Genomic DNA, 57,671 nt, shown 5'->3' with positions numbered 1-57,671 from the left:
CGAAATTGACTATAATGCAGACGGAGAATTAATCATACACGGTTCAGAATTAGAGAAACGACGCTTTATTTTAAACTATTTTTTTTCCCGGGAGTCGTTTGATAAATTTATGGATTTTGAACCAATAAATTATAAAAATAAAGGGTTTACCGTTGAGACCTTGTTTATCATTGTTCTGGAAGAATGCCGAAAATATAAGATTCAAATTTCAGACTACCTATTACAAAATCTAGTTCTCCATTTGGCATTAGCCATAAAGCGGATTGATGATGGATATACCATACAAGATTTTCCAATCGACCCAGAGCTTGATTTTGATAAAGAATTATTTGTTGCCGGTAAAATTGTTCAACGAATTGAAAATACCATTGCCATTCAATTTCCAGTAAATGAGGCTAATTATATTGCACTGCACCTCAAGTCAAAAGCAAATCAGCCAATCAAAAGCGTTGAAATGGCTACTGACATGGCGCCGTTACAAGAGCAATTATTGGCTGCTACTATGGAACTGAAAGAAAAAGAAGGTGTGAAATTAAAGGTCGATCAAAAATTAATTATGGGGCTAAAAACACATTTTAAACCGTTACTAACTAGACTGCAAATGGGCATTGAGCACAAAAATCCACTACTTGAAGAAATTAAGAGCAACTATGCTGGAATATTGGATTTAACGAAAAAATACTTTGCCAAAATGCCTGTATTATCTCCATATGAAGTCGATGATCATGAATGGGCCTATATTGTGTTACACATTCTTGCTGCAATGGAGCGATATAAGCGAAACCATAAACTAAATGTTATCGTTGTTTGTTCTACTGGATTGGGCAGTGCTCAAATGTTGAAGAATCGGTTGGAAAATGAGTTTATGGGCTATATCCATATTGTTGATGTAATTAGTTACTACCAATTAACCGATCAACATTTGGAAGATATCGATTTAATTATTTCAACGATCGATATATCGGTTAGCTTCTTTAATGTACCGGTCATTAATGTGAGTGTTTTTTTAAACCATAAAGATATTCAAGCAATCAGTAAATATATTGATAAAAATAAATTGAAAGACGTAGAGTCTATCCAACTGTATACTCCCGCTATGGAAATGGAAAAGCGATTTGATAAGTTTTTTCATCCAGATCGGTTTATGGTTTTTACTGATAGAGTCAAACGGGAATATATTTTGGAAAAGATGATTCGTGCGTTATCAGATTGTCATTCAAGTGAGTTTATTGATGACATGCTCAAAAAAATGGAAATCCGGGAGACTTTTGGGTCAATTGTATTTGCTAAAGAAGTAGCGTTTCCTCATCCAGTCAAACCGATTGGTGTAAATAGTGAAATCGTTGTCAGTGTCATACCAGATGGTGTGGAGTGGGATAAAGACCATTCACAAATTAAGTTAATTATATTGATGTCACCATCAAAAGTGGAAAATGAGGGTCTTAATATGATATTTAATGCTCTTGCTACTTTTATTGAAGATGATGAATTGAAGGAACAATTATTTCAAAATCCTGACTATGAGATTTTTAAAAATTTATTAATGTCAGTCGTTCAAACAAATCTATAAATGAGTTTATTTTCCCGGACGATCGTTTTTGAGCAATATGTGCAGAAAGGATATTCAGATTAACCCAACTTGTGGATATTTGGTGCTAATTTTATTCGGAATATTGCGATATTATTTGCACCCCTCAAACAATAATTTAAAAAGATAAGGTTTAAAAATAAAAAGAAAAGGAAGATTACAATGTCGTCAGGTGTGTTTGATAAATTAATCAACTCACTAAATAAAGTTGCTGAAAAAGTAAACAGCATTAAGTATATCATTGCCATTAAAAATACTTTTGCTGCATTACTCCCAGTCATTATTACGGGTGCTTTCGCAACATTGTTTTCATCAGTTATATTTGATGCAGAAAATGGGTTAGCTCAAATTTCTGCTTTAAGTTTTTTAGAAAAATTTAAACCGATTTCAAGTACAATTAGCTATTTTACATTAAATTTTTTAACTATTTATGCGGTGTTTCTATTAGGGATTGAGGTTGCCAAACTCAATAATATCAAAGGGGTCTTCCCGGGTATTATTGCTGTAATGTCCTATTTAACGGTAAATCCAACATTCTTTAAATTAATTCAAGAAGATGGTTCTAGCATCATTGTTCAAAATGTATTGGCTAAACAGTATACCGATACCAAAGGTTTATTCCTCGGTATTATCGTATCAATTCTTTCAATTGAATTGTATCACTGGTTAAGTAAACAAGATAAATTAAAGATTAAATTACCTGAATCTGTACCGGCAACAGTTTCTAATAGTTTCTCATCATTAATACCAACCATTTTTACTGTTGCTATCATTGCTACTATTGGCTTTGCTATTGAAGCTTTAACAGGTATGTATGCTTTTGACATTATTTATTCCCTTGTACAAAAACCTTTAGAAGGGCTTATCCAAGGGTTACCTGGCGTACTAACCCTCATGTTAATTGCTCAAGTTTTTTGGGTCATTGGTATTCATGGTATGCAAATGGTAAAACCAATTCGTGAACCTTTATTACTTTCGGCTATTGCTGTAAATACGGCAGCATTCGAAGCGGGTGAAGAAGTTCCCAATATTATTAACATGCCTTTTTGGGATATTTATATGACATTTGGTGGGTCGGGTGCGACCTTAGGTTTATTAATTGCTATTTTCATAGTAGGAAAACGAGAAGATTATCGACAAATTGCAAAATTATCGTTTGTCCCGGGGATTTTTAATATTAATGAGCCATTGATTTATGGCTTGCCAATTATGCTCAATCCGATTCTTGCCATTCCATTCATTATTACACCGTTAGTAACGGGAACAATTGGATATTTTTCAACATTATTTGGTTTTGCTGGGAAAGCTGTCGTCATGGTTCCTTGGCCAGTTCCACCGGTTCTAAACGCATTTATTGCAACAGCTGGAAGTATTGGTGCTGTTATCACACAAATTGTTTGTATTCTTGTATCCATATTAATTTATATCCCATTTGTAAAAATTGCTGATCGAAGCGCTAGAGAGAAAATGGATAGCGAAGCTGCATAAGGGGATTTTACTTCGCAACACATACGACACAGATTTTATTAAATAACGAATGAAAAGGAGATATTGATATGAGCAAAATTAACATTATTTTAGTATGTTCTGCAGGTATGAGTACTAGTATGATTGTTTCAAATATGAAAAAAGTGGTTGCCCAAAAAAATATGGATGTGTATATAGAGGCTATTCCATCAACGGAAGCAGAAAATTATATGGAAACGAATGATGTAGATGTTCTTCTTCTCGGACCTCAAGTTCGCTATTTAGAAAATAGACTCAAGGAATCTACCAAAGATACAGGTATCCGTGTCGATGTGATTAACCCACAACACTATGGAACATTGAATGGTGAAAAAATTTTACAACAGGCTCTAGACTTAATTAAAGAAAAATAGGTGAATGGTTATGGAGACAAATATTGAAATCATTATGTCATTGATTATGAATGCAGGAAACTCGAAAAGTTATTCTATGGAGGCCATCAAAGCTGCCAAAGAAAATGATTTTTCTTTGGCAGCAGAAAAATTAAAAGAAGCAGAAACAGCTATAAATGCAGCACATAGTACGCAAACCTCCTTGTTAACAAAAGAGGCAAACGGTGAGAAAACAGAAATAAGTTTACTGTTAATTCACGGTCAAGACCATTTAATGAACGCAATAACCTTTCTTGATATGGCTAAAGAATTTGTTACATTATACGAAAAAGTGAGTGGCTTTTCAATAAATGTCAATGAAGGAAATTAATAAAGTTATTTTTTATATGGAATTTGTTGAAAGGTGATTATATATGATTCATAAAGAGTTCTTATGGGGTGGTGCTTCAGCTGCCAATCAGATTGAAGGAGCGTATTTAGAGGGAAATAAAGGTTTATCGAATATTGATCTACTTCCTTATGGTGAATATCGATTACCTATTGCTAGAGGAGTACGAAAATATTCTGATGTACCGGAAGGATTGTATTATCCGTCCCATGAAGCGATTGACTTTTATCATCATTACAAAGAAGATATTGCTTTGCTAGCCGAAATGGGATTCAAATGTTTTCGTTTTTCCATTGCCTGGTCTAGAATTTTCCCAACTGGATTGGAAGATGAACCGAATGAAGAAGGGCTTCTGTTTTATGAAAGTGTGATAAATGAATTATTAAGATATAATATCGAACCAATTGTAACCATCTGTCATTTTGATGTGCCTAAAGGGTTAATGGATGAATTTGGCTCATGGAAGAGTCGCCGAATGATTGATCGATATGAGAAATATGCAGTTGCACTGTTTAATCGTTTTAAAGGAAAAGTGAAATACTGGATTTCCTTTAATGAAATCAATATGTTACTGCACAAACCGTTTACTGCAGCAGGTGTAACCATTGACGAAAATGAAAAGCGAAACCAGGTGATTTTTACTGCAGCACACCATATGCTCGTTGCGAGTGCGTTAGCGACTAAACGTTTACGAGAGATTGATCCTGACGCTCAGATGGGCTGTATGTTAGCTGCTGGAGAATACTACCCATATAGCTGTGCTCCAGAAGATGTTCGGGTGGCGCAAATTGCTAATCAAGAAACTTTCTTCTTTATTGATGTTCAAGCTCGAGGGGAGTATCCTCGCTGGGTAATACAAAAATTTGAAAAAGAAAATATTCATCTTAATGTGACGGATGAAGAAATACAATTATTAAAAGAGAATACAGTTGATTATATTTCCTTTAGCTATTATGCTTCCAGAACTTCTAAGGCAAATACGGAAGGTGTGGATACGAATACGGGGAATGCGGCTGGCGGTGTCGTAAATCCACACCTATCCCGCTCAGAATGGGGCTGGATGATAGATCCAATCGGTTTTCGTATAACGATTAACTCCATATGGGATCGATATCAAAAGCCATTATTTATTGTTGAAAATGGGATAGGGGCTAGAGACAAGGTTGAAGTGGACGGGAAAATTCATGACCAATATCGAATTGCTTATTTAAGTGCACATATTAGAGCATTCAAAGAGGCAATAGAAGAAGATGGGATTCCTATTCTAGGTTACACTTTATGGTCAGCTATTGATCTTGTTTCCTCTTCTGAAGGTCAAATGGAAAAACGTTATGGTCTTATTTATGTTGATAAAGATGATCAAGGCAATGGGTCATTAAAACGATTAAAAAAAGATTCCTTCTATTGGTATAAGAAGGTTATTGAAACAAATGGAGAAGAACTTGAATTGGATAATTTCCAAAAGTAAATAAAACTTGCTAATTTAATAGTTACACATCTTTTGCCAAACGCTATGAGTAGATAAATATCTGAAGGTTTACCGGTCTCCGGTAGACCTTCTTTTTTTATATAAATCGGTAAGGTTCTAGAGGTAATCTATTTTTAAAAGTAGCACTTTCAAGTTGGATTACGACCTAAGTAGAACACATGCCCTATCCCGTGTTTAAGGTAATGTTTTTAGATACGTAATTAAAAGGGATGTAAGATCATAGTGGGGGAAAGGAAACATCAATTTTTTGATGGAGAAATAGTAGAAGGGAACGTAAAAAAATGGGAGTGATTTCCATTAAAAAATAGACGAAGAATGTGTTGACTCTTACCTTAGAGGATACTTTATTATAACAACCATCGAGAGGAGCAATAGAAATGTATACAGTTCGTGATGTGGCAAAAATCGCTCATACAACAGTTAAAACGTTGCACTATTATCATAAAATCGGACTTTTGGTCCCGGAACAAACGACAGAAGCCGGCTATCGTTTATATGGAAAAAATGATTTAGAACGACTACAGCAAATTCTATTCTACAAGGAACTGGATTTTTCTCTCAAGGAAATTAAACAATTACTAGACGGTAAATTAGATAGAGAGAAAACGTTAATCCACCAAAAGGCATTATTGAAACAACGAATTGAACATTATCATGAACTAATTAAGACAATTAATCTCTCGATTAAAAGTGCCAAAGAAGGAGTCGATTTAGATATGGATACGATGTTTAAAGGTTTTGAGACAGAACAAGAATGGCAAGAAGCATTGAAAGAACAAAACGAACATCTAAAAAAAGAGTATAATGTGGACTTATCCAATCAGATTATTAATGTAGAATCAATGAATGAGCTTGCCCTTGAAGCACAGTCATTTAATAAAGATATGATACGATTTTTCCAAGAGGGGTTTGCTCCAGGACATTTAGCTATCATGGAACGTGTAAAAAAGCATTTATCCTTTCTAAAAAGAAAGGGACTTCCATCATCCCCTCAAGATTTTCTAAATCAAACCAAGTTTTTTATTACGGATGATTTCCATAGAAACATGTTAGAACAACAACAAGTAGGTTATAGCTATTTTCTACATGTTGTGGCAGAAAACTTTTGTCATCAATTTAAGTAAATATCTATATATGTGATTTCCCATAAAAGAGACTGTCGCTGATGTTCCTAAAATGGAGTGTGCGATTATTTTTAAAAAAAAAAGCCATAAAATCACTTGGGGTGCACTATGTATTGTTCAACCTGTATTGTGGAAAAAGTAAATATCATATGGCCTTATCGTTTTTTATTCAATAATTCTTGCCTTGCAAAAATGGATAAATTTTATTACTTATGCAAGTTTTGAAGCTTCCCGTCGTTTAAAAACGGATGCGACTTTCCTGTTTAGAGAGTTGCATCCGTTTTTCAATGGGTGCTTTTAGAAAGATATTAGCTAGCATGATTTTTATAGTTTTCCTTTTATTGACGTGGTGCAAATAACATGACCGCAACACCTATTAAACATATGAATGTACCTACCCAATCGTAGATGTCGGGTGTTTTTTTTATCGATCCCCCCATCCCCATAAAACAGAGAGAACAATAAATATTCCACCGTAGGCAGCGTAAACTCGTCCAAAGGATGGAAAGGTTTGAAACGTAGCAATAACACCGTATAGTGCTAATACCATTCCTCCAACTATTCCCCAATAATATGGCCTACCTTCTCTTAACCACAACCAAATCAAATAACCGCCACCTATTTCAGCTAATCCTGTGAGTAAAAACAAAATGATTGCATGGATTATTGAAACCACTTCCTAAAAATAGTAGTATTTAGAGCAAATGATAACATCTTCTTATAATATTTTCTTGAAGTTCTAATGGATTCGTAGTCATATACTTCATGTAATGGAATGAGGTTATTAGATAGATTTTATACCAAAGAATGGTTAAATCTATGTCGATAGAATACATCACTAAGGCAATTTACATAAAAACGAAGTAATTTTGGAGGTATAAAATGAAACCGAGAATTTCAGTCATAACATTAGGTGTAGATGACTTGGAAAAGTCTTTAAAATTTTACCGGGATGGGCTAGGGTTACCGACAGAAGGAATTGTAGGACAAGAATATGAACATGGTGCAGTTGCATTTTTTGACTTACAATCCGGTTTAAAACTTGCCATTTGGAAAAGAAAAGATATCGCATATGACACAAATTTAAAACAGACACCAATAAGTCCAACGGAATTTACGATTGGTCACAATGTTGAGAGTAAAGACGAAGTGGATAAAGTAATGGAACAAGCTAGGAAGGCTGGTGCGGTGATTACAATTCCAGCACACGATACATTTTGGGGAGGATATTCTGGATATTTTCAAGATCCAGACGGACATTTGTGGGAAGTTGTATGGAATCCAGCTTGGGAATTTTCGAAAAAAGATAATATCTAATATCCTTTTTACATAATATTGCAATAATACAACAATAAGATTAGTTATAGCATTTTCTATCATAAAGGAGATTTTAAAAAGGATTGAAAATAGATTTTGAAATGATCGTATCCCTTCTGTGTAGAAGGATAAAGATATTTATGCTACATAGGAGGGCTATTTTGTCTAAATGAGAATCATATTCCATTAACTATGCAGTGGATTTTAAAGTGTAAACTGATTATAAATATGGAGTTTCCTTTCCTCTTTAATTTTTTTAAGGAATAAATACACTTTTTCTGTTTTTTCATTTAAAAGTAATGGTTTTTAGATTCCTGTTCTTAATGAACTTTTTAAACCCCTATTAGGACACAGTTTGAATAATTCTATATCTAGAGATATAGATGATGTAAGGATATTCACAACCTAGGATAGTTGTTACTATAAATTATGCAATGTATGATATTTAAGCAGAACTTCGTTCCCAATTATGCAACTTTAAATAATACTATGGAGGAATAAACATGGATCAACATTCTTACATGCTTATCATGATGATTGCTTTAATAATACTTAGCATATTTAAAATGATTCGTCGAAACATTGGTTGGCAACCATTAAATCAAGGACTTATGTTGTTTAGAATTGTATTGTTTTTTAGTATTGGTCTAATCTTTCTTGTTGAGGGAGTATTTCATCCAATAAGTTTCATTTCTGATGTTGTGGGAATACTTTTAGGAAGTATCCTAGCTTTTTATAGTGTGTCCGTAACACATTTTGAACAACGTGAAAAACGTCTGTATTACCGTCCGAACATTTGGATAGGTAGTATTGTTATCTTATTATTTCTTGTTCGTTTTATTTATCGATTTTATGGTATTGTTACCGGAGGCGCCCTTGATTTAGTTCAACAAAAGCAGGCAAATGGAATTCAGAATTTTAGTTCTGTTTTAGGGAATTCTTGGACTGCTGGACTTATGTTGATTATGTTTGCTTATTATAGTATTTACTATATTTTATTGTTAAAGAAACAAAGGGAAACTTCTAAAAATGCATGAATGTAATAAGGAGTTTTATGATGATGTTTGATGAATCACATCAAAAGGAAAAAAAGATGATTAGTATATTAGTCATCTTTTTTCTCATGTTTTTCAATCATTTTTTTATTGGATCCTTTTCAAAAATTTTATTTAATACCTGTGTTTGGATTACATATTCCTTGATCCTATTATTCCCTAGAACATGGTGGACGAAGAAAAAAATTGTGTTTGCTGTGGGTATTTTGTTAATTGAAACAGTAGCAGGAGTATATTGGTTACACGAATTACTCCTTATCTACCTTCTTGCCATTATTATATTTTACTTCACTATATTGTCATCTTTATCCAAAGCACCCGTTCCAATTATTGTGTCTCTTTTTTTATCCGCTTTATTTTATATTCGATTTGGGAAAGAAAATGCATTTAGTATTATATCTTTCATCTTATTAACAATAGTTCTTTACATTGCGATTAAGCAGCGTCTTCAAAGAAATGAAATGTATAGGGTAAATAAACAGCAATTGGAGGAATTACAGTCTGCCTATGAACAATTGCAAGAAGCATCGGTTACATCTATGAGATATGCAGTTTTGGAGGAGAGAACAAGAATAGCAAGAGAAATTCACGATGCTGTTGGACATAGTTTGACCTCACTAATTGTTCAAATGCAAGCATTAAAATATATGATTAAAAAAGATCCTAATCGAGCAGAAAAGTCGATCGATGAAATGTTAGCAGTTGCCCGTCAAGGACTTCAAGATATTCGGACATCAGTTCATTCCTTGGCAGATAATCAATTGATTTCGGGGATTACTCCTTTAAAGGCATTGTTATCCAGAATGAAAACCTCTGCCTCGATCCAATACGAATTTCATTCTAATCTAAATGAAGAAGAATTAAATTCTTCTATTAATGAACTATTATTCAAAACTCTTCGAGAGGCAATTACTAATATTATTCGCCATTCCCAAGCATCTTTTGTCACCGTCAGATTGAATAAAGTACCTGGTAAAGTGATTATGAAGATTAGGGATAATGGAAAATTAGAATCAAAAGATGGAATTTTTGAGGGATTTGGATTAAAAAGTATGAGGAAGGCAATTGAGGAAAAGGGTGGAAAAATGAGCTATTTGATTTTAGAGCCTAATGGATTTGAAATAACCGTGGAAATTCCTGTCGATAATCAAAATGAGAATGAGGGATAAAGATGCAGGATGAAGAAAAAATCAGAGTTATGCTAGTAGATGATCAAACGATGATACGACAAGGTTTTGGATATGTCATCCGTATCCAAAGTGATATGGAACTTATCAGTGAAGCCTCTGATGGGAAAGAAGCGATTGAAAAGGCTTGCATATATCAACCTGATGTAATTTTAATGGATGTGCAGATGCCGATTTTATCGGGAATAGAAGCAACAAGGGAAATTATCAAAAAATCTCCACATACAAAAATCGTTATTTTAACCACATTTGATGACCAAGAATATATTTATCAAGGCATTCGAGCAGGAGCTGTCGGATATTTGCTTAAAGATGCTGAGGTAGAAGATATGCTGGAGACGATTCGAGCTGCCTATAGAGGAGAGGCCGTTTTTAAAACCCCATCGGCAGCAAATGTCCTATCAAGGGTAGCAAATAACAGCTTCGTTTCTAATCAACAGCAAGAACCATTACTATTAGAGCCATTAACAATGCGTGAAAAGGAAATATTGCAAGAAATGGCATATGGACTGAGAAATGATATGATTGCCAAGAAGCTAAACATTGCTGAAGGAACAGTAAAGTCACATGTCCATCGAATTTTGCAAAAGTTTGGCTGTGAAGATCGCACCCAAGTAGTAGTGATGGCGATCCGAAATGGGATGGTAAAATAAAGGAAAGAAGTCTCATTCGAGACTGCTTTCTTATTAAGTTCTTAAAATTTATATAACAGCAAACGTATCATGTTTCTAAAGTTTGGTATCATAGCCATAGTATAATATAGGAAACGGGTTTTAAGCGGAAGTTTATGCACGTATTTAGATTGGAATATAGATAAGTTTGCAATTCTGTTCCAATTGGAATCCAATGTATCTACATCATTTATGTGATCCACGGTCCATTTGTGCACAGCTCCAGTTGTTTCTTTTAGGCTATCTTTTCCGGAATGGACAGCAAATGAGCTCATTACATCGAAGGCAATTTGCCCTTGTGGAAAATAGTTTGTTAGTCGGTTTAGTAGTACTTTAACTTCATCCTGACTAAGGTACTCTAATATTCCTTCAGCAATAATCATTGTGGGACGGTTATTCGGTATTTTCTCTAACCAGTTTGGATCCGTAACTGAAGAAGGGATCATCTCGTAGCCTTTTTGATTGGAGAAAAAGGACTTACGCAATTCAATTACCTCGGGAAAGTCAACATCAAACCATTGAATGGTGGATGGCAGGTTGATTCTTACTATCCTTGTATCTAGACCACAGCCAAGATTAAGTACTATTGCGTCGGGATGCTTATTGATAAACTCCTGTAACCATGTATCCAATTGTTTTGCTCTGATTACCATCATTTCGTTACCAAAATGACTAACCTTTTCAAAATCGTAGTCAATCATTTGCAGAATATCCGCTGCCTTATTATCTTGAAGAATGGAATGTTTGGAAAAACTATCTTTGGCTTTTGCTTGTAAAGTAATTAGGAGTGTCTCCATTTCTTTTGTTAAATTGATTTTATGATTCTTCGTGAAATCCATAATATTGTCTCTCCTATAGTACTTATTCCCTCATTTTATTCAACAGTATATTTACCTTATGAAGGGCATACTTTAAATCCAATTGTTCTTCTGTATTTAGCTTATTAATATTTTCACTAAACTTTTGATAGATCTTTCCCCATTTTCGATCTTGAATCTCTTTTCCTTTTGGTGTTAAAGAAACTAACACGGCGCGTTTATCTTTTTGATCTGGGGATTTGATGAGATATCCTTCCGCTTCCAATTCTTTAATAACATTTGTCAGTTGCTGCTTAGCTACATGAAGACCATAACTTATTTCTTTAAGTTTTAATGGCCGATTCTGCATGTACAGATATTCAATTACATGGTTCTGCATATGGGTTAATTCTGTCGAATCTTTGTTTAATTCCCTAAAATTTTCAAAAACATTAGGTATTAAAGACATATATTCTTTTGCTATTTCTTCAATCATGTAAAATTCCTTCCTTTTATATAGTATATATATTATTACTTTTATTTAATTTATTCAACATTAATATTTATTTTTAGTAAATCTTTATTTACTAATGACCACAGGATTTGTTTACTCCTTGAAAGTGACCTTTAGTGATAACGTACTCTACCTTCTTCACGCAATGAGGAATCTTCATATTAATTTTGACTAACCTAAGACTTGGAAATGATGTAAAACTATTATCAACTTTACCAAAAATGATTGACTATATTGTGTATTGGTTTACCAATAATGTAATAGGAAATGTATAGTGTAACCATGTATGGAAAACGCTTTAACTAAATACGGTTTACGAAATATGTAAGCTAATGTAAACTGTTTTCAAACCTCATAGATTATTTACATTATCGAAATATAAATGTTTATCTCCCAATACAGGAAAAAGTAATAGGAGGAGTCTAGTATGACAAACGGGGATCATCATAAGAAGTTGACACTAGAACAACGTGAAGAATTATTAAAAGTTTTGAAAGCTCGATTTGAAAAGAATATGCACCGCCATGAAGGTCTGGCATGGGAAAAAGTCCAAGCAAAGCTGGATGCAAAGCCTGAAAAACTATAGTCACTCCACGAAATGGAAAGAACCGGAGGAGAACCAGATGTTGTGGGGTATGATCAAAATTCTAACGAATTCATTTTTTATGATTGTTCAGCAGAAAGCCCTAGTGGCCGACGGAGTGTTTGTTATGACAGGGAAGCATTAGAATCAAGGAAAAAGCATAAACCAGAAAATAGTGCTATGGATATGGCTGCATCTATGGGTATTGAGATTTTAACGGAGGAACAATATCGGGAACTGCAAAAACTTGAAAGCTTTGATAAGAAAACATCCAGCTGGGTGAAAACACCTGACAAAATTAGAAAGCTTGGAGGGGCAATATTTTGTGATCGACGCTATGACACCGTCTTTGTCTACCACAATGGAGCAGAATCTTACTATGCTGCAAGAGGTTTCCGCGGCTCGCTCAGAGTCTGAATCCGACTCTAAAAGTTAAATGTGAGAACAAATCTTTTATAAACTTTTTCAACGCCTCGGCACGATTCTGTAATGGGAGTCGTGCCTTCCTATATGTGAAGAACAACGAATAGCATCAGTACTCCTTCTTATTCATTTTTATTAAAACTCGCATTCTAAATTTATATGAAGACATCCTTCCTTTTTACATATAGATTGTATCTTTCTTTGAGTTGTATTTGCGGTTTTTATCTAAATGATTTTTCCTTTGTAAGCAAATTAACGTCCCTTTACTCTATTTCATGTTAAAATCTAGTAATAAGAGATAGAATAATAGATAAGGGAGAATATTGATGAAATCTTACTTACTTAAGTTAGGGGTATTATCGAGTATCTTATTCCTTGGTTGGCCAACAGAAAATGTTTCCGCTGCTGGAGTAACTTGGGCATCTAAATGTGAAGCATTTGGTCAAATAAAACCAAACCAAAATCCTTCTACTCAGCAAATTAATTGTTTACTAACGAACGCAGCATTAGAAGTAAATATTCCTCCAGAAGTTGTCAAGGCTATTGCTGCTCAGGAAAGTGGCTGGAAACAATTTAAAGATGGAAAGCCTCTAGTGTCTTCGGACGGCGGGATTGGCATCATGCAGATTACGAATCAATTAAACTATGATCAAGAGAAATTGAAAACAGATATAACTTACAATATCCAAGCAGGTGTCGAAATTCTACAGAAATTCTACCAGCGAAAGGACTTGCCAAAAATAAAGGGGGCAGGACCTGAAGTTATTGAAAATTGGTATTTTCCAGTAATGGCGTATAATGGAATCAAACCTGTAAACAGCCCGCTTTATAAAGATGGAAGCGGCAAAAATAAGGAAGCCTATCAAGAAAAAGTATTTTCCGCTATTGAAAAAGATAGCTTTTTAAGTGATACAAGATTAGCAGAATTCCCATTTAGTAAGGAAGATTTCTTATATGATACTAATAGTGACGAGAATATTATTTTCAATAAACTGAAGTATATTATTACTGATCAGATGCATGCCTCTAACTATCATTTTCAAAAAGGAGAAAAGGTAGTTGTTACGAAGGATAATGCAAGATTACGAACAAATATTAATACGACAACTGGTTCTAGATTATTAGCGAAGAATACGACTCTAATTATTGATGGGGAATTTATCTATGATCAGTATAATCCGGGTAACCAATTTGTCTGGTATCCGGTTACAGCGGAGGATCGAAAGTTTGCAGGTTATATTTCCTCTGCTTATATCATGGAAAAATTAGAGGCACCTACTGTAAATCCAGTAAATCAACAGGATAAATTTGTAATCGGGAAAGCTCCTTTTTCCAATGTATTGATTCAAATCCTGAATGGAAAATACTTGGTTGGAAGTGCGGAGTCTAATGCAGAAGGAGAATTCAAAGTAGCAATTCCTTCACAAAAGGTAGGAACTACTCTAACTATCACTTATAAAGATCATTTGAATAGGGTGAGTGAACCTGCAAGCATCAAGGTTCAGACACATATCCTGAATGGCTGGGTCGATCGGGACGGGAAAAAATATCATTATTCTTCGGGAGTATTAGATACTGGATGGTTCAAGGAAGGGAACCGCTGGTACTATTTTGATGAAAATGGTGTAATGCAAAAGGGATGGATCCTCGATAAAGGCCTTTGGTACTATTTAAATCCTAACGGTGTTATGCAAACCGGTTGGCTAAAAGAAGGATCGAGCTGGTACTATCTTGGTAGCAGTGGAGTCATGAAAACTGGTTGGTTGAAAGATGGATCGAGCTGGTATTATCTTAGCAGCAGTGGAGTCATGCAAACCGGCTGGATAAAAGAAGGATCGAGCTGGTACTATCTTGGTAGCAGTGGAGCTATGAAAACTGGTTGGTTGAAAGATGGATCCAGCTGGTATTATCTTAGCAGCAGTGGAGCCATGCAAACCGGTTGGCTAAAAGAAGGATCCAGTTGGTATTATCTCAGTAGCAATGGTGCCATGCAGACAGGGTGGCAAAAAATTAATGGAAAGTGGTATTACTTCTATTCAAATGGAGTTATGGCATATAATACATGGATTGGAAAATATAGATTAGGACCTAGTGGAGCCATGTTGTAGATAGGTTATGATTTTGGCCAGCTTCTTTTAATAAAGAAGTTGGCTTTTTATATTTTGAAAACTGAATCTTTAACAAAATTTAGTAAAATTTTCGTGTTAAAAGTTTTTTCAAATAGGGAGTAGAAGCATGTTATTTTTCAGTATTAATTGGAATGTATCCATTCTGGATAAAAAATACACAGAAAAGTAATTGTCGAGATTAAGCGGTCAATCTCTTTTTATCTAAGAATAAAAACTGTTCGTATTTTTTTGTCTCTTTATAGTTCAAAAGTACTTAAATTATGTCAACAATCATTGTGACAAAATGCATTTTTGTATAAATTGATAGCCACCTGCAAACGCTTTAATATAAACTTGTAAAGTTTAATCGATTTGAAAGGAGTACGTATCGATGAATACTTCAGATAATGATAGATCTAATGTTAAAGTTAAGATTCAGAGATTCGGAAGTTATTTGAGCGGTATGGTAATGCCAAATATCGGTGCTTTTATTGCATGGGGGCTTATCACCGCTTTGTTTATTCCTACAGGCTGGTTGCCTAATGAAGATCTTGCTAAATTAGTCGGTCCAATGATCACTTATTTATTGCCTCTATTAATTGGTTATACAGGGGGTAAAATGATTCACGATGTTCGTGGTGGTGTCGTCGGTGCCACTGCTACGATGGGGGTGATTGTCGGAACCGATATCCCGATGTTCCTAGGGGCCATGATTATGGGACCAATCGGGGGTTATGTGATCAAAAAATTTGATCAATTGGTTCAAGGGAAAGTTAAATCTGGATTTGAAATGTTAGTTAATAACTTTTCTGCTGGGATTTTGGGCGGAATTTTAACAATCCTTGCTTTTAAAGGGGTTGGCCCTGTAGTAGAAGCAGTAAGTAAGACATTAGCAAAAGGTGTTGAAATCATTGTTGATGCAAACCTGCTTCCATTGGCCAATATTTTAATAGAACCAGCAAAAGTTCTTTTCTTAAATAATGCAATTAACCATGGAATATTAAGCCCATTAGGAATTGATCAAGCTGCAAAAGCTGGAAAATCTATACTATTCTTATTAGAGACAAACCCTGGTCCAGGATTAGGTATTTTACTTGCTTATTGTTTATTTGGCAGGGGAACAGCGAAACAAACTGCTCCTGGTGCGGCAATTATTCACTTCCTTGGTGGAATTCATGAAATTTACTTCCCGTATATTTTAATGAAGCCAGTACTCATTTTGGCAGCTATCGCTGGTGGTGTAAGTGGTGTATTCACGTTTAATCTTTTCAATGCGGGCCTTGTAGCAGCTCCTTCACCAGGTAGTATTTTTGCTCTGCTTGCAATGACTCCAAAAGGTAACTATGTAGGGGTATTGGCAGGTGTACTAGTAGCAACAGTGGTTTCTTTTGCAGTAGCTTCTCTTATCTTAAAAACAAGTAAACAAACAGAAGAAGATTTATCAGCTGCGACAGCAAAAATGGAAGAAATGAAAGGGAAGAAAAGCTCTGTTTCTTCAGCCTTAACAGCTACACAGGAAGCTGTTAACTCAGATAAAGTGAACAAAATTGTGTTTGCTTGTGATGCAGGGATGGGATCAAGTGCAATGGGAGCTTCTATTTTAAGAAACAAAGTACAAAAAGCCGGATTAGATATCACGGTTATTAATACAGCAATTAACAATCTTCCAGACGATGCCGATGTTGTTATTACTCATAAAGACTTAACAGATCGCGCAAAAGCAAAGCTTCCAAATGTCACACATATCTCAGTTGAAAACTTCTTGAATAGTCCAAAGTATGATGAATTAATCAATTATTTAAAAAATAAATAAACGTTTTTTAAGTCCGGAGTAATGTCCGGACTTTTTCTTTATTAAAAAATGGCAACAATCCCATTGACTAATTCATATTTTTCTTAAGTTGTTTTAAGGATTAGTGAGGAATATCATTATAAGTGGCAGTATAAAATTAAAATTTTGGCAACATGATAAGAAGGATAGATAGGAGTAGAATTCCATTTATCGGAGTGAGCAATATGTATATTTCTGCAAGGGAACGGCAGATTCTTGATATATTACTAACTGCCAATCATGAAGTTACAGTTAAGGATCTCGCAGAACAAATAGGTGTAAGTGGTAGAACGGTTCACAGAGATTTAAAAAACGTAGAAGATATTTTAAAAGAATACGGGCTTATCTTAAAAAAGAAATCAGGTGTAGGTATTCAAATTACGGGTGATAAAGCAAAAATTCGAGAACTGGAGTTGTTTTTATTTAATCTATCTCATACAGAATATACACCTGAAGAGCGGCAAACGATCATTTTTTGTGAGTTATTGGAATCGAATGGACCCGTAAAACTTCTTGGTCTTGCTAATGATTTAAATGTGACCATTGCAACAGTTAGTGCCGATTTAACCAAACTTGAAGAACGATTACACAGCTTTGGTTTAAAACTAATTAGAAGAAGAGGTTACGGTGTTGAAATTGAAGGGGACGAGAGCAGCAAAAGAAGTGCAATGAGTCATTTAATCTCCGCTTATGTGGATGAATCTGAAATACTTTCCTTTGCTAGAGAACATATACAGAAACGATCGACCCAGCACATCAACACCATTTCTGAAAGGCTACTAGGAATTGTAGAGAAAAATAAATTAATTATCGTTGAAAAAATTGTGGATTCCATTATTCAAGAATTGCCCTATTCAATGGCGGATAGTGCTTATATTGGTTTAGTTGTTCACTTGGCACTTGCTATTGAACGTCTACAAAAAGGGGAAGGCATTGAAATTAACAAGGAATACTTGGAAGACCAGCAGTCAACGAAAGAATACAAATTTGCCCAAAAAATTGCCAGGCAATTAGGCCAGGTTTTTGATATTAACATTCCTGAAGCAGAAATTGCTTATATAACTATGCACTTAAAAGGTGCTAAACTCCGGTATGACAATGAAAACTTTATTGAAGATTCTAGTTTACAAGTTGCCATTAAAACAAAAAGTCTAATTGAAATGGTAGGTAAGCTTACAGGTACCGACTTATCAGACAATCGTCCGTTATTTGAGGGGCTTGTCGTACATTTAAAACCTGCCATCTATCGTATGAAACAAAAAATGGGGATTAACAACCCATTATTAGACAAAATTAAACAAGATTATAAGGATTTATTTTTGATTGTTAAACAGGCAGCTGATGAAGTGTTTAAAGATCTTAATGTGCCAGATGAGGAAATTGGCTATCTTGTAATGCATTTTGGCGCTGCATTGATGAGTGCGAAGGATTTTTCCAATCTGAAAACATTAATAATTTGTTCTAGTGGAATAGGTACTTCGAAGCTGCTTGCAACGCGACTTCAAAGAGAATTTCCTGAGATTAAGGACATTCAAAATGTCTCTGTCATGGAATTTAAAAAAATGAATCCAAAGGATTATCATTTAATCCTATCTACCATTCCGATCCCTGGCTATGATTCGGACTATATCGTTGTCAGCCCTTTTTTAAACAAAGATGAAATTGATAAAATTCGTTTTTATATCAATGAACACAAAATTATGAATGGATCCGAAAAAAATCTGTCTTTCGCTCGCAAACATTCTACAGAGAGAAAGTCTAGCGATCAGCTAATTGTAGAAATGAATAGTATAAAAGATTATGCAGATACGATAGCTACTATCCTTAAAGGATTTGAAGTAATTCATGCAGCTGATTCGGAAACTGTAACTGATATCATCCAGCAAACATGTTCAAGGTTAATGGAAAATCAACGGATTCAAAATGCCAATGAAGTCGCTGAGGCAATTTTTGAAAGAGAAAAACTTGGGGGATTAGGGATTCCTGAAACGTCAATGGCTCTTTACCATGCTAGGTCCGTACATGTCATAAAACCAACCTTTGTTATCAATTATACGGATTCGCCAATAAAAGTCATCGGTATGGACCAAAAGGATATGGAAATCAATGTTCTACTATTCATGCTATCCCCTGTGAAAATATCTGAAAAGTCATTAGAAGTATTAAGCTATTTAAGTTCCCTATTGATTGAGAGCCAAGAAACGATGGATATTTTTCAGTCACATGTTTACAGCCGTATATCGGCTTTGCTAACTGTAAAATTTGATCAATTTTTTAATGATAAAATTGAAGAACTAAGGAGTGTTTTTTAATGTCAAAAGCTATTTTTACAAAAGAAAATATTTTACTGAATGAATCTGTTGCTACAAAAGAAGAAGCAATTAAATTAGCAGGAAGCATTCTTGTTAAAAACGGGTATGTAGACGAAAGTTATATTGAAAAAATGTTACAAAGAGAAGAGTTAACTTCCACTTATATGGGGAATTTTGTGGCTATTCCTCATGGTACAGAGGATTCCAAACAATTTGTGAAAGATTCAGGAATCTCTTTTGTACAAGTTCCAAGTGGTGTTGATTTTGGCGGAGGTAATATTGTAAAAATTTTAATCGGCATTGCAGGAAAAGGCGATGAGCATCTAGATATCCTTTCAAAAATTGCAATTGTATGTTCCGAAGAAGAAAATATCACCAAGTTAGTAGAAGCAAAATCTGCAGATGAAATTTTAGCGATCTTTGAAGGAGTAAACTAATATGTTAGCTGTTCACTTTGGAGCCGGAAATATTGGCCGAGGATTTATTGGGAATTTATTATATCATTCTGGTTACGAAACATGCTTTGTGGATGTCAACGAAGAAATCGTTCAGCTTCTTAATGAACGAAGAGAATATCGGGTGGTCATTGCTGATTCTTCACAAGAAGAAGAGGTAGTTAAAAATGTTAGGGCAATTAATAGTAAACTGCATCCGGAACAAGTAGTTGAAGCAATTGCCGAAGCGGATATCGTAACGACTGCTATCGGTCCAAATATTTTACCTTTGATAGCAGGATTAGTGGCTGATGGATTGCGTAAACGTTTAGAGAAGTCTGATAAGCCTCTTAATATTATTGCTTGTGAAAATATGGTGGGAGGCAGCTCACTTTTAAAAGAAAAGGTTTTTGAACAATTAACAAGCGATGAAAAAGCACAGTTTGAAGTACGTTTTGGGTTCCCGGATTCTGCTGTTGACCGAATTGTTCCAAACCAAGTGAATGAAGATAAACTAATGGTCAAAGTTGAGCCGTTTTACGAGTGGGTTGTTGAGGAAACAAAAATAGTAGGGGAGAAACCGGACATAACCGGCATTACCTATGTGCCAGAATTAGTTCCTTATATTGAACGGAAGCTGTTCACAGTAAATACAGGACATGCATTAGCCGCCTATTTTGGGTACTATTATGGGGTAGATACCATTAATCAAGCGATGGAAAAAGGACAGATCCATGATTTGGTCTTAGGGGCACTGAAAGAAAGCGGTAAAATGTTAGTTGAAAAATACGGTTTCAGTCAGGAAACTCACGAACAGTATATTCAAAAAATTATTGGTCGTTTTAGTAACCCATATATTGTAGATGAAGTAACAAGGGTGGGACGTTCTCCGATCCGAAAGCTTGGCCCGAATGACAGGTTGGTCAGCCCAGCTAGACAATATTATGAGTTATTTGAAAGTCAGCCTATTCATTTATTAAAAGGAATTGCAGCTGCTCTATTATATGACTTTCAAGGAGATGAGGAAGCTGTACAAATTCAGTCAATGATTAAGGAGCAGGGGCTGGAAGCTGCCATTGAGAAGTATACAGGACTTGATTCTGCTTCAGCTATATTCAAGGGCATTGTTGAGCAGTATAATCAATTAAAAAATGAAAAATAAGAAAAGAGTAAAACCCAAATTTTTCAGCGTTGGATGATGTCCAACGCTGTTTTTTATAGACTTCTTGGTTGAGTGTTAGTACTTTTGTTCTTCTTTATAAGATCAATTAACATTAAATTGCCTCATCCCAAAAGGGAGGAGATTTGGTTTTAATTTGGGCGCTTACGTTTAAAGATCTTCATGGCAAACAGTGAATAACAATAAAAAATAATATTGAAATGATAAAAATTTATTGTAAAACGATAAATACCGTGGTAAAATTCAAAATGAATGAATATAAAAGAGGTGCTAATGATGAACAGAGGATCCACACTCTTTTTAAAAATTGCGGTATTTCTTATGGGGGCTCCAGTTTTTACTCTGGGGATAGTTGGGTTATTTTGGTTACCTAATAATCCTGTCAATCCAGCTTATACTCATATTCTTTATCCAATCGTAATTGGTATGTATGTTTCAGCAATACCGTATTTTACTGCATTGGTTCAGGCCTTTAAACTTCTAATGTTAATTGATAAGAACCAGGCATTCTCTGAGTCTGCTGTTATAGCTCTTAAGATTATTAAATACTGTGCCATGACTTACAGTGGCTTGTATGTAATTATTTTGCCATTCGTTTTTCTCCTCGCCGAACGGGATGATGCACCGGGTGCTATTTTTATCGGAATGGTTCCTATCTTTGCTTCTATGGTTATCGCAGTCTTCGCTGCTGTTCTTCAAAGACTTTTAAAAGAAGCCATTGATATAAAATCAGAAAATGATTTAACAGTTTGAGGTGAAAACAATGGCAATTATCATTAATATTGATGTGATGCTGGCGAAAAGGAAAATGAGTGTAACCGAACTGTCAGAGAAGGTTGGAATCACAATGGCGAACCTTTCAATTTTGAAAAATGGAAAGGCAAAGGCCATTCGATTATCTACTTTAGACGCCATTTGCAAGGCTTTAGATTGTCAGCCTGGGGATATACTAGAATATCGGAGTGATGATGACACCCAAGATTAAAGAATTCAATTCATGGGATCAATCATATAACTTGTTCGTACTGGCTGGGAGTAGTCCCAGTCATTTTTATTTCTTGTTGTTAAGTTTTACCCCTTTGCTTTTTATGAAAAAGGTATAACTAGGATGTTTGTCTTTTGCCTTTTGTCGCAATCGTATTTATGCAAAAAGTATATCAGGTGGTAACATTTTTTCTTTTTGCTTAACTTGAACAGATATGATAAAGGGTAGTCTTCTGAAAACTAGCCATATGTTAAAGGAGTAAAGGAAACGAATAGCTTGACTGCCAGGTTGCAGAATACTTTTTTTATGAAAAGCTATTTACATTTGAATAGCTTTATATATTTTAATGTAAAGACAAAAGCCTTTTTATGGGTAATGATAACTGCTACTACTAAGGAAAAATGGATATTAACATTTAATCAAACAAATCTGCAAATTCAAGATTAGACATGGACATAATTATTCTAAAGGACCTATTTTCCTAGACACTACTATCTAGAATTTTAAAATTCTGTGTCTTTTTAGGATTTTTTAACCAATAATCTTGCATAGGTTAGACATGTTCGTTTCAATAGTAGTGAAGGGAGTTGGGAAAATTGATTTACGACCTCCAAGACTCAATAAAAGATAAAGATTTACTATTGAAAGAGTTAGCAGATATAAAGTTTGCTTTAGATCAATCCTCCATTGTTGCCATAACTGATGAAGATGGAATTATTACTTATGTAAATGAAACATTTTGTAAAATATCTAAGTATAGTAAAAATGAATTAATAGGAAAGACTCACAAAGTGGTTAACTCTGGCTACCATACTAAGGAGTTTTTTAAAGATATGTGGAATACAATTCAACGAGGTGAGGTATGGCAGGGGGAAATTAAAAATAAAGCGAAGGATGGTTCTTTTTATTGGGTAAAATCAACCATTGTTCCTTTTCTAGATAATGAAGGGAAACCTCATCAATATATTTCCATACGACAAGACATTACAAAACAGAAAGAAATAGAAGAAAAGAACCTTTATTATGTTCATCATGATGCATTAACTGGTCTTCGCAATCGTCGTTGCTTTAATAAAGATTTATCGAAATGGATCACCGAAACGGAGCAAATGGCACTGCTTTTTTTAGATTTGAATCGTTTTAAATTTGTCAATGATACGTTAGGGCATAGTATTGGTGATCAAATTTTAAGAGATGTTGCCAAACGATTATCGGATCACTTGAATGGAAAGTCCGAATTATATCGGTTTGGTGGCGATGAATTTATTATTGTAATAAAGGACCGTACACCTGATGAGGTAAGAACATTGGCGAATGAAATTATCAAGCAGCTTGAAGAACCGTTTTTTCATGAAAAGGAAAAATTGTATCTAGGAGCTAGTATAGGAGTTAGTTTTTTTCCCGATGATGGAAATGATATTGAAAGCCTTGTTATTAAAGCTGATATGGCGATGTATAAAGCAAAAAAAGGGGGAGGACATTTCGTTCAATTCTATACCTCTGATATTTATGAAGAAATGACGAAAACCATTCATTTAGAAGCAGAATTAAGGCAAGCTCTTGAAAAAGAACAATTTAAGCTCCACTACCAACCTCAGGTAGACATTAGCAGCAATAAGATCATTGGAGTTGAAGCATTGATTCGTTGGGAGCATCCAGTTTTAGGAAATATATCTCCATTCGAATTTATCCCTATAGCCGAAGAAACGGGATTAATCGTTCCAATCACTGAATGGGTTTTACGTACTGCTTGTCGACAAAATCAACGTTGGCAAGAAGCGGACATATCTCCATTTATAATAGGAGTAAATATATCATCTAGTTTAGTAAATAAAGATTTAGTCCCAATGGTCAAACGCATCTTAAAAGAGACAAAATTAAAACCAGACTATTTGGAAATAGAACTAACAGAAAGTATTATGCAAGACCCGAAAATCACACTGCCCATTCTAAAAGAGTTAAAGGAATTGGGAATTCGGATATCTATAGATGATTTTGGTACTGGTTATTCTTCTCTTGCTTATTTACGCCAACTTCCAATAGATCGTTTGAAAATAGATAGGTCCTTTATTGATGAAATGAAAAAGGATAATGGTGCAATTGTACAAGCGATCATCGATTTAGGGACTCGATTATGTCTTAATGTAATTGCGGAAGGGATCGAGACAAATGAACAGTTAGATCTTCTTACCCAACTTAATTGTAAAGAGGGACAAGGTTATTACTTTAGTAGACCTTTATCAAGCAATGAAATTCTTCCAGTATTGCAAGGAACTAACGTAGTCAATAATAATTGATGTTGAAGGAAACAATTTACTCAAGTTGTGGGTGCCTTATATTTAATAAAGAGGGAAAGTAAAATCCTTTACTTCGACAACTATCTAGCGTAATCACCCATTCAGCGAGACGCCTTCGCGCATACCTCATAACGTATTGCATTCCATTCTTTTTGTTTCTTTTTAATCAGTATAATTACAACTAAGCATCGTATGGGGTTGTCCAGAAAGTTGAATTTTTTGACTCTGGATGCCCCTTTTTCTGTTTCAAAACATGAATATAACAAGATTTCATTTTCTCGAAAAACCCTACTAGACTAATATACTGCTTCCTATAGAGCTTGCCCTTTTCTGTTAGATACGAAAGAATGTGAACCATTACGAGAACTGCTTACTAGTGGTGACACTTTCGTTTTTCCTTTATCTCAGTTGGTGGCCACCACAAGGAGAGCCCCGTTAGCATAAACATCGCACGACTGAAAGCGGCAACTTTTAGGAGGAGGCCAAACGCAGCTGACCAAGGGGCTTTTTTCTTTTCTATGAAACCTAATAGTTTTTTAGTACGTAGAAATAATTGGTAATATTTTTTTCTGTATTATTTGAGGCGAGGAGATGCTTATGTATTTTGAAGTGCATGAACCCCAAAATTGGTTATCAAAGGATGCCGTAAAAGTTTGGCTCATAAAAGAAACGATTTCTAATGTCACTGGCTTTTTGGTGCTTGGTATCCTGCTTTATCTGGACTATCGTTTTTCTTGGAAAGATTGGATTGGCTGGATTCTGATCGGTTTGATACCGCTAACTGTAATAGGTGCAGTTTGGTCTTGGATAAGCCCGTATTTCCTATATAAAAGTTGGCGTTATGATGTCGATGAAGAGTTTTTACAACTGAAATCAGGGGTATGGAATGAAAAGCATCAGCTTGTTCCAATGACAAAAATCCAATCGGTGGCTACTATTCAGGGACCTTTGCTCAGAAAATATGGACTTTGTAAAGTGGCAGTTGAAACGATGGGGTCATCTCATGTTATTCCAGCCCTCTCAAAGGAGCAGGCAATCAAGTTACGGGAACAAATTGCTCAATATGCCAAAATCAAGGAAGTGGAATCATAATGAGAACGAAACGATTTCATCCACTTCTTATGGTATTTGAGGTATGGCAGCTGTTAAAGAATACTTTTTTCATTTTTATCTTTTTATTTATTATGAAAGCGAATTCGCATTCTCTTTATATAAAATATGGTAGAATCATTTTTATCATTTTTCTAGGTCTAGCTTTACTTTATATTGTTTTAAAATGGATAACTCATACATACGCACTGGATGATCGGTCCTTTCACCTTTATCAGGGAGTTTTGAGTAAAACGGAACGGACAATTCCCTTTTCAAAAATTCAAAATGTTACTCGTCATACTACATTTTTTCATCAGCTTTTTCAAGTGACGTCTATTAGATTTGAAACAGGGATGAATGGTGAAGATGCAGCTGTTAAATTTGATGTCGTTTCCCAAACAGAAGCCAAACAAATGGAAGAACATATGGCCAGAGCTTTGCGTGGAGGTGTAACAGATTCTGAAATCATTGAACAAATGGAAGAAGATCCAAATTCAAGTAGAATCATTCACTTTAAACCGACGAAAAGGGATGTTTTTAGAGCTAGTTTTACTTCTTTTAGTTTTTTTGTGATAATCCCGATTTTGACCTCGTTTTATTTGAAAATAGATGAAATTTTTCATGTTAATATAGAGGCGGAAGGGATTTTTTACAATATTATTAGCTCCTGGTGGCTTTTGACCATAATTATTATCGTATTTATTATCATTTCTGTGGCTTTTGGAATGGCCTGGACATTTTTTAAATACGGTAAGTATGAGATCTCCTCCGATCAGGATCGAATTTATATTGCTAAAGGTATCATTGAGGAGACAGCCTTTTCCATTGCAAAAGATAGAGTACAAGCAGTTGAAATTGAACAGTCTTTTATGAAACGATGTCTCGGACTGGCTGAAGTTAAATTGACAAGTGCTGGAGGCCATGAAATAGGAGAAGAAAAATCAGAAGTTAACTCTCTCTATCCTTTTCTTCCGAAAGAACGGGCTTATGAAATGATTGATGAAATTTTACCGGCATACAGAATTACCCCACAAATGCAACGGCTTCCCAAAAAATCTTTATGGGTTCGATTGTTAAGGCCGTACTGGATTTGGGGGATTGTCACGATCGTTCTTTATTATTTTAAACCTGAAGTATGGGGAGTAGAGCGGGCTTGGTGGTTGATATCAGCCATCTTGTTGTTTATCAATATTGCTCTTAGGTGGATTAATTTTTTGAATACGCAATATGTCTTACATGATGGTTTTATTCAGCTAAAGACAGGTAGTTTGACTACTTCTTTATTTGTTACTAAAAGAGATAAAGTCATTGAAATTGAAATTACCCGTAACATATTTCAAAAGTGGCTAGGTCTTGCCTCTATAGAAATGGTGAATCGTTCTAAGCCAGTTAAACATAGTGGAATAAAGGATGTACCTGTAGAATTTGCAGATGCTTTTTACCAGTGGTATTTAGGAAGGAAGTTGGATATTACGATTGAGTAAGGCTCCTCGTCTACGTTTCATCTGAAGAAAGTTTCTTAATGTACGTTTAATAAATGGAATTTATAAAAAGTATAAGAGGAAATTTGTGCTATTCATTGAATAAATTTATAAAGGGCATTGTCCCGATTTTATTGAGAGGAGAGTTTGCGAACAATGACAAAAAAAGTGCTCATTTTAGCAGGAGATGCAGTTGAAGTGTTAGAAATCTATTATCCTTATTTTCGCTGTTTGGAAGAAGGGTATGATGTGCAAATTGCTGCACCATCAAAAAAGAAGTTGCAGACAGTAGTTCATGATTTCATTGGTTGGGATACTTACACAGAAAGCAAGGGATACTTAATTGAATCGCATGTGGCTTTTGAAAATGTCAAACCGGAAGAATATGACGGTCTGATTATTCCAGGAGGAAGAGCACCGGAGTATATTCGTCTCAATGAAAATGTTCCTAGGATTGTTGCGCACTTCTTTGAAACCAACAAACCAGTAGGGGCAATTTGTCATGCAAGTCTCGTTCTCAGTACTGTGCGCCAGTATTTGGAAGGTCGTGAGATGACTGCCTATATTGCCTGTAAACCAGATGTGGAAGCAGCAGGAGCGACCTATATAGAAAACCATCTTCATGTAGAAGGAAATTTAGTTTCCGGTCATGCATGGCCTGATCTTCCAGGTTTTATGAAAGAGTTTATTAAATTATTAAATCATTAATAATATGAAACAAAAAACGGCGGGGGTTTATTAACTCCCGCCGTTATATTTATGCTGTTTCCTTTGAACGATCTTTTTCTAATAATACGATGATACCTGGTAATAAAATTCCTCTGATTAAGAAGGTGTCAAGTAAAATTCCAACCGCGACAATAAAGCCGAAAACGAATAGCAACTCAATAGGCTGGGTCATTAACACAGCAAAGGTTGCAGCTAGAATAATACCCGCAGAAGAGATCACTCCGCCTGTGCTAGAAACAGCAATTTCAATTGCCTTTTTAACAGGATGCTTTCTTCTTTCTTCTTGGAATCTGGAGATGAGTATAATATTATAATCAATTCCGAGAGCAACCAAGAAGACAAACGAATATAATGGCACGCGGTTTGCAATAGAATCTATGTCAAAGAATAGCTCGGTTAGGAACATACCTAAACCTAATGCTGCAAGAAAAGAAACAAGAATGGTTCCCATCATGTAGATTGGCATTTTGAATGATTTTGTTAGGACAATTAACAACAAGAAAATTAATAAGGTTTCAAGTAATACAATAACAATAACATCTCTATTATTGATTGTTCGGTCATCAACCTTCGTAGCTGTTTCTCCGGCGAAATACAGGTTTCCATCAAGGCCACTATCTTCAGTGATTTGATCTGCATGATCAATGATTTTTTCTAAAGCGTTTATCGTTTTTATAGAGTACGGGCTTTCTTGGAAGGTAAGGCTATAATTTACCACTTTGCCGTCCTCTGTAATACCGTTTATTCGAACATTGCTGACTAATGGCTGATCCGTGAGAGCAGTTTTTAATGCTTCTTGCTTCTCAGTGGAAACCGTCTCAGAACTTTCGAATATAACAGTTGTTGGTGCAAGGTCACCTTTTTCGAATTTTTTCTCTAAAATTTCATAGCCTTGACGTGAAGGCATATCTTCCGGAAAAGATTTCATCGTGTCAAACTCATATTTTAGATTAAACATATTAGCAGCAGATAAAACCAAAATGAGCCCAATCACTGCTACGGATAGGCCAGGTTTCTTTACAACAAAGCGGCCAACCTTGCTCCAAAATGAATGATTCTGAATAGATTCTTCTCCAACTTTTGGGATTTTTGGCCAAAAAGATTTTCTGCCAAATAGGGTAAACAAAGCCGGTACAAGTGTAACCGAAGCTAGCATGATGATAACCATAATGGCAGCAAAGGTGGGAGCAAAGTTGTTGTAATCGCCAAATTTGGCAAAAAACAGTACCAGCATGGCTGCTAGAACCGTTCCCCCGGAAAAGAAGACTGGCATACCCGTTTCTCTCATGGCAGCTTTCATGGCAGTAAATTTATCTTGATGATTTTTTAGCTCTTCACGATAACGTGAAAATACGAATAAAGAGTAATCAATTACCGCAGCAAATAATAGAATTGAGCCGATAGAAATAGTTTGGTTGCTTAATTGTAGACCAGCTTTCCCCATAAACCCAAGAGTTTGCATGACCACTTGATAAACAAAGACTGCTGCAATAAGTGGAATCATTGCCAATAACGGAGAACGATAAATGATAATTAATAGAACAAGAATTAAACCAATTGTTGAAAATAATAGGACAAGATCTGCCCTTGAAAATAGGTCTAGTGAGTCAGTTGCAATTCCAGCAGGACCTGTCACATACAATGTTAAATTGGATGTTGAGTCTTCTACGGTGTTAATAATTTTTTCTTTAACCTTTTTGATTTCTTTCGTTTCTAAAGAAGCATCAAAAGTTAACGGGATGATTGCAGTCGTTTTGTCGTCTGAGAAAAAGCTCGCTGCTGCTTGAGGCGGAATAGAAGAAAGTGGTACCACTTGATCTATTCCATTGATATTTTTACTTTCAATTTTATCTACAATAGATACTAATTCTTTATACTCCAATTCACCTTTATTGGATTGGAAAACCAAAATGGCTGGGGTTCCGTCATTATTAGGAAAATATTGGTCCACTTTTTTTTGGGCAAGGACCGACTTGGCATCTTCAGGAAGAGAATCAATTCTGGATACCTCATAATCCTTAGCATTAGGGGCAAAGACACTCAAAACAATCGTAATAATGAACCAAATGGCTAAGGTCGTCCACATCCCTTTTTTGGTTGCAACCCAATCTGTAAGTTTATTGAGCAAAGATTTCATGTTTTTCTCCCTTCATAAATTTCTAAAGTAACAATAATGTCACTTTAAATAAAAATTGATACTCATAATACCATCATTATCTTTTAAAGTGACGGTAGTGTCAATTTAATTATTTGTGAACATCCCATTTTTGATAATCTCCTTGATCGACTCTATCCACTGCTTTTTTGGGATGTTAGCATGATTAGGAATGGTAATTGTATGGAGAATAAATCCTAAAATTAAAGGATCTGGTATTTGAGCTTTTATTTTTTTTTCCTTCCTGCCTAGATCAATAAAGCTTTGTAAACAATCGTACATGTGTAAATGAAGTGCCTCTAGTTTTTCTTTGTTTTTCGCAACTCTTTCACTGATATTTGCAGGGATTTGCCGGCCAATATTAATAAGCTTTGTAATTTCTGTATCACTGAAAATAAGATTTAGCAAAAAGTCAAATTGAGCTTCAAAGCTTTCATATTTTTTCATATGATCTAATTTAAGAAGGTATTCATTCATTTCAGAAATCATGTATTCTGTAATTAATTCTTCTTTGTTTTCAAAGTATTTATATATAGTCCCTCTTGAGACCTCTAATCGGTCTGCTAATAAACTAACAGTAAATCCTTCATAGCCATGAATTAGCAGAAGCTGTCTTGTAGCTAGAAATAAATCTTCAGTTGAAAATTTCCGTTCTCTCGCCATCTCGTTCACCTCACAATGTTTCTATTATATTTGAATGAGGGATATATTGAAACTTATTAAAATAATGTGGTCTGTGTTATATAGAAATTTCTCCTCTAGATCAAATGTCTCCCGCCATTAAGAGAATTCAATTCATACTCCATCTTAACTCTTTCCTTACTCCAGTATTTCTTAAAAGTACGCTTTTAATCAAAGGGTTTTAATATAAAAGAGTACTTTTTCCATTGTTGTATAAACTGTTAAGACTGACAAATAATTTATTGGAATGTAGCATACATTTATTTAAAGCTACTTTTCATCGGAGGGCACATCATGGATGTTATTGTGAGGCGTGGAGACTCTTTATGGTATTATAGCCAACTGTTTCATTTGAATCTTCGACTCATTTTGGATTCAAATCAGGAACTGCAACCAAACCAGCTTTCGGTTGGACAACGGATTCGTATTCCCGGTTTTGTTGCTCAGGATTATCAGGTTCAGCCTGGAGATTCATTATGGTCGATTGCCCGTAATCGTAATTTATCGCTGGACGCGGTTCTGCTAGTAAATCAAAATATAAATCCAAATCAGCTGCAAGTTGGCCAAATAATAAAAGTGCCAATAAGAATTACTTGGAGATTGGTCCAGGGCAGGCAGTTTTACGATTATACCAAAATGATGAGAGATATTAGACGGCTGCAATCGGTCTATCCATTTATGCAAGTAAATACAATAGGTGAATCAGTTCTTGGTAATGATATCCCCGAACTGTTGATCGGAAATGGGACAAAAAGGATTCATTATAATGCTTCATTTCATGCGAATGAATGGATAACAACACCAGTATTAATGACTTTTATTAATGATTATTTATTATCTTTGACAAATCAAAATTTGATTCGCGGTATTGTCACTTCCCGATTATATGAGCAAACTTCTTTATCCATTGTTCCAATGGTGAATCCAGATGGGGTGAGTCTTGTTATTAATGGACCGCCAGAACCAGAGCCCTGGAGAAGTAGGGTAGTAGAATTAAATAGAGGTCGAACCGATTTTTCTGACTGGAAGGCAAATATTAGAGGGGTTGATTTAAATGATCAATTCCCTGCTAAATGGGAAGAAGAAAGAGCGAGGAATCCTGATGAGCCAGGTCCGCGAGATTATGGGGGGGAACGGCCTCTCTCAGAACCTGAAGCAGTTGCGATGGCAGAGTTAACCCGCCGACGAGATTTTGCAAGAGTATTGGCATTTCATACTCAAGGGAGGGTTATTTACTGGGGATTCGAAAACCTCGAACCCCCTGAATCTGAGATTATTGTTAATGAGTTTGCTAGGGTCAGTGGCTATGAACCTGTTAAAACGATTGAAAGCTGGGCAGGTTACAAAGATTGGTTTATCCAAGACTGGCGTCGTCCAGGTTTTACAGTTGAACTTGGTAGAGGAGTCAACCCATTGCCGTTGACACAATTTGATGAAATTTATCAGGATGCTTTAGGAATATTCTTGGCAGGTCTTTATATGTAGACTTTTCTTTAGTTATGGAATGAATTATCAAAAGAAAACTATATTGTTATGAACTCCTGGTTGATATGTCAGCTGGGAGTTTTTTAGAAGAATATTTTCATATTAGTAACAGTGGTACGGTTTGTAATAATATTCCTTTGGACATAATGGATAGCAAATATGTCCTATAGGGGGATGAAAAATGGATAAATTAATTAAAATATCTGATCTCTTTTGGGAGGGCATTAGTCTTTCTCGTGTTTCAAATAAAAATATAGTACGTTTTTATCTTGTATTTGTTATTATGGCTTTTTTATTTGAGGTGTTTTTAATGGTATTATGGCTCGGTACAAGCATTTGGAGTTATTCTTTCGGATACCGACCAAGTTTTGAGTTTTACATTGCCTTTGGAGTGTTGATTATAATGATGATCATTACAGTTCATTGTATTTGGAGTATATTTTCCTCTAAGAATAATTAAAATGTTCTTTTAAAGGGTGAAACATGAGCTTTTGAGTAAGGTAAGTGTCTTTTAAAAGAATTGAACGTAAATTTTAACTATGTTTCTAGCTCGTGCATCTTAGAAGGCTAAATATTGATTTTTCTTCCTATCTTACATCGATCTCCTTCGTTTCTATGTATTAACTTTACCCTAGTTTAATCACATAATCATTTAGCTATTTCATCGTATTAGTTAGTGGAATATATTCAGTTTATAAATTTAACGAGTTTAGTGATGTAACTAATTTTAAGAAAATAAAATTTTTTCAAGGATCTGGGTAAAGGTCCTTTTTATTTTGATAACAAAATGATATCATAATGATATAAGGAAATCGTTCCAAAAAGGAGTGGTAAGGAATGAAAGAGAGAAATTTGTTTAAAATAAATGGGTTTATCGGGATTGTTCTATTACTGTTAGTTGGGGCAGTAGCATTATTTGGATTTAGACAGTTTATTTTTACTGGGAATTTTCTTTTCCTATTCATTACGGGATTATGTGCCTTGATTTTGCTTCTTTTGCTATCAGGATTTACAATTATTCAGCCCAATCAAGCTAAGGTATTCACATTATTTGGAAGTTATCTTGGCGTTATTAAACAGGAAGGATTTTGGTTGACGATTCCTTTAACGATAAGAAAAACAGTATCTTTAAGAGTTATTAATTTTAACAGTGATAAATTAAAAGTGAATGATTTGGAAGGAAATCCTATTGAAATCGCTGCTGTTGTCGTCTATAAAGTAGTTGATTCAGCAAAAGCTGTTTTTGATGTGGAAAATTATAAAGACTTTGTCCATACGCAAAGTGAAACTGGATTACGTCATATTGCCAGCCAATATCCTTATGATAATATGAGTAATGATTATGAAATTTCATTACGTCAGCACTCCGATGAGGTAGCAGAAGAGTTAACAAAAGACTTACAAAAGCGGTTGGAGTTGGCAGGAGTAGAGGTTATTGAAGCCAGAATTATGCATTTGGCATATTCCAGTGAAATTGCTCATGCGATGTTACAACGACAGCAAGCCAGGGCGGTGCTAGCGGCAAGGAAAGTCATTGTTGACGGAGCGGTATCGATGGTGAAATCGGCCATTGACCAACTAAGTAAAGAGGGAATTGTGGAACTTGACGAAGAAAAGAAAGCACAAATGGTGAATAACTTAATGGTTTCAATCGTTTCCGAGAAGGGGAGCCAGCCGGTAATTAATACAGGCACGATTTACTAAGGGTTGTGATGATGTGGCCGAAAAAAAAAGATTTTTATTGCGCATTGACCAAAAAATTTATGATGCATTAGAAAAATGGGCACAAGATGAATTTCGAAGTGTTAATGCGCAAATCGAGTTAATTATTAAAAAAAGCTTAAAGGAATCCGGAAGACTGAATGTCGAAAAAAAGAATGACTAAAAAGCGGAGGTATTTGTATCCTTCGCTTTTTTTTAATAGTTGCTGTTAGTGCCTGCCATAGTTGAAACAGGAATAAGCCTATGCTACAGTAATAGTAAATGTTTTGACCAGAAAACTAATTTAGTCAAATGAAGGGTAGGCGGTCATAGTGGCACCTGATAGAAGAAGGATGATTATTGAAGCAGCAACCAAATCTTTTTCATTATTTGGATATAAAGCGACAACGATGGATCAGGTAGCAAAGCTTGCAAATGTTGGAAAAGGGACCATTTATACATTTTTTAAAAATAAAGAGGAACTATTTGAAGAAATTATCTCTACACTCGTGAAAGAAATGATAGCGGAAGCAGAGTCAGTGATCAAACCGGATATGCCTTTTACAGAGAACGTGCATCAAGCACTTTATCGAATCTTAGAATTTCGTTCCCAGCACCAGCTCATGATTAAACTTGTTCAAGAGGAAAAAGAAATGGGAACATTAGCTGTTTCCGAAAAGCTACAGCATGTGGAAAATGAGATTATTGCATATTTAAAACAAAAAATTGAAGCAGGGATTGCGAAAGGATCCATTCCACCAGCAGATTCGGAAATAGTAAGCTTTTTATTGTTAAAAATGTATATTGCCCTCGTATCAGATTGGGAGAAACATCATGAACCCCTAACCTCTAGGCAAATCGCTGATATTATGAAGGGATTTTTATTAAAGGAATGAAAAGAGGACATCTGCCGTCCTCTTCTTCCTTATTGTTTTTTTCTTAAGTTTTCTTGTGCCATTTTGACGAGCTCGCGCACCATGCTGCCGCCTAATCGGCCTCCTACTTTTCCTGCTTGTTCGGATGTTAGCTGGCCATTGTATCCCTTTTTGAGTGGAACTCCAACCTCTGTAGCCGCTTCAAACTTGGCATTCTCTGGACTTGAGGATTGAACAACCTTTGCTTTTAATTGATCCATTGCTTCTCGAGCTTCAGGAACGAGAATTTTATTTCTTCTGGCCATTTGACTCCCTCCTTTCCCTTATTATTTCCCTTTCTAAAAAATTCATTTGAGGAGCTGGATAAATGTTAAAGTATTCAGTATAATAGCATGTAATAAATAAGAAAAATTCAATGAAAAAGAGAGTAATTATCTAGGAAGTCTTAGCGAATCGGGGATGGTGAAAGCCCGGTATGGAATGGATAATGAAGCGCACTTTTGAGAAGCATGTCTGAATTTTAGTAGGGCGTGCCGGAGTATGCTCCGTTATAAAGTCAAGCTGGTTCATTTTGAACAATTAGAGTGGTACCGCGGGAATAACTAACTCTCGTCTCTTTTTAAAGAGGCGAGAGTTTTTGTTTTTAATTAACAAAAAGGAGGTCGGTGTGGATGTATTTTAAGAAAGAGCTCGCTGAGATTTTATTTGATGCGTTGGAGGGAGAAATTCCTGTTCAAGACTTGGAACGTCTGATTGAAAAACCAAAAAACAGTGAGCATGGGGATTTGGCGTTTCCATGTTTCACGTTGGCAAAAGTAAAGAAGAAAGCCCCGAGTCAGATTGCACAGGAATTAAGCGGAAAAATCCAATCGGATACATTTATAAAAGTTGAGGTTGTCGGTGCTTACTTGAATGTATTTTTAAATAAAAAGCTAGTGGCGGAGCAGGTTATTAATGAAATCATCGCTCAAAAAGGCGACTATGGATCACAGAAGGTTGGTCAGGGTGGAATTGTCACCATTGATATGTCTTCTCCCAATATCGCCAAGCCGTTTTCTATGGGGCATTTGCGCTCAACCGTAATCGGTAACTCCATTTCCCTTATTATGGAAAAATGCGGTTACAAGCCGATTAAAATCAATCATTTAGGAGACTGGGGTACTCAGTTTGGTAAATTGATTGCGGCTTATAAACGTTGGGGAGATGTAGAAAAGGTAAAACAGAACCCGATTAAGGAATTATTAGCGTTATATGTTAAATTCCACGAAGAGGCTGAGGGGAATCCAGTACTAGAGGATGAAGGACGCGCATGGTTTAAAAAGCTTGAAGAGGGAGATATAGAGGCGTTATCCCTATGGCAATGGTTTCGTGATGAATCGTTAAAGGAATTCTCTAGAATTTACGATTTAATGAATGTGACATTCGATTCTTATGCCGGTGAAGCCTTTTACAACGATAAAATGGACCGAGTCGTGAAAATATTGATGGAAAAACAGCTTTTAACGGAATCCGATCAGGCTCAGGTTGTTCTGCTTGAAGAGGAACAGCTTCCTCCATGTTTAATTAAAAAATCAGATGGAGCTACCCTTTATGCCACACGTGATTTGGCTGCGGCCCTTTACCGTAAGGAAAATTATCAATTTGTTCAATCATTATATGTGGTTGGGCATGAGCAAAGTCTTCACTTTAAACAGTTGATTGCGGTGCTAAAGAAGGCAGGCTTTGACTGGGCAGAGGAAATGGTTCATATTCCATTTGGAATGATGTTAAAGGATGGAAAGAAAATGTCCACGCGCAAAGGTAAGGTTGTCCTCCTTGAAGAGGTGTTAAAGGAATCCATCGCAATAGCGCGCAAAAATATCGAAGAAAAAAATCCAAATCTTGTTAACAAAGATGAGGTGGCGAAACAGGTAGGGGTTGGCGCAGTAATATTCCATGACTTAAAGAATAATCGGATGAATGATATTGAATTTTCTTTGGAAGAAATGCTCCGTTTCGAAGGAGAAACAGGACCTTATCTTCAATATACGTATGCCCGGGCTTGTTCCATTTTACGAAAAGGGAACTGGCAGGTAACATTAACAGAGAAGTATAAAGCTTCTTGGGAAAAGGAATGGAAGGTTGTAAGCATGTTAATGAATTTTTCCAATGTGGTTAACCGTGCTTGTGAAAATTACGACCCTTCTCAAGTGGCAAAATATATTGTTGACCTAGCACAAGCTTTCAATAAATATTATGCGGAAGTAAAAGTACTTGAAGAAAATGAGGAGCGCTATGCTCGTTTGGCACTTGTCTATTCCGTGACGGTAGTGATTAAAGAGGGCTTGCGATTATTAGGAATGGAAGCACCGGAGGAAATGTAATGCCTTTTGCTTAACCATTGGATGATTATGGTATAAAATAAAGCTGTAATTATGGTGAGGGGAGCGGGAACAAATGAGCGAATTATTGTACAAACATTTTGAGACAACAAGAAGTTATTTTCTTAAAAATGTGGAGGCTTTGGAAGAGAGTATAGTAGATGTCCAGCCTGAAGGATTTAATAATACTTTACATTGGCAAGTTGGTCACGTATTAACTGTGACGGAACAATTTATGTTTGGCTTTCCAAAAAAATCAGCTCACTTACCTGAAAATTATTTAGAGTTATTTGGGAATGGGACAAAACCAGCTGATTGGCAAGAGGACGTACCTTCTGTTCAAGTTTTGGTTGAACAGTTGAAGGATCAACTCAAGCGCTTTAAAGAAATTCCAGCAGAAAGTTTCCAAACTAAATTGAAAGCTCCGATCCTTGGTCAAGAAACTTTTGGGGAACTTGCAAACTTTTCTATCTTCCATGAAGCCATGCATTTAGGGCAAATTCAATCTATGAAGCGCCTAATTCAAGGAATGCAGGCAAAATAAATGAAAAAGACGTTTCTACTTATTGTAGAAGCGTTTTTTATTCTATTTGTAAATGATTTGGCCTATAATTGAATTTTTCTGATATACATCCTTTGGTATAATAGGGCTAGTATTATGAATAGGAGCGTTTATCATGAGTCTTTATTTTGCATCCTGTAAGGCACCTTTTGGAAACATATGGGTGATTGCGGATGAAAAAGGTATTAGCAGAATCGAACTGTTTGAAGAGGATTGGGTTCAATTTTTGGAAAAAAATCCAGATATACAAGAGGGTTCAAAATGTTGTAATGAAGCCGTCCGTCAATTGGACGAATACTTTTGCGGAAAGCGGAAAGAATTTGATTTGCCCCTTTCAATAGAAGGAACGGCTTTTCGTAAACAAGTCTGGAAAGCACTTCAACAGATTCCCTATGGAGAAGTGAGAAGCTATTCAGAAGTGGCTGAAATGATTGGGAATCCCAAAGCAGTACGAGCTGTCGGGCAGGCGAATCGGTCAAATCAAATTCCCATCATTATCCCGTGTCATCGTGTCATAGGGAAAAATGGTCATTTAGTCGGATATGCCGGTAGTAACACACCCATTAAAAAATTACTTTTGGAGATAGAAGGTTACCTTCCTTTTAATAAATAAAGTAAAAAGTTTGTAAAAATCTAGTAAGAAACGTACATTTTATTAGGATTTGAGCAATCAGTACAGTATTTAAAAGATCGTGGTTCATTCATATAAGGAGGTTATGAACAACCTTTTCGTCCGCCCCTTGTTCTAACGCTCTTATAGTGGTACACGGTGAGATAAAAGCCTGGGAGATACTATTTAACAGTTATCCCTAGGTTTTTTTGTGTCATTTTTTCAAAGGAGTGAGGGAAATGAATTTTCATTGGATGAAGGTGTTTTTTGCTGCATTTTTCGAGGTATTTTGGGTAATTGGTTTAAAACATGCTGATGATATCTGGACATGGTCAGGGACAGTTGTTTCGATTCTAATTAGTTTTTACGCACTAATAGCTGCTGGGAATAAGCTTCCGGTTGGAACGGTTTATGCCGTTTTTGTTGGTCTAGGAACAGCTGGAACCGTCATTTCTGAAATTCTCTTTTTCGGAGAACCGTTTGATATAATAAAAATTCTATTAATTATGGTTCTACTAGTTGGAGTCATCGGATTGAAGTTCGTGACGAAAGAACATAACGAGAAAGGAGCGAACTCATAATGGCGTGGATTTCATTAGTTATCGCAGGTTTATGTGAAATGTTTGGTGTGGCGATGATTAATAAAGTAAATAGGGAGCGAAATTGGAAATCCTATCTATTATTATTAGCGGGTTTTGGTGGGAGCTTCCTATTTCTTGCCTATGCAATGAAGGATTTGCCGATGGGAACGGCTTATGCCATTTGGACTGGAATCGGAGCGTCTGGCGGAGCCATTCTAGGAATGTTGTTTTACGGAGAATCAAAGGATTGGAAGCGAGTGATCTTTATTGGGATGGTATTAGGGGCCGCAATTGGATTAAAGCTTGCGTCCTAAATGAAAGCTTATTATTAAGTAATTTATTTGTTCGTGTGATGGAATGTTTAAAATTGATTGATAAAACCTTTTATTGAAAACATATTCTAAATGAATAGCCTCCATTGGTTAGATTTAATCTAACCAATGGAGGCTATTTTTCTTAATCTGTGTTTTTTCGTGTTTTTTTGAATAAAAAATAAATAGCTCCAAGAACAACTGCGGCGATAATGATAGGCATTACATATGGCTTGGCATATTCTTTAATATGGGACCAGTTGCTACCTAACACATTTCCTAAGTAAAGGAAAAGAATCGTCCAAGGAATAACCGCCGCAATAGTATAGATGGTAAATTTCCACGCTGACATTTTGGCAATGCCTGCTGGGATAGAAATGGCGTGTCTAACGACTGGAATAAACCTTGCCGAAAAAATGACGCCTGCTCCGTATTTTTCAAACCAATGTTCGGCAATATCAATATGTTTCTTTTTTATTAGGACATATTTTCCGTACTTTTCTAAAAATGGGCGACCACCGTAATACCCTGCCCAATATAAGAAGAGTTGAGCTAGTGTTCCACCAACAGTACCAGCGATAACGGCTCCAACCCAGCCGATTTGTCCTTGAGAGATCATAAATCCCCCATATCCTAAAACGATTTCACTTGGGATAATCTCAATCATAAGCCCTAATGCGATTCCTAAATAACCCATTTGCATTAAAAATTCTAGTACAGTATAAATAAACTCTTTCATAATACACCTTCATTTATGTAAATATCTTAATCTATCTTATAATAGTTTGTTTTATAAAGAAATATATATAGCCTTTTTTCTAGAACCTTTTTTAAGGAAATAAAGGCAGCGGCTATGCCAGCTTTAAGTTAAGAATTTATTGAGTTTTCTGATGAAAACATATATGAGCGATGATGATATCGGATGCTGTACACAAGTCCCATGGCAAACATATTTCCCATGAGTGAGCTGCCTCCATAGCTGATGAATGGCAGAGGAATACCGGTAATCGGCAGTACTTGTATAGTCATGCCAATATTTTGAAACACATGGAATGTGATCATGCTGATGATGCCGGTACATACATACGTATTAAAATGATCGTTCGTATCTAATGAGATCTTAATCAAATGATAAATTAGTAAAAAGTATAGGCTGATGACTACACTGCCGCCAATAAAGCCGTATTCCTCGCCAATTACACTAAAAATGAAATCGGTATGGGCTTCGGGAATATATACTTCACCGTTTTTAAAACCCTTCCCTGATATGAGCCCAGAGCCAATCGCACTCAATGATTTCATTAAATGGTAGCTAGATCCTGAGCTATAGGTTACAGGGTCGATCCAAGAATATATACGATAGAATTGATAGGTTTGAACATGAAGATACTTCTCAAGAATCTCCGGTTTATTTAATACTAGATAAAAGATGACTGCAACGAGTGATGCGCCTGCTCCGTATAGACTAACAATAATTTTCCATGAAATTCCTGAAACGAGGATAAGCCCGGATAAAATAGAAATGATGACTAAGGCCGTTCCAAGATCTTCCCGAATGATTAATCCTAGTGGTACGGCGGTTACTAATCCTAACTTGAGTAATAAAAGAAAATCAGTTCTTAATGTTTTTTCGATAACTTTTTCTTGATGGGATACGGTTAACCGACTTAATGCTAATATCAAAAAGATTTTCACAAACTCCGATGGTTGAATCGTCCCAATACCGGGAATGACAAACCAGTTTTTGGACCCATTTCTTTCGGGTGCGATACTTTCAGGTGCAAGTGCAAGGGTAACTAATAAGAAAATACCAAATCCATATAATATCCAGGCAAGCTTTTTATATTGATAGCTATCGATAAAAATAGTAATAGATATAATTACAGCACCGACGATGTACCAGAATACCTGCATGATAACAAAATTTTTGTCGCCATATTGTCCAGTGGCTTGAGCACTGTAAATGGCTACACAACTAATTAGAAAAAAAAGAAATAATAAAAGTGTTAATGTCCAATCAAATCGATCCGTTTTTATATAGTTATTCATCGACCACACCCGATTTTTTACCTTCATGATAATTTTAGATTAGCAAATATTGGTTTATCCTACAAACTTTAAGGGAAATAATAACAGGCTCTACTTTACATAACGATTATTATCAACAAAAGGTTTCAACATTACATGAGATGGTTTATAAATAACGTGGCAATTCCAAAATAGGTTAATAATGAAAAAATATCATTTAAGGTTGTGATTAACGGTCCTGAAGCAACGGCTGGGTCAATTTTTAAACGGTAGAGAATGATTGGGATGATCGTTCCGGCTAATGTACCAATTATCAATGTAAAAAACAGTGAACTGCCAACAACAAATCCTAAAATCATACTTCCTTGCCAAATATAGGCGATAATGGAGATGAGAATGGCACACGTAAGACCAATCGAAATTCCAACGCCAAGTTCACGGGCGATTAATCGAAAGATGACTTTTTTATTAATATTATTATAGCTAAGCCCCCTAACTACCACTGCAAGGGATTGGGTTCCGGTATTCCCAGTCATTCCGGCTATCATCGGCATAAAAAACGTGAGAGCCACGACCTGCTCTAAAGTACTCTCAAAACTTGAAATAATTCTGCCAGAGATAACACCGATAAATAAGAGTAAAATAAGCCAGGGCAGTCTTCTTGCAGCTGCAACTAGTGTTTTTGTATCAAAATCAATCGATTTCCCTGTTGCTGAAAGTTTTTCAATATCTTCATTCGCCTCTTGAATTACGACATCAAGGACGTCATCGACAGTAATAATCCCTACTAAAACATGATTTTCATCCACAACTGGTACGGAGATAAAGTCATACCGCTCAACGGTTTTTGCGACTTCCTCCTGGTCTGTGTTTACCGTAACATAGATTACACGCTCATACATAATATCATTGATTTTCTCGTCCGGCTCAGCAAGGAGCAAATCACGGTAAGAGACAACCCCGGCAAGTTTCCGGTCTTCATCGATGACATATAAGTAGTTTAAGGATTCTGCGAATTCAGCAAAACTTTTTAGCTTATCGACCGCTTCACGAACCGTATAATAATTTCGGATCCAAACAAAGCGGTTGGTCATGATTCTTCCTGCTGTTTCCGGAGGATATCTTAAAATGCCTTTTACCGCACTTGATTCCTCCGCTTTCATCTCTGATAAAAGGGAGTCTATTTTTTCGGGGGATAGTTTATGGAGTAAGGTAGCTAAATCGTCATTATCCATAAGGTCAAGAACCTTGGTCGCTTTCTCTATGCCAAGTATGTTTAATAAATCAAGTTGCTCGTCTTTATCCAACTCTTCCATTAGGTCAGCAAGAAGATCGTATTTTAAATTTAAGAGAAATCGCCCTTTGTATTTTTCCGGCAATTCCTTATAAATTTCGGCAACATCATAGGGCTGGAGTTCGTCTAGAATGGTTTCTAATTCGCTTTTATTATTTTCTAATAAGGTTTCTATAATAGATTTCCTAATTTCTTCTTGCGTCATATTTTTGATCATATTAGCACTCCACTCCTTCCCAAGCATATTAATATTGTTTTTTATCAAATCATAAAATGAAAATGATTGTATACAGAAATATAGTCCATAGTAGTATATGTCATTATGGAAAAATATCAAAAGGAAGAAAAATGACAATTTTATCATTCAAAAAATTCATTTGTAAAAGAAATGAAATAAGCTATTTTACCTATTTTTTGATAAAATGAGAACGTATTGGCTTTTCTTGTGTTTCCAGTTTTATGGAAAGGTTTTTGTGCATAGTAACAATGTATGTGATCGGAGGAGTTTGGCGTTGAAAAGGCATCATCAAGACATACGGGATCTTATATATGTTCATTTAAATCAAACAGATCAGTATGTAATTTCTTGTGGAATTGAATTTACTGAATTTGTTGCTGTTTTTTCTGATTCATTAAATCACCTACTACTTTTAAAGCATGGATTTGATGATGCTGAATTTAATATGCATACATTGCTTGAATACTGTCCGGAAGACCAAATAAGCAAATTGGCAGCAGAGAATGTTTATAGTTATGGTGACTTTTGTTGGATTGATTTTCTTGAAGAAGATGTGTTAAATGAACTATCAGGACAGGAAATGGCAGAATTATTGTATTTAGCCCACCATAAACATCATTTAAAGATACCTTTTTATAATAAACTTGGCAACCGTTTTGTTTATTTAGCTCATGATGATGGCTGGTTTAATAAAATTTATTATCGAAGTTTTAAAGATTTCTTTCTCCTGCTAAGCGAAGTGATCTCTTCAAAGTTAGGGGATTTGAAACCGGAGAAGTCATTACTCGGTCTACGAAAAAAACGAAATTATACACCGGTGAACAAGGAGATTCTTCTTTCACTAACACCATTTATCAAAGAGGGTATTTGTATTTCATTAAGAGATGCAGATGTGCAGCGTACTCGCATTGAGATTCCAATATGGGTAATAGGCGACTTTGATAATATGGACGACATGTATGAAGAATACCTACAGATGGCTCATGAATCATACCATGCCAAAATCATTTTTGATAAAAAAACAAAAGAATGGAAGTTAAATGTTGTTTAAATCTCTCCAAAAAGGAGAGATTTATTTTCTGAGGTAGGTCTATTTACATAAAAAAGGAATATAACAAAATTCGTTTATGATTGTTTTCAGGCAAGCTGTACGATTCATAAACTAAATAGAAAAAATTTATGAAATAGAGATGCTGAATTTCCTTTCCTGACAAGTAAAGTGATAAAATAAAACGTGAATGAGAAGATGGAGGTTTTCCTATGAAAACAAAACTTGGTTTGTTATATGGCGGAAAATCCGCTGAACATAAAGTGTCATTACAGACAGCTCTTGCTGTTATTAAAGCATTAGACCTTGAAAAATTTGAAATACATCCGATTTATATAAATATTGAAGGTCAATGGATTAAAGGGCCGCAACTGACAGGTCCTGTAGAAACAGTGAAAGAACTTGAATTTTCCGCTGGTACATCCTTATCACCTGTCTCATTGGCACCGACATTATTCCAAGCGTCAAAAGAAGAAGCTCCCTTGGAAGTTATTTTTCCGCTGCTTCACGGGCCAAACGGGGAGGATGGAACGGTACAAGGACTGTTGGAATTAATGAATCTTCCTTATGTTGGGAATGGAGTGCTAGCTTCGGCTGCGGGAATGGATAAGGTAATCATGAAAAATATTTTTGCGCAAGCTGGTCTTGCACAAGTAAAATATGTTTCATTTATTAAAAGTGAATGGGAAAAAGCGAAGGAGGAAGCTTGTTCGAAGGTGGAAACCGAGCTCGGTTATCCTTGCTTTGTGAAACCAGCCAATCTTGGTTCTAGTGTTGGAATTAGTAAATGTCGTAATCGGGCAGAATTGGAAGAGGCAGTTGTTGAAGCTTTTCAATTTGACCGGAAAATCATTATTGAAGAGGGAGTTAATGCTCGTGAAATTGAAGTTGGCCTCTTAGGAAATGATGAGCCTGAATGTTCAATAGCTGGTGAAATTGTACCGAAAAAGGATTTCTATGATTATAAAGCAAAGTATGAAGATGGTGATACAGCACTCATTATTCCTGCTGATATTACGGAGGAAGAATATCAGCAAATTAAAGAAATGGCGATTCGTGCATTTAAAGCACTAGATTGCTCCGGATTGGTACGGGCTGATTTCTTCTTAACTAAGGATGGCAAAGTATTAATTAATGAAGTCAATACAATGCCAGGATTTACCCCGTTCAGCATGTTCCCATTATTATGGAAGCATTCAGGAGTAGAATATCCACAATTAATTGAACGATTAGTTCAGCTTGCTCAGGAACGTCATGCTGAAAAGCAACAAATCAAACATACATTTTAATGAAACGTTTCGGTAATTGTGAAATAAAATTGGCAAACAATATATCTAATATTGACACGGCTCACTTTGCCGTGTCCGTTTTATATATATCAGATAAGGAGGGGAACTTGACATGATTAAACGTTCCTTGAAGCAAATTGCAGAAATGATTACAGTAAGAAATGATTTCAAATCAGTGGAAGACGTTATGATTAATGGAGTCACGATTGATTCGCGTAAAATTGAGCCGGGGAATTTATTCGTTCCATTGCGCGGAGAGCATGTTGATGGACATGATTATGTGGAGGAATCAATCCGTAAAGGAGCAGCTGCTGCTCTTTGGCAAAAGGATGTACCAAATCCACCGCTTCATTTGCCGATCTTAATTGTCGATGACTGTCTCAAAGCCCTCCAGGAATTGGCACGTCAATATCGAAAGGAATTGCCTGTTAAAGTGGTTGGCATTACAGGTAGCAATGGAAAAACAACCACAAAAGATATAACTGCTGGATTGCTATCTTTACAATATAAAGTGCAAAAAACGGAAGGGAATTTTAATAATCATATAGGTCTTCCTTTAACCGTACTCGGATTAGAAGAGGATACAGAAATTGCTGTTCTAGAAATGGGGATGAGTGGTAGAGGGGAAATTGAATTCCTCACAAAACTTGCCTGCCCTGATGTGGTTATTATTACAAATATTGGAGAATCTCACCTGTTGGATCTAGGCTCGAGAGAAAGCATTGCGGAAGCAAAATTGGAAATTTTACAGGGATTAAAAGAGGATGGTTTAGCTATCTTGCATGGTGATGAGCCGTTATTAATGGAAAGAATCCAGATGTTCAAAGGGAAAATACAACTAAAAACCTTTGGTCGAAGTGAGTCAAATGATTTATATCCAACACAAATTACTCAGCTTGAAAATGGCAACAGTTTTACAATTAATGCAACAGATACAGTGTTTCAGCTTCCTATTTTGGGAACACACAATATTTTAAATGCTCTTGCTGCCATGTTGGCTGCCCGTTATTTTTCCATTTCCTTTGAAAAAATGAATGAGGGTTTCCGTTCCATGAAGCTAACTAACATGCGAATGGAGTTAGTGGAAGGCAGTCAGGGAGAGAAAATTATTAATGATGCTTACAATGCTAGTCCAACTTCAATGATGGCAGCTATTGAATTGGTGGCAAACTTGCATGGTTATACCAAGAAAATTCTAGTCCTCGGTGACATGCTTGAGTTGGGGCCAGAAGAAGAGGAATATCATCATCAAATCGGATTAAGGTTAGATCGGGATAAAATCGACCTTCTCTTTACTTATGGAAATCTAGGAAAACATATAGCCAATGGGGCAAAATCCGTTTTAGGGAAGCAGCGAATTTTTGCATTTACAGATAAAGAGGCTTTAATTAAAGAACTAAAACAGCATATTACTCCTAGCACTTTAATCCTTGTAAAAGCTTCTCGTGGTATGAAATTAGAGGAAGTTGTTAAAGGTTTACAAAAATAATTGGTGGTAAGTAATACAAATTTGGTTCCATTTGATGTGGTGATAAGGGATGATTAGCTGCATAAATGTATGGATTAAAGGGTAGTTTGTACCCATTAGTTTTATTGCATAATATTTTTATTAATGGTATGATTATCACCAATATGTCTAAAAGGTAGTTATAAAAAGGCATACTCCTTTGGAGAATGTCTTTTTTTTGGTAAAATAAAGAGGTCATTTGATGCGTTTCGGAAGAATAGATTCAGCATTAGCAATAAAAAATATTGTCAAATAGATGAAGGAGAATGAAAAACATTGACAAGGTTTGAAGATTTAGGCATTAGCCAAGCAACATTAAAAGCTGTCCTCCGTATGGGTTTTGAGGAAGCGACCCCTATCCAGGCGGAAACGATCCCATTGAGCCTACAAAATAAAGACGTGATCGGGCAGGCTCAAACAGGAACCGGAAAAACAGCAGCCTTCGGAATTCCGTTGGTTGAAAAAATAGATACAAGTTTAGAAGCTATACAAGGAATTATTATTGCACCAACAAGGGAGCTTGCTATTCAAGTTTCAGAAGAGCTTTACAAAATTGGTGCGGGGAAACGTGTGCGAGTATTGCCAATTTATGGTGGTCAGGATATTGGAAGGCAAATTCGTTCCTTAAAAAAATCTCCACACATCATTGTTGGTACACCAGGTCGGATTCTTGACCATATAAAAAGAAGAACCATTCGTTTAGATCAGATAAAGACCGTTATTCTTGATGAAGCCGATGAAATGTTGAACATGGGCTTTATTGATGATATTGAAACCATTCTTGCAGGAATTCCGGAAGAACGACAAACATTGTTGTTCTCCGCAACTATGCCGGCTCCGATTCAACGAATTGCAGAAAAATTTATGAAGGATCCTCAAATTGTCCGAGTGAAAGCGAAAGAGATGACGGTCCCTTCTATTGAACAGTATTATTTAGAGATTCAGGAAAAAAACAAATTTGATGTACTAACAAGACTTCTTGATATACAATCACCAGATTTGGCGATTGTTTTTGGACGGACAAAACGCCGTGTGGATGAATTATCAGAAGCATTGAACTTAAGAGGATATACCGCGGAAGGAATCCATGGTGATTTAAGTCAGGCCAAGCGTTTATCTGTTCTTCGGAAGTTTAAGGAAGGATCTATCGATGTTCTTGTCGCAACTGACGTGGCCGCACGCGGATTGGATATTTCCGGAGTTACTCATGTATATAATTTTGACATACCACAAGATCCGGAAAGCTATGTTCACCGAATCGGCCGAACTGGCCGCGCTGGAAAAACAGGTGTAGCAATGACATTTGTAACACCGCGCGAAAAGCCATATTTGTTTGTTGTTGAACGAACAACTAAACGGAAAATGGAAAGAATGAAGCCGCCAACTCTTGACGAGGCGTTAGAAGGTCAGCAACGGGCTGTAGTGGATAAAATTTTGCAAACGATTGATTCAAACAATCTGCAATATTACAAAGCGGCAGCGGAAGAGTTGTTAGAAACTAATGATGCAACGACCGTTGTAGCAGCTGTATTGAAGATGCTGACTAAGGAGCCTGATACAACTCCAGTTAAGCTAACGGAAGAAGCGCCGCTTCCTGTTAAGAAGGAAAGAAAGTCATTCGACCGCGATCGCCGCAGAAGAGATGATTTTCGTGGATATAACTCCGGAGATCGCAGAAAAAAAGCATCAATGAAAACACGAGGAGAAAGAAGACCTAGCACGAAGCAGAAATCAAAAAGCTATAACCATTAATTCTATTTAAAAAGCATGGACTTTTGGGTCTATGCTTTTTTGTTTTGAGATAAGAAAAAGGTTCTAACTATAATATATTTCTACCGTTAGAACCTTAATGGTGAGAGACCTTCTTATTTCTTCCTACGATCAGTCAATATTGAAATATCTCCGGCTCTTCGTGTATCTTTTACCTCGAGTTAGAGTATGTAATAAGGTAGTTTATTATAGTAAAAGCATCGCATTGACCGAAAGTGGCCGTTTTTTTTAGGTGATTAACCGCTGACACCAGACCCGGAGACATTGAATATGAAATAAAGATGGAGAAGCTCATTCATTTGATAGCTCCTTGCTCTTTATTTTTTTGAAAGGGCGCCAAGCAGGAATCCGCCAAGTAGACCAAATATATGAGCGGTAATATTAATGTTAGGCTCTACAAATGTCATAACTAAACTAATGACAGCTAGGGTAATAATGATTTGTGAGTTTTGCTTGGAAAGAATATTTTTTCGAAAAACAATTATGGCGATATAGTAGCCGAATAGACCAAAGATTGCTCCGCTTGAACCAACATGGGTGTAGGTCAATGGTTCGATAAAAAGGGTGGCGATATTGGCGATCAGCCCTGAAACAAGGTATACTAGCAAAAATCTACTGCCACCAAGCATTCTCTCAAGTCCTGGGCCAAATAATATTAAGGAAAAACTATTAAATAGTACATGAGAAAATCCGCTATGCATAAAAATGGGTGTAATAAGTCGCCAATATTCTCCATTTATTATATAAAGGTTAACACCTGAAAAGTTTTCAATAAACCATAAGTTGGGGAATATTGGTAAAATGGTAAACAGGTATAAGGCGATATGTATACCTACTATGATAGAAACAATCGGGTAAAATCGAATAAATTCGCGAAAGCTTTCCGTTCTTGTAAACATTGATTAACCTCCTCTCACTAACTATCATAGACTTTATTTCTACCTTGTACACTATTATGCAATTAGAAAAATAAATAGAAGGAAGGATACGATGATTAAAGGAATCGGCATTGATATTATTGAACTATCTCGGATTGAAGCTCTAATAAATAGACAAAAGAAATTTGTTGACCGGATTTTAACTGTTAGTGAAAAGGCAAGATATGAAGAGTTACAAGACAGAAGAAAGATCGAGTTTTTAGCGGGAAGGTTTGCAGCCAAAGAGGCCTTTTCTAAAGCGATAGGCACCGGGATTGGGAGAGAGTTGTCGTTCTTGGACATAGAAATCTCGAACGATCAGGCTGGAAAACCGATTATTGCTAAACCAGCTATACGGGCGCATTTGTCTATTTCCCATAGCCGAGATTATGCCGTCGCCCAAGTAATAATTGAAGAGGAATGAAATTTTTAAAAATAAAACAGCTTGGGCATATTCCTAATCCTTGTCTCATATATTCGTAGGGAAAATGGGAGAGACAAGGTCAGCTACGGTTATTTTGAAAAACAAATGACTTGAAATTCAAGGAATTTGTTTTGAACCCTGCCTGAACCCTGCTTTTCTCTTCTCTACATGGAAATGAAATGAGACAAGAAGGGGCTGAAGGAATGAAGAAAAAGTTGTTGCTGCTGATGACAGGGCTGATGGCCATCTTTTTACTTGCAGCATGCGGTTCCAAGTCACAAGATGATGTGGTCAAGGAGTTAAACGGAAAACTCGAGGACTTATCTAGCTATAAGATGAAGGCAAAAATGACGTTGAGAATGGGTACTGATTCACAAACGTATGATGTAGAAATCTGGCATATGGATCCTTCTTACTATCGTGTGAATTTAAAGAACGCTGAAAAAGATCAAAGCCAAATGATATTAAGAAATAAAGAAGGGGTGTTTGTACTGACACCCGCACTTAAAAAGAGCTTTCGTTTCCAAAGTGATTGGCCTACCAATAGCAGCCAAGCGTATTTATACGAATCATTAATTAAAGATATTGTTGCAGATAAAGGGGCCAAGTTCTCTGCAACAAAAGAACATTATGTGTTTGAAACAAAAACACGCTATCAAAACAATAGTATGCTCCCAGTGCAGGAAATTAAATTAAATAAAAAGGATTTGACACCTGCTTCCGTTAAAGTAATGGATTCAGATGGGAATGCTCTTGTCACTGTAAAGTTTGAAAAGGTTACATTTAATGCCAGCTTTGACAAGGACGATTTTGATATGAAGAAAAACATGACTCGCGCTGACCTCGATATGCCAGCTATGGCAGACGAAAAAGATCCATCCTTTACGGTTAAATATCCTACTTATGAAATTCAGGGTACAAAGCTAACGGGAGAAAAGAAAATGACAATCGAAGACGGTAAGCGGGTTGTTCTCACTTATGAAGGAAAAGAAAAATCCTATACTCTTGTTCAAGAAAAAGTAAAAGTAAAAGAGGCATCCACATATCCAACTTATGTTGAGGGAGACCTCGTTGATTTAGGGATTACCATTGGAGCAGTAACAGATAACTCTCTCACTTGGACATATAATGGAGTAGACTATATGATTGCTTCGAATAACCTAACAAAAGAAGAAATGATTGAAGTAGCGAAATCTGTTCAAGGAGAAGCAGTGAAGTAGACTCTTTTCATAGCAGGCTCTTAAGGGGCCTGTTATTTTTTTATGGTATAATAAATAACAAATAATTTGGGGAAGTGGAAGTCAGATGGAAGAAGTGGAATGCTTTTATAGAGATACATGGGTGGAAGTGGATCTGGAACGAATTACAGAAAATATACGATCCATTCAGAGTCTTCTCCCTCAAGGCGTGGATATGATTGCGGTGGTAAAGGCAAATGCCTATGGACATGGTGATATCCAAGTGGCAAAAACAGCATTAGAAGCAGGGGCTACCTATTTGGCAGTTGCCTTTTTAGATGAAGCAATAGCTCTAAGAAATAATGGGATCAACGCTCCAATTCTTGTATTAGGCGCTAGCCGTCCTCAAGACTGTCAAATCGCGGCAAGGAATCATATTACCTTAACTGTTTTTCAAAAAGAATGGCTCGAGGAAGCAAAAAATTATTTAAAATCTGAAGACAGAATGAAAGTTCATTTGAAAATAGATACTGGTATGGGAAGAATCGGTGTACGAACGAGCGAGGAAATATGTGGGATTGAGAAAATAATTGCCGATGATGAACGGTTTGAGCTTGAAGGCGTTTTTACCCATTTTGCCACAGCAGATGAATTGGACATCACTTATTTTGAAGAGCAATTGGTGAAATTTGAAAAGCTGGTTGCCTCTCTTGCTAAAAAGCCAAAGTATATTCATTCAAGTAATAGCGCCGCATCGATACGGTTTCCAAGAGCTTATTTTAATGCCGTTCGAGTTGGGATTGCCATGTACGGTTTAACCCCTTCGTTAGAAATGGAAAAAGAAATTCCTTTTCCGTTAAAGGAAGCTTTCTCATTAAAGTCGAAGCTTATTCATGTAAAAAAACTGCAAAAGGGAGATAAAGTGAGCTATGGCGCCACTTATGTGAGTGAAGGAGAAGAATGGATTGGAACAATACCAATTGGGTATGCTGATGGGTGGATTCGAAAACTTCAGGGGCAGGAAGTGCTTGTCAATGGAATTCGCTCACCGATTGTAGGAAGAATCTGTATGGATCAATGTATGGTTCGCCTTCCATATCATGTTCCGGTTGGCACGGAGGTAACTTTAATTGGTAGACAAAAAGAAGAAGTGATTTCTGTAAATGAAATTGCAGCCAAGCTTGATACTATTAATTATGAAGTAACTTGTATCATTTCTAAACGTGTCCCCCGATTTTATAAAAAAGGTGGAAAAATTGTCGAAGTAAAAAACTATCTTCTTTAAGTACTTTTAGTTATAGTTTATTTAAAAGAAATCCTACTTATGATTTTACTAATGATTTGTGCATAAAAGGTTGTTTTATTGGCTTATAATACAATAGGAAATATATTTAGTCTATGCATGGTAATCGTTTAATGGTATTATAAACTATGGTATAGATAAATGGAGACTCGCCAAATGTTAAATCCCTTTGGACGGTTTATGTGGCGACGCTGCAAAAAATGCCAATCGGTAATCAATCTTAATTGGCGATAAATTGGTGTGTAGTGATGGTGGAGGTGTATGTTTGTGGCTGAATCCAGCGCAACTACGGAAATCTTGGTAAAATTACCGCAACATCTATTAACTGAATTAGATGGGTTTGTTAAGCAAGAAAATGTAAACCGAAGTGAGTTTATCTACCAGGCAACAAAAATGTATTTGCGCGAACGAAAAAAGAGACAAATTCGCGAATCCATGAGACGTGGGTACATGGAAATGGCAAAAATTAATCTTCGAATTGCGTCAGAAGCATTTCAAGCAGAATATGAGGCAGAGCATACAGTTGAACGACTTGTAAGTGGAGGATAATCCCTTGATTGTCAAGCGTGGTGACGTATATTTCGCGGACCTATCCCCAGTTGTTGGTTCTGAACAAGGCGGAGTCCGTCCTGTACTTGTCATCCAAAACGACATCGGGAATCGGTTTAGTCCCACAGTTATTGTTGCAGCGATTACAGCTCAAATTCAAAAAGCGAAGCTTCCTACTCATGTTGAAATTGATGCGAAGCGCTACGGATTTGAACGAGATTCGGTCATTCTGTTGGAGCAGATTCGTACAATTGATAAGCAGCGGTTAACCGATAAAATTACCCATCTCGATGACGAAATGATGGAGAAAGTGGATGAAGCCTTGCAAGTAAGCTTAGGTCTCATCGATTTTTAGTCATAAAACACGCTCTTTTGTAACAAAGGGCGTGTTTTCGTACATAATGCTGTGCCCATACCTTCATACTGCTTAAGCAAGCTATAAAAAGCTTGCTTTTTTATTTTATTGAGAAAAAATGGCGACTTTAAGAACTGTCTAGCTCCAGCCCCCTAGCAGCAAGACGCTTTCGAACTCCACCTTAAGATAAGTCAACATCGATTCGCCTTTTGACTCATTGTATATCCTTTATCTCAGTTGGAGACCTCCATGTCATACGCCGCAAAACAGGGGGCTTTCGCTTTTCTTATGAAACTCCTTATGTTATTTGATACAATAAGAAAAAATGGACAGGAGGAAGACTTTGGTGACTGAAACCGTTTTAAAAGAGGAACAACTATTAGGGAAGGTTGCTGGTGAACTGGCAATTTCCATTAAACAGGTTAAAAATGTAATTTCTTTATTAAATGAAGGAAATACAGTTCCATTCATTGCCCGTTATCGAAAAGAAATGACCGGTGCGTTGGATGAGGTGCAAATTAGGAATATTCTAGAACGTTGGCAATATATCCAGAATCTTGAACAAAGGAAAGAAGAAGTTCTCCGCATGATTGCTGAACAAGGAAAACTTACGGAAGAGCTTCAACATAGCATTCAAAAGGCTGAAAAACTTCAAGAAGTGGAAGACTTATATCGTCCATATAAACAAAAAAGACGCACTAAGGCAACCATTGCTAAAGAAAAAGGACTTGAGCCGCTAGCCGATTGGATGCTTACTTTTTCTAATCAAAGTGTTGAAGAAAAAGCAAAAGAATACTTATCGGTGGAAAAAGAGGTACTTACAATTGAAGAGGCAATAGCCGGTGCACAGGATATTATTGCCGAAAGGGTGTCGGATGATGCGGAAAGCCGGAAATGGATTCGCCGCGAAACCTTTAAATCTGGTATTGTTGTCTCTGCTGTAAAAGATAAAGAAAAAGACGAAAAAAATGTATATGAAATGTATTATGAGTACGAGGAACCAGTCAATAAAATTGTACCCCATCGTATACTCGCTTTAAATCGTGGCGAAAAGGAAGAGATTCTAAAGGTATCAGTTAAAATCAACGCGGATATCATTATGGATAAATTGTCTAAAAAATGGGTCAAAAACTTGCATTCGCCCGCAGCCGAATTTGTGATGGAAGCTATAGAGGATAGTTACAAACGTTTAATTCAACCTTCCATTGAACGAGAAATTCGTAGTGAATTAACCGATAAAGCGGAAGAGCAGGCAATACATATTTTTTCAGAAAATCTCCGAAATTTATTATTGCAACCACCGTTAAAAGGCAAGATGGTATTAGGGGTAGACCCGGCCTATCGGACAGGATGTAAACTAGCAGCTGTGGATGAAACAGGAAAGGTATTAAAAATTGATGTCATTTACCCACATCCGCCTGTTTCAAAAACAAAGGAAGCGAAAGAAAAGCTCACTAACATCCTTCGTGAATTCAAAATAGAAGTGGTCGCAATCGGAAACGGGACAGCCTCAAGGGAAACAGAGCAGTTTGTTGCCGATGTTTTAAAAGAAGTGGATCAAGAAATTTTTTATTTAATTGTAAATGAAGCCGGTGCAAGTGTATACTCCGCTTCGGATCTTGCGAGAGAAGAGTTTCCGGATCTCCAAGTTGAGGAACGGAGTGCAGTCTCGATTGCCCGTCGTCTGCAGGATCCGCTTGCTGAATTAGTAAAAATTGACCCAAAATCGGTAGGAGTAGGTCAATACCAGCATGATGTGTCACAAAAACGGCTTTCTGAGTCACTAAATTTTGTCGTCGAAACCGCAGTAAACCAAGTAGGGGTAAATGTAAACACTGCATCCACATCCTTGCTTCAGTATGTAGCTGGTCTAAATAAAACCACTGCAAATAATATTGTTAAAATGCGTGACGAAAATGGAAAGTTTACTAGTCGTGCCCAATTAAAGAAAGTACCGCGTCTAGGTGCCAAAACATATGAACAGGCCATTGGTTTCTTACGTGTACTAGATGGAGAACAGCCGCTAGATCGTACGGGTATTCACCCGGAAAACTATCATGAAGTAGAAAAATTATTGCAAAATCTAGGGTTCTCTACAGCTGATTTAGGAACCGAAGAATTGAAGTCCGCCTTAAGCAAATTAGATCTTAAATCGGTTTCAAATGAACTTTCCATTGGTGAGTTAACATTAAAGGATATCGTTGATGCCCTTGTTAGACCAGAAAGGGACCCGCGCGATGACCTTCCTCGGCCACTGCTGAAAAAAGATGTACTTAAACTTGAAGATTTAAAACCTGGTATGGAACTACAAGGTACAGTTAGAAATGTGGTAGACTTTGGAGCATTTGTTGATATTGGAGTAAAACAAGACGGTCTCGTGCATATATCGAAATTAAGTGATCGTTTTGTAAAGCATCCATTAGATATTGTTTCCGTAGGGGATGTTGTAACTGTTTGGGTGGATTCAGTCGACATGAAAAAAGGACGTGTAGCACTAACCATGCTGCAGCCGTCATAAATAGTTTAAGGATTGTTTTCAAAAGGATAAACACTGCTTTTAGATGACCTAAGGCTACAGCGTTAATTGGACTTAAGGCCATAAGCCAATTCGTTAAGAGGGATCAATAGGAAGAGTCCTTCTTATCGGCGTGTCTTATGGCGTTCGTCTTAAAATAAAGTGCTAAGGTTATTTAAGAGCAGTGTTTTTTTCTGTAAAAAAACCAGCATTGGTTTAACAGTTTAATTTGGTAACGGTTTTTTTCATAGAAAGCTCTTTTCATTTGGTTTTGAAACCAAGTAGGCATAGTTAAACCTCCCGAAAAGTAAATTCCTCCTAAGGGTATAAACAATATATGCTATAATAGGTTGTCACGTTCGAATGAAAGCGAGTGGGGTAAAAATGTTGGATTCAGAACTTCAATTAATGGTTGAAAAAATCTCCATTGATTCATTCGGAAAACCATTTAGACATAAAGCAATGTTTAATCCTCGATTACGTACAACTGGCGGCCGTTATATTTTGGAGACACATAATATTGAAATTAATAAAAAGTACTTAGAGCAACTTGGTGAAGAAGAATTAGTTGGGATTATTAAACATGAACTTGTTCACTATCATCTTCACCTTGAGGGGAAAGGGTATCAGCATCGTGATCGAGATTTTAAACTATTATTAAAAAAAGTTGGAGCACCGAGATATTGCAATCAGTTACCTAATGAAAAAAGAAAGCCATTAATGAAAAAGGTTCTTCTTTATAAATGTACGCAATGCCATTTACCCTATTATAGAAAAAGAAGAATTGACACAAACCGCTATGTTTGCGGAAAGTGTAAGGGAAAACTAGAAAAGGTAAAGGAATTGTTTATGAAATAATTGATTTACTAATTCCAAAATTTTTTCTTTAAAATTAATGTTGACATTAGATTGTCTCGTCATTATAATTTAAAGAGTCGACAGGGAGATGACCTGTTGGAAGATAGTAAATGATGTTATTCACAGTAATCTATGAATGCTAATTATTCCGCAGTAGCTCAGTGGTAGAGCTATCGGCTGTTAACCGATCGGTCGTAGGTTCGAATCCTGCCTGCGGAGCCATATTGGGGAAGTACTCAAGTGGCTGAAGAGGCGCCCCTGCTAAGGGTGTAGGTCGCGCAAGCGGCGCGAGGGTTCAAATCCCTCCTTCTCCGCCATAAATTCTTATATCTGGCCCCTTGGTCAAGTGGTTAAGACACCGCCCTTTCACGGCGGTAACACGGGTTCGAATCCCGTAGGGGTCATCAGGAATGGAAAATGAGTATTAGGCTTATTTTCTGTTTCTTTCTTTGGTCTGGTAGTTCAGTTGGTTAGAATGCCTGCCTGTCACGCAGGAGGTCGCGGGTTCGAGTCCCGTCCAGACCGCCATTTATAGGTAAATATTTTTGTTGGGCTATAGCCAAGCGGTAAGGCAACGGACTTTGACTCCGTGATTCGCTGGTTCGAATCCAGCTAGCCCAGCCATTAATTTTGCGGGTGTGGCGGAATTGGCAGACGCACCAGACTTAGGATCTGGCGCCGTAAGGCGTGGGGGTTCGACTCCCTTCACCCGCACCAATAAATTCTAGTTGAAAAAACTAGATTTCGTGTTATAATAGTTTTTGTCTCTAATTCTTAACGCGGTCGTGGCGGAATGGCAGACGCGCTAGGTTGAGGGCCTAGTGGTGGCAACACCGTGGAGGTTCAAGTCCTCTCGGCCGCACCAAAAAAATGTATTGACATAACGATTAGGTTATGATATAATACAAAAGTCGTTTTTCACAGAGCGCCCGTAGCTCAATTGGATAGAGCGTCTGACTACGGATCAGAAGGTTATGGGTTCGACTCCTGTCGGGCGCGCCATATAAATATATAATTCCGGGAAGTAGCTCAGCTTGGTAGAGCACTTGGTTTGGGACCAAGGGGTCGCAGGTTCGAATCCTGTCTTCCCGACCACTATAAAATGTATTTGCGGGTGTAGTTTAATGGTAAAACCACAGCCTTCCAAGCTGTTGTCGTGGGTTCGATTCCCATCACCCGCTCCACAAATGTTATTGTTCTTTGAAAACTAAACAACCAAAAACGTCAATAATCACAACATTCGTTTCAATCGAAACGAAGCCAACGTTAATTTTATGAGCTAATCAACTTTTTTGGAGAGTTTGATCCTGGCTCAGGACGAACGCTGGCGGCGTGCCTAATACATGCAAGTCGAGCGGACCAATAGAAGCTTGCTTCTGTTGGTTAGCGGCGGACGGGTGAGTAACACGTGGGCAACCTGCCTGTAAGACTGGGATAACTTCGGGAAACCGGAGCTAATACCGGATAATTCATCCCCTCGCATGAGGGGATGCTGAAAGTCGGTTTACGCTGACACTTACAGATGGGCCCGCGGCGCATTAGCTAGTTGGTGAGGTAATGGCTCACCAAGGCGACGATGCGTAGCCGACCTGAGAGGGTGATCGGCCACACTGGGACTGAGACACGGCCCAGA

Annotated in this window: 52 protein-coding genes, 10 tRNA genes, 1 rRNA gene, 2 pseudogenes and 1 other annotated feature (1 of these 66 running past the window's edge); of the genes and pseudogenes, 54 read left to right on the top strand and 11 right to left on the bottom strand. The window is 36.5% G+C overall.

Translation table 11 applies throughout. From position 1 onward, the window contains the following. The 6 genes from G4Z05_RS10215 to G4Z05_RS10190 form a co-directional block, all read left to right on the top strand. A protein-coding gene (locus G4Z05_RS10215; RefSeq protein WP_163251851.1) for a BglG family transcription antiterminator crosses the window boundary here: on the top strand, nt 1–1,570 show its 3' portion. The gene continues 449 nt to the left of window position 1, outside the view; 1,570 of the gene's 2,019 nt are visible here — the last part of the coding sequence; its start codon lies off the left edge, out of view; the stop codon is at nt 1,568–1,570. A 180-nt stretch (nt 1,571–1,750) separates the two neighbouring features. Continuing rightward, nucleotides 1,751–3,076, top strand: coding sequence for a PTS sugar transporter subunit IIC (locus tag G4Z05_RS10210; protein ID WP_163251850.1), 1,326 nt, complete (start codon nt 1,751–1,753; stop codon nt 3,074–3,076). Nucleotides 3,077–3,153: 77 nt separating this feature from the next. Beyond that, nucleotides 3,154–3,468, top strand: a complete 315-nt coding sequence (locus tag G4Z05_RS10205; RefSeq protein ID WP_327988984.1) for a PTS sugar transporter subunit IIB — start codon at nt 3,154–3,156, stop codon at nt 3,466–3,468. 10 nt (nt 3,469–3,478) lie between these two features. After that, on the top strand, nt 3,479–3,817 hold the full coding sequence (locus G4Z05_RS10200; protein WP_163251848.1) for a PTS sugar transporter subunit IIA: 339 nt from the start codon (nt 3,479–3,481) through the stop codon (nt 3,815–3,817). A 43-nt stretch (nt 3,818–3,860) separates the two neighbouring features. Then, the gene (locus G4Z05_RS10195) at nt 3,861–5,303 is read left to right on the top strand and encodes a 6-phospho-beta-glucosidase (RefSeq protein WP_163251847.1); all 1,443 of its coding nucleotides are present in this window, start codon (nt 3,861–3,863) and stop codon (nt 5,301–5,303) included. Between the two features lie 398 nt (nt 5,304–5,701). Continuing rightward, nucleotides 5,702–6,448 (top strand): MerR family transcriptional regulator, encoded by a 747-nt coding sequence (locus G4Z05_RS10190; protein WP_163251846.1) that lies wholly within the window; start codon nt 5,702–5,704, stop codon nt 6,446–6,448. Nucleotides 6,449–6,786: 338 nt separating this feature from the next. Here the strand turns inward: G4Z05_RS10190 and G4Z05_RS10185 are convergent. Continuing rightward, nucleotides 6,787–7,115: pseudogene (locus G4Z05_RS10185) on the bottom strand (YnfA family protein). A gap of 215 nt (nt 7,116–7,330) precedes the next feature. On the opposite strand from G4Z05_RS10185, the gene G4Z05_RS10180 reads away from it, so the two are divergent. The 4 genes from G4Z05_RS10180 (at nt 7,331) to G4Z05_RS10165 (ending at nt 10,660) form a co-directional block, all read left to right on the top strand. Beyond that, nucleotides 7,331–7,765 (top strand): VOC family protein, encoded by a 435-nt coding sequence (locus G4Z05_RS10180; RefSeq protein ID WP_163251845.1) that lies wholly within the window; start codon nt 7,331–7,333, stop codon nt 7,763–7,765. 503 nt (nt 7,766–8,268) lie between these two features. Then, complete coding sequence (locus tag G4Z05_RS10175; protein WP_163251844.1) at nt 8,269–8,802, top strand: CcdC protein domain-containing protein; 534 nt, start codon at nt 8,269–8,271, stop codon at nt 8,800–8,802. Between the two features lie 23 nt (nt 8,803–8,825). Then, complete coding sequence (locus G4Z05_RS10170; RefSeq protein ID WP_163251843.1) at nt 8,826–9,989, top strand: sensor histidine kinase; 1,164 nt, start codon at nt 8,826–8,828, stop codon at nt 9,987–9,989. A 2-nt stretch (nt 9,990–9,991) separates the two neighbouring features. Then, nucleotides 9,992–10,660 carry a response regulator gene (locus G4Z05_RS10165; RefSeq protein WP_163251842.1) on the top strand — a complete coding sequence of 223 codons (669 nt, stop codon included), beginning with the start codon at nt 9,992–9,994 and terminating at the stop codon, nt 10,658–10,660. A gap of 41 nt (nt 10,661–10,701) precedes the next feature. Here the strand turns inward: G4Z05_RS10165 and G4Z05_RS10160 are convergent, their stop codons facing one another. Both G4Z05_RS10160 and G4Z05_RS10155 read right to left on the bottom strand, forming a co-directional pair. Further along, complete coding sequence (locus G4Z05_RS10160) at nt 10,702–11,517, bottom strand: class I SAM-dependent methyltransferase (RefSeq protein ID WP_163251841.1); 816 nt, start codon at nt 11,515–11,517, stop codon at nt 10,702–10,704. Between the two features lie 22 nt (nt 11,518–11,539). Continuing rightward, a complete protein-coding gene (locus tag G4Z05_RS10155) occupies nt 11,540–11,971 on the bottom strand; it encodes a MarR family winged helix-turn-helix transcriptional regulator (protein ID WP_163251840.1) in 432 nt (143 codons plus the stop codon). Nucleotides 11,972–12,416: 445 nt separating this feature from the next. Here G4Z05_RS10155 and G4Z05_RS10150 point away from each other — a divergent pair. The 12 genes and pseudogenes from G4Z05_RS10150 to G4Z05_RS10095 all read left to right on the top strand — a co-directional run bounded on the left by G4Z05_RS10150 (nt 12,417) and on the right by G4Z05_RS10095 (nt 27,423). Beyond that, nucleotides 12,417–12,989, top strand: a pseudogene (locus G4Z05_RS10150) (DUF4256 domain-containing protein). Nucleotides 12,990–13,321: 332 nt separating this feature from the next. Further along, nucleotides 13,322–15,103: a transglycosylase SLT domain-containing protein gene (locus tag G4Z05_RS10145; RefSeq protein ID WP_163251839.1), complete on the top strand. Its 1,782-nt coding sequence runs from the start codon at nt 13,322–13,324 to the stop codon at nt 15,101–15,103. A 391-nt stretch (nt 15,104–15,494) separates the two neighbouring features. Then, on the top strand, nt 15,495–16,916 hold the full coding sequence (locus tag G4Z05_RS10140) for a PTS mannitol transporter subunit IIBC (RefSeq protein ID WP_163251838.1): 1,422 nt from the start codon (nt 15,495–15,497) through the stop codon (nt 16,914–16,916). 203 nt (nt 16,917–17,119) lie between these two features. Beyond that, on the top strand, nt 17,120–19,246 hold the full coding sequence (locus G4Z05_RS10135; protein ID WP_163251837.1) for a BglG family transcription antiterminator: 2,127 nt from the start codon (nt 17,120–17,122) through the stop codon (nt 19,244–19,246). After that, the gene (locus G4Z05_RS10130; RefSeq protein ID WP_163251836.1) at nt 19,246–19,683 is read left to right on the top strand and encodes a PTS mannitol transporter subunit IIA; all 438 of its coding nucleotides are present in this window, start codon (nt 19,246–19,248) and stop codon (nt 19,681–19,683) included. Before G4Z05_RS10135 ends, G4Z05_RS10130 begins: the two co-directional genes overlap by 1 nt. 1 nt (nt 19,684) lies before the next feature. Beyond that, on the top strand, nt 19,685–20,842 hold the full coding sequence (locus G4Z05_RS10125; RefSeq protein ID WP_163251835.1) for a mannitol-1-phosphate 5-dehydrogenase: 1,158 nt from the start codon (nt 19,685–19,687) through the stop codon (nt 20,840–20,842). Between the two features lie 294 nt (nt 20,843–21,136). Further along, nucleotides 21,137–21,613: a DUF2975 domain-containing protein gene (locus tag G4Z05_RS10120; RefSeq protein WP_163251834.1), complete on the top strand. Its 477-nt coding sequence runs from the start codon at nt 21,137–21,139 to the stop codon at nt 21,611–21,613. A 10-nt stretch (nt 21,614–21,623) separates the two neighbouring features. Further along, on the top strand, nt 21,624–21,845 hold the full coding sequence (locus G4Z05_RS10115) for a helix-turn-helix domain-containing protein (RefSeq protein WP_038538685.1): 222 nt from the start codon (nt 21,624–21,626) through the stop codon (nt 21,843–21,845). A 596-nt stretch (nt 21,846–22,441) separates the two neighbouring features. Beyond that, entirely contained in the window at nt 22,442–24,142 is a 1,701-nt protein-coding gene (locus G4Z05_RS10110; protein WP_163251833.1) for a putative bifunctional diguanylate cyclase/phosphodiesterase, read from the top strand. Between the two features lie 597 nt (nt 24,143–24,739). Next, complete coding sequence (locus tag G4Z05_RS10105) at nt 24,740–25,234, top strand: PH domain-containing protein (protein ID WP_163251832.1); 495 nt, start codon at nt 24,740–24,742, stop codon at nt 25,232–25,234. Continuing rightward, a complete protein-coding gene (locus G4Z05_RS10100; RefSeq protein ID WP_163251831.1) occupies nt 25,234–26,718 on the top strand; it encodes a PH domain-containing protein in 1,485 nt (494 codons plus the stop codon). Before G4Z05_RS10105 ends, G4Z05_RS10100 begins: the two co-directional genes overlap by 1 nt. A gap of 153 nt (nt 26,719–26,871) precedes the next feature. Then, complete coding sequence (locus G4Z05_RS10095) at nt 26,872–27,423, top strand: DJ-1/PfpI family protein (protein ID WP_163251830.1); 552 nt, start codon at nt 26,872–26,874, stop codon at nt 27,421–27,423. A 49-nt stretch (nt 27,424–27,472) separates the two neighbouring features. Here G4Z05_RS10095 and G4Z05_RS10090 read toward each other — a convergent pair whose 3' ends face one another. Together G4Z05_RS10090 and G4Z05_RS10085 are read right to left on the bottom strand one after the other, a co-directional pair. After that, nucleotides 27,473–29,581, bottom strand: coding sequence for an MMPL family transporter (locus G4Z05_RS10090; RefSeq protein WP_163251829.1), 2,109 nt, complete (start codon nt 29,579–29,581; stop codon nt 27,473–27,475). A gap of 105 nt (nt 29,582–29,686) precedes the next feature. Then, complete coding sequence (locus G4Z05_RS10085) at nt 29,687–30,262, bottom strand: TetR/AcrR family transcriptional regulator (protein WP_163251828.1); 576 nt, start codon at nt 30,260–30,262, stop codon at nt 29,687–29,689. A gap of 312 nt (nt 30,263–30,574) precedes the next feature. Here G4Z05_RS10085 and G4Z05_RS10080 point away from each other — a divergent pair, with 312 nt between their 5' ends. The 5 genes from G4Z05_RS10080 to G4Z05_RS10060 all read left to right on the top strand — a co-directional run bounded on the left by G4Z05_RS10080 (nt 30,575) and on the right by G4Z05_RS10060 (nt 34,362). Continuing rightward, entirely contained in the window at nt 30,575–31,765 is a 1,191-nt protein-coding gene (locus tag G4Z05_RS10080; RefSeq protein ID WP_163251827.1) for a M14 family metallopeptidase, read from the top strand. Nucleotides 31,766–31,946: 181 nt separating this feature from the next. After that, nucleotides 31,947–32,225 (top strand): hypothetical protein, encoded by a 279-nt coding sequence (locus G4Z05_RS10075; protein ID WP_163251826.1) that lies wholly within the window; start codon nt 31,947–31,949, stop codon nt 32,223–32,225. Between the two features lie 377 nt (nt 32,226–32,602). Beyond that, nucleotides 32,603–33,469, top strand: coding sequence for an SPFH domain-containing protein (locus G4Z05_RS10070; RefSeq protein WP_163251825.1), 867 nt, complete (start codon nt 32,603–32,605; stop codon nt 33,467–33,469). A 13-nt stretch (nt 33,470–33,482) separates the two neighbouring features. Next, nucleotides 33,483–33,650 (top strand): type II toxin-antitoxin system antitoxin, encoded by a 168-nt coding sequence (locus G4Z05_RS10065; protein WP_163251824.1) that lies wholly within the window; start codon nt 33,483–33,485, stop codon nt 33,648–33,650. 148 nt (nt 33,651–33,798) lie between these two features. Continuing rightward, nucleotides 33,799–34,362, top strand: coding sequence for a TetR/AcrR family transcriptional regulator (locus tag G4Z05_RS10060; RefSeq protein WP_163251823.1), 564 nt, complete (start codon nt 33,799–33,801; stop codon nt 34,360–34,362). 29 nt (nt 34,363–34,391) lie between these two features. On the opposite strand, the gene G4Z05_RS10055 is transcribed toward G4Z05_RS10060, so the two are convergent. Beyond that, nucleotides 34,392–34,646, bottom strand: coding sequence for an alpha/beta-type small acid-soluble spore protein (locus G4Z05_RS10055; protein WP_163251822.1), 255 nt, complete (start codon nt 34,644–34,646; stop codon nt 34,392–34,394). A 101-nt stretch (nt 34,647–34,747) separates the two neighbouring features. Continuing rightward, nucleotides 34,748–34,961, top strand: a binding site (T-box leader). Between the two features lie 51 nt (nt 34,962–35,012). Here G4Z05_RS10055 and argS point away from each other — a divergent pair. From argS to G4Z05_RS10030, 5 genes are all read left to right on the top strand, one after another. Then, entirely contained in the window at nt 35,013–36,704 is a 1,692-nt protein-coding gene (gene argS, locus G4Z05_RS10050) for an arginine--tRNA ligase (RefSeq protein ID WP_163251821.1), read from the top strand. A 73-nt stretch (nt 36,705–36,777) separates the two neighbouring features. Further along, on the top strand, nt 36,778–37,245 hold the full coding sequence (locus G4Z05_RS10045; RefSeq protein WP_163251820.1) for a DinB family protein: 468 nt from the start codon (nt 36,778–36,780) through the stop codon (nt 37,243–37,245). A 133-nt stretch (nt 37,246–37,378) separates the two neighbouring features. Next, nucleotides 37,379–37,876, top strand: coding sequence for a methylated-DNA--[protein]-cysteine S-methyltransferase (locus G4Z05_RS10040; RefSeq protein ID WP_163251819.1), 498 nt, complete (start codon nt 37,379–37,381; stop codon nt 37,874–37,876). Between the two features lie 236 nt (nt 37,877–38,112). Continuing rightward, nucleotides 38,113–38,454: a DMT family transporter gene (locus G4Z05_RS10035; protein WP_163251818.1), complete on the top strand. Its 342-nt coding sequence runs from the start codon at nt 38,113–38,115 to the stop codon at nt 38,452–38,454. Next, complete coding sequence (locus G4Z05_RS10030; protein WP_163251817.1) at nt 38,454–38,768, top strand: DMT family transporter; 315 nt, start codon at nt 38,454–38,456, stop codon at nt 38,766–38,768. Before G4Z05_RS10035 ends, G4Z05_RS10030 begins: the two co-directional genes overlap by 1 nt. A 142-nt stretch (nt 38,769–38,910) precedes the next feature. Here the strand turns inward: G4Z05_RS10030 and uptA are convergent, their stop codons facing one another. The 3 genes from uptA to mgtE all read right to left on the bottom strand — a co-directional run bounded on the left by uptA (nt 38,911) and on the right by mgtE (nt 42,304). After that, on the bottom strand, nt 38,911–39,504 hold the full coding sequence (uptA, locus tag G4Z05_RS10025; RefSeq protein WP_163251816.1) for an undecaprenyl phosphate transporter UptA: 594 nt from the start codon (nt 39,502–39,504) through the stop codon (nt 38,911–38,913). A 128-nt stretch (nt 39,505–39,632) separates the two neighbouring features. Next, the gene (locus G4Z05_RS10020; protein WP_163251815.1) at nt 39,633–40,814 is read right to left on the bottom strand and encodes an FtsW/RodA/SpoVE family cell cycle protein; all 1,182 of its coding nucleotides are present in this window, start codon (nt 40,812–40,814) and stop codon (nt 39,633–39,635) included. A gap of 131 nt (nt 40,815–40,945) precedes the next feature. After that, nucleotides 40,946–42,304 carry a magnesium transporter gene (mgtE, locus tag G4Z05_RS10015; protein WP_240465361.1) on the bottom strand — a complete coding sequence of 453 codons (1,359 nt, stop codon included), beginning with the start codon at nt 42,302–42,304 and terminating at the stop codon, nt 40,946–40,948. Between the two features lie 295 nt (nt 42,305–42,599). Here mgtE and G4Z05_RS10010 point away from each other — a divergent pair, with 295 nt between their 5' ends. The 4 genes from G4Z05_RS10010 to cshA all read left to right on the top strand — a co-directional run bounded on the left by G4Z05_RS10010 (nt 42,600) and on the right by cshA (nt 47,921). Then, on the top strand, nt 42,600–43,376 hold the full coding sequence (locus G4Z05_RS10010; protein WP_163251813.1) for a hypothetical protein: 777 nt from the start codon (nt 42,600–42,602) through the stop codon (nt 43,374–43,376). Nucleotides 43,377–43,585: 209 nt separating this feature from the next. Beyond that, nucleotides 43,586–44,662 carry a D-alanine--D-alanine ligase gene (locus G4Z05_RS10005; RefSeq protein ID WP_163251812.1) on the top strand — a complete coding sequence of 359 codons (1,077 nt, stop codon included), beginning with the start codon at nt 43,586–43,588 and terminating at the stop codon, nt 44,660–44,662. Nucleotides 44,663–44,774: 112 nt separating this feature from the next. Further along, a complete protein-coding gene (locus tag G4Z05_RS10000; RefSeq protein WP_163251811.1) occupies nt 44,775–46,151 on the top strand; it encodes a UDP-N-acetylmuramoyl-tripeptide--D-alanyl-D-alanine ligase in 1,377 nt (458 codons plus the stop codon). A 294-nt stretch (nt 46,152–46,445) separates the two neighbouring features. After that, nucleotides 46,446–47,921 carry a degradosome RNA helicase CshA gene (cshA, locus tag G4Z05_RS09995; protein ID WP_163251810.1) on the top strand — a complete coding sequence of 492 codons (1,476 nt, stop codon included), beginning with the start codon at nt 46,446–46,448 and terminating at the stop codon, nt 47,919–47,921. A gap of 335 nt (nt 47,922–48,256) precedes the next feature. Here the strand turns inward: cshA and G4Z05_RS09990 are convergent, their stop codons facing one another. Continuing rightward, nucleotides 48,257–48,838 (bottom strand): rhomboid family intramembrane serine protease, encoded by a 582-nt coding sequence (locus G4Z05_RS09990; RefSeq protein WP_163251809.1) that lies wholly within the window; start codon nt 48,836–48,838, stop codon nt 48,257–48,259. Between the two features lie 91 nt (nt 48,839–48,929). On the opposite strand from G4Z05_RS09990, the gene acpS reads away from it, so the two are divergent. The 6 genes from acpS (at nt 48,930) to G4Z05_RS09960 (ending at nt 55,183) form a co-directional block, all read left to right on the top strand. Then, nucleotides 48,930–49,280: a holo-ACP synthase gene (gene acpS, locus G4Z05_RS09985; protein WP_163251808.1), complete on the top strand. Its 351-nt coding sequence runs from the start codon at nt 48,930–48,932 to the stop codon at nt 49,278–49,280. Between the two features lie 203 nt (nt 49,281–49,483). Beyond that, nucleotides 49,484–50,500 carry a LolA family protein gene (locus G4Z05_RS09980; protein ID WP_163251807.1) on the top strand — a complete coding sequence of 339 codons (1,017 nt, stop codon included), beginning with the start codon at nt 49,484–49,486 and terminating at the stop codon, nt 50,498–50,500. A gap of 85 nt (nt 50,501–50,585) precedes the next feature. Further along, nucleotides 50,586–51,743, top strand: coding sequence for an alanine racemase (alr, locus tag G4Z05_RS09975; protein WP_163251806.1), 1,158 nt, complete (start codon nt 50,586–50,588; stop codon nt 51,741–51,743). A gap of 285 nt (nt 51,744–52,028) precedes the next feature. Then, a complete protein-coding gene (locus G4Z05_RS09970; protein ID WP_038538759.1) occupies nt 52,029–52,310 on the top strand; it encodes a CopG family ribbon-helix-helix protein in 282 nt (93 codons plus the stop codon). 4 nt (nt 52,311–52,314) lie between these two features. Continuing rightward, nucleotides 52,315–52,665 carry a type II toxin-antitoxin system endoribonuclease NdoA gene (gene ndoA, locus G4Z05_RS09965; protein WP_038538762.1) on the top strand — a complete coding sequence of 117 codons (351 nt, stop codon included), beginning with the start codon at nt 52,315–52,317 and terminating at the stop codon, nt 52,663–52,665. A 325-nt stretch (nt 52,666–52,990) separates the two neighbouring features. Continuing rightward, the gene (locus G4Z05_RS09960; RefSeq protein ID WP_205597515.1) at nt 52,991–55,183 is read left to right on the top strand and encodes a Tex family protein; all 2,193 of its coding nucleotides are present in this window, start codon (nt 52,991–52,993) and stop codon (nt 55,181–55,183) included. A 172-nt stretch (nt 55,184–55,355) separates the two neighbouring features. Here the strand turns inward: G4Z05_RS09960 and cmpA are convergent, their stop codons facing one another. Beyond that, a complete protein-coding gene (gene cmpA / locus G4Z05_RS09955; RefSeq protein WP_127484595.1) occupies nt 55,356–55,469 on the bottom strand; it encodes a cortex morphogenetic protein CmpA in 114 nt (37 codons plus the stop codon). Between the two features lie 95 nt (nt 55,470–55,564). Here cmpA and G4Z05_RS09950 point away from each other — a divergent pair, with 95 nt between their 5' ends. From G4Z05_RS09950 to G4Z05_RS09895, 12 genes are all read left to right on the top strand, one after another. Then, complete coding sequence (locus G4Z05_RS09950) at nt 55,565–56,038, top strand: SprT family protein (protein ID WP_163251866.1); 474 nt, start codon at nt 55,565–55,567, stop codon at nt 56,036–56,038. A gap of 147 nt (nt 56,039–56,185) precedes the next feature. Beyond that, nucleotides 56,186–56,260 (top strand) — tRNA-Asn (locus G4Z05_RS09945). Nucleotides 56,261–56,264: 4 nt separating this feature from the next. Then, nucleotides 56,265–56,355: transfer RNA gene (locus G4Z05_RS09940), tRNA-Ser, on the top strand. A 15-nt stretch (nt 56,356–56,370) separates the two neighbouring features. After that, nucleotides 56,371–56,442: transfer RNA gene (locus tag G4Z05_RS09935), tRNA-Glu, on the top strand. Between the two features lie 47 nt (nt 56,443–56,489). After that, nucleotides 56,490–56,566 (top strand) — tRNA-Asp (locus tag G4Z05_RS09930). A 21-nt stretch (nt 56,567–56,587) separates the two neighbouring features. Continuing rightward, a tRNA-Gln gene (locus tag G4Z05_RS09925) sits at nt 56,588–56,662 on the top strand. Nucleotides 56,663–56,670: 8 nt separating this feature from the next. Further along, nucleotides 56,671–56,755, top strand: a tRNA-Leu gene (locus G4Z05_RS09920). Between the two features lie 62 nt (nt 56,756–56,817). Further along, nucleotides 56,818–56,903 (top strand) — tRNA-Leu (locus G4Z05_RS09915). A 60-nt stretch (nt 56,904–56,963) separates the two neighbouring features. After that, nucleotides 56,964–57,040 (top strand) — tRNA-Arg (locus G4Z05_RS09910). Between the two features lie 16 nt (nt 57,041–57,056). Next, nucleotides 57,057–57,133, top strand: a tRNA-Pro gene (locus tag G4Z05_RS09905). Nucleotides 57,134–57,148: 15 nt separating this feature from the next. Further along, nucleotides 57,149–57,222: transfer RNA gene (locus G4Z05_RS09900), tRNA-Gly, on the top strand. Nucleotides 57,223–57,327: 105 nt separating this feature from the next. Further along, nucleotides 57,328–57,671: ribosomal RNA gene (locus G4Z05_RS09895) — 16S ribosomal RNA — on the top strand; the annotation flags it as partial.

Origin of the sequence: Neobacillus thermocopriae (genome assembly GCF_010975035.1) — a bacterium.
GTDB lineage: Bacteria > Bacillota > Bacilli > Bacillales > Cytobacillaceae > Neobacillus > Neobacillus thermocopriae.
This window is presented reverse-complemented; position numbering and strand designations above follow the sequence as displayed.

Bases quoted from the DNA above. Each gene is read 5' to 3' on its own strand.
- G4Z05_RS10200 (WP_163251848.1), top strand. From the start codon at position 3,479: ATGGAGACAAATATTGAAATCATTATGTCATTGATTATGAATGCAGGA.
- cmpA (WP_127484595.1), bottom strand. From the start codon at position 55,469: ATGCCTACTTGGTTTCAAAACCAAATGAAAAGAGCTTTCTATGAAAAA.
- G4Z05_RS10115 (WP_038538685.1), top strand. From the start codon at position 21,624: ATGGCAATTATCATTAATATTGATGTGATGCTGGCGAAAAGGAAAATG.
- G4Z05_RS10055 (WP_163251822.1), bottom strand. From the start codon at position 34,646: ATGGCCAGAAGAAATAAAATTCTCGTTCCTGAAGCTCGAGAAGCAATG.
- G4Z05_RS10155 (WP_163251840.1), bottom strand. From the start codon at position 11,971: ATGATTGAAGAAATAGCAAAAGAATATATGTCTTTAATACCTAATGTT.
- G4Z05_RS10000 (WP_163251811.1), top strand. From the start codon at position 44,775: ATGATTAAACGTTCCTTGAAGCAAATTGCAGAAATGATTACAGTAAGA.
- G4Z05_RS10095 (WP_163251830.1), top strand. From the start codon at position 26,872: ATGACAAAAAAAGTGCTCATTTTAGCAGGAGATGCAGTTGAAGTGTTA.
- uptA (WP_163251816.1), bottom strand. From the start codon at position 39,504: ATGAAAGAGTTTATTTATACTGTACTAGAATTTTTAATGCAAATGGGT.
- G4Z05_RS09960 (WP_205597515.1), top strand. From the start codon at position 52,991: ATGGACAGGAGGAAGACTTTGGTGACTGAAACCGTTTTAAAAGAGGAA.
- G4Z05_RS10170 (WP_163251843.1), top strand. From the start codon at position 8,826: ATGTTTGATGAATCACATCAAAAGGAAAAAAAGATGATTAGTATATTA.
- G4Z05_RS10085 (WP_163251828.1), bottom strand. From the start codon at position 30,262: ATGGCGAGAGAACGGAAATTTTCAACTGAAGATTTATTTCTAGCTACA.
- G4Z05_RS10195 (WP_163251847.1), top strand. From the start codon at position 3,861: ATGATTCATAAAGAGTTCTTATGGGGTGGTGCTTCAGCTGCCAATCAG.
- G4Z05_RS10020 (WP_163251815.1), bottom strand. From the start codon at position 40,814: ATGAATAACTATATAAAAACGGATCGATTTGATTGGACATTAACACTT.
- G4Z05_RS10005 (WP_163251812.1), top strand. From the start codon at position 43,586: ATGAAAACAAAACTTGGTTTGTTATATGGCGGAAAATCCGCTGAACAT.
- G4Z05_RS10100 (WP_163251831.1), top strand. From the start codon at position 25,234: ATGAGAACGAAACGATTTCATCCACTTCTTATGGTATTTGAGGTATGG.
- G4Z05_RS10070 (WP_163251825.1), top strand. From the start codon at position 32,603: ATGAAAGAGAGAAATTTGTTTAAAATAAATGGGTTTATCGGGATTGTT.
- G4Z05_RS10120 (WP_163251834.1), top strand. From the start codon at position 21,137: ATGAACAGAGGATCCACACTCTTTTTAAAAATTGCGGTATTTCTTATG.
- G4Z05_RS10030 (WP_163251817.1), top strand. From the start codon at position 38,454: ATGGCGTGGATTTCATTAGTTATCGCAGGTTTATGTGAAATGTTTGGT.
- G4Z05_RS10105 (WP_163251832.1), top strand. From the start codon at position 24,740: ATGTATTTTGAAGTGCATGAACCCCAAAATTGGTTATCAAAGGATGCC.
- alr (WP_163251806.1), top strand. From the start codon at position 50,586: ATGGAAGAAGTGGAATGCTTTTATAGAGATACATGGGTGGAAGTGGAT.
- G4Z05_RS09980 (WP_163251807.1), top strand. From the start codon at position 49,484: ATGAAGAAAAAGTTGTTGCTGCTGATGACAGGGCTGATGGCCATCTTT.
- G4Z05_RS10045 (WP_163251820.1), top strand. From the start codon at position 36,778: ATGAGCGAATTATTGTACAAACATTTTGAGACAACAAGAAGTTATTTT.
- argS (WP_163251821.1), top strand. From the start codon at position 35,013: ATGTATTTTAAGAAAGAGCTCGCTGAGATTTTATTTGATGCGTTGGAG.
- G4Z05_RS10190 (WP_163251846.1), top strand. From the start codon at position 5,702: ATGTATACAGTTCGTGATGTGGCAAAAATCGCTCATACAACAGTTAAA.
- G4Z05_RS10090 (WP_163251829.1), bottom strand. From the start codon at position 29,581: ATGAAATCTTTGCTCAATAAACTTACAGATTGGGTTGCAACCAAAAAA.
- G4Z05_RS10160 (WP_163251841.1), bottom strand. From the start codon at position 11,517: ATGGATTTCACGAAGAATCATAAAATCAATTTAACAAAAGAAATGGAG.
- G4Z05_RS10165 (WP_163251842.1), top strand. From the start codon at position 9,992: ATGCAGGATGAAGAAAAAATCAGAGTTATGCTAGTAGATGATCAAACG.
- G4Z05_RS10145 (WP_163251839.1), top strand. From the start codon at position 13,322: ATGAAATCTTACTTACTTAAGTTAGGGGTATTATCGAGTATCTTATTC.
- G4Z05_RS10035 (WP_163251818.1), top strand. From the start codon at position 38,113: ATGAATTTTCATTGGATGAAGGTGTTTTTTGCTGCATTTTTCGAGGTA.
- G4Z05_RS10040 (WP_163251819.1), top strand. From the start codon at position 37,379: ATGAGTCTTTATTTTGCATCCTGTAAGGCACCTTTTGGAAACATATGG.
- G4Z05_RS10210 (WP_163251850.1), top strand. From the start codon at position 1,751: ATGTCGTCAGGTGTGTTTGATAAATTAATCAACTCACTAAATAAAGTT.
- G4Z05_RS10080 (WP_163251827.1), top strand. From the start codon at position 30,575: ATGGATGTTATTGTGAGGCGTGGAGACTCTTTATGGTATTATAGCCAA.
- acpS (WP_163251808.1), top strand. From the start codon at position 48,930: ATGATTAAAGGAATCGGCATTGATATTATTGAACTATCTCGGATTGAA.
- G4Z05_RS10130 (WP_163251836.1), top strand. From the start codon at position 19,246: ATGTCAAAAGCTATTTTTACAAAAGAAAATATTTTACTGAATGAATCT.
- G4Z05_RS10180 (WP_163251845.1), top strand. From the start codon at position 7,331: ATGAAACCGAGAATTTCAGTCATAACATTAGGTGTAGATGACTTGGAA.
- G4Z05_RS10140 (WP_163251838.1), top strand. From the start codon at position 15,495: ATGAATACTTCAGATAATGATAGATCTAATGTTAAAGTTAAGATTCAG.
- G4Z05_RS10125 (WP_163251835.1), top strand. From the start codon at position 19,685: ATGTTAGCTGTTCACTTTGGAGCCGGAAATATTGGCCGAGGATTTATT.
- G4Z05_RS09990 (WP_163251809.1), bottom strand. From the start codon at position 48,838: ATGTTTACAAGAACGGAAAGCTTTCGCGAATTTATTCGATTTTACCCG.
- G4Z05_RS10135 (WP_163251837.1), top strand. From the start codon at position 17,120: ATGTATATTTCTGCAAGGGAACGGCAGATTCTTGATATATTACTAACT.
- G4Z05_RS09950 (WP_163251866.1), top strand. From the start codon at position 55,565: ATGTTGGATTCAGAACTTCAATTAATGGTTGAAAAAATCTCCATTGAT.
- G4Z05_RS10175 (WP_163251844.1), top strand. From the start codon at position 8,269: ATGGATCAACATTCTTACATGCTTATCATGATGATTGCTTTAATAATA.
- mgtE (WP_240465361.1), bottom strand. From the start codon at position 42,304: ATGATCAAAAATATGACGCAAGAAGAAATTAGGAAATCTATTATAGAA.
- G4Z05_RS10075 (WP_163251826.1), top strand. From the start codon at position 31,947: ATGGATAAATTAATTAAAATATCTGATCTCTTTTGGGAGGGCATTAGT.